Genomic DNA, 51,903 nt, shown 5'->3' with positions numbered 1-51,903 from the left:
CTGGATCACCAGCACGACCAGGGCCAGCGAGCCGAAGATGTACCAGAAGTTGAAGTTCTTCGGAGCGTAGTACTCCGACATGTGCACCTTGTACGCATCGAAGGCCGTGGGGAACCGGTTCTCGAACCAGTTCGTGACCTGTGCGCTGATCGGGGCGTTGGGGGAGATTTCTTTGAATTCGTGGGCCATGTCGTTCTCCGTCAAGCCTTCTTGTCTTCACCGATCACGAGGCGCGTGTCGGACAGGTACATGTGCGGAGGGACTTCAAGGTTGTCGGGCGCGGGCTTGTTCTTGAACACGCGGCCGGCCATGTCGAACGTGGAGCCGTGGCAAGGGCACAGGAAACCGCCCTTCCAGTCGTCGGGCAGCGAAGGCTGTGCGCCGGTCTGGAACTTGTCCGACGGCGAGCAACCCAAGTGCGAGCAGATGCCCACACCCACGAAAATCTCTGGCTTGATCGAACGCGCTTCGTTGCGCGCGTACTCGGGGGTGAGCTCGGAGGGCTTGCGCTCGGACTTGGGGTCGGCGAGCTGGCCATCGAGCTTGGGCAGCTCGGCGAGCTGCTCCGGGGTGCGCTTGATGATCCAGACAGGCTTGCCGCGCCACTCCACGGTGAGTTTCTCGCCCGGCTTGAGGGCGGAAATATCCACCTCGACTGCAGCCCCGGCGGCTTTGGCGCGCTCGGAGGGCTGGAACGTACTCACGAAAGGAACGGCGGTTGCCACGCCGCCCACCGCACCAGCGCATGCCGACGTGATGATCCACGTCCGCTTGCTGGAGTCGATTGGAGTGTCACTCATGGGGATCCTCGATTGATCATCGCTACATTGGGGTCAACCGCGAATTGTAGCGGAGTGAAAATGGTTATTTCAAACGCATGCGGGGTGGGTTGACAGGGGTTGACTCTGGGCAATACTCGCGCATCGACATTTCACGCAGCCAGGAGGGCACCATGGGCATGATGCAGGAGTTCAGAGAGTTCGCCGTCAAGGGCAATGTGATCGACCTTGCGGTCGGTGTGATCATCGGCGGCGCATTCGGCAAGATCGTGGATTCGGTGGTGTCCGACCTTATCATGCCGGTGGTGGGCCTGGTGTTCGGCAAGCTCGACTTTTCCAACCTCTTCGTCGTGCTCGGGTCAGTGCCGCCCGGCACGGCGATGACGCTCGACGCCCTCAAGAAGGCGGGCGTGCCGGTGTTTGCCTACGGCAACTTCCTGACCGTGGCGGTCAACTTCATCATCCTGGCGTTCATCATCTTCATGATGATCAAGCAGATCAACCGGCTCAAGCGCGAAACCCCGGCCGCCCCGGCAGCGCCCGCCGCGACGCCCGAGGACATCGTGCTGCTGCGCGAGATCCGCGATAGCCTGAAGAAAACCCCCTGAGGCGCTGCGCGCCACGGTGGCGCGCGCCGCAGGCGCGGCCTCTTCGGCCTGTCCAAGCCTGCGCAGGCAGGCTTGGAGCCGCAGGCCTCAGCCCCAAGGGGGACGCACCCGGTGGCCCGGCAGCCGGTTCCACGGGAAGGATTGGAAACCCCCTGAGCGGCTGCGCCGCTTCCCCCGTGGGGGGACGCACCCCGTGGCCCGGCAAAGCCGGTTCCACGGGGTGCACTGGCGTGGGGTGTCCCAGTTTCATAGATGGCGTGCCAGCTTGAGGACGCCTCTTCCGCTTGCTATCTTAACGATAGCTGCCAGCGCTTTACCATCAAGCGTAAGCAACCAATTCACCCACACAGCGCTCGCGCCATGCGCACGGCTTCGATGAGGCTGGCGGCGTCGGCGACGCCCTGCCCTGCAATGTCGAAGGCGGTGCCGTGGTCCGGGCTGGTGCGCACCAGGGGCAGGCCCAGGGTCACGTTCACGCCCTTGTCCACGCCCAGGTACTTCACGGGGATCAGGCCCTGGTCGTGGTACATCGCGATCACCACATCGAACTCGCCGGGCCGCGCGGGCGTGTGGCGGGCACGCATGAAGACGGTGTCGGGTGCGAACGGGCCGTGGGCATCCAGGCCCTGGGCGCGGGCTTCTGCGATGGCCGGGGCGATGACCTCGATCTCTTCACGGCCGAACAGGCCGCCCTCCCCTGCGTGGGGGTTCAGGCCGGCCACCGCCATGCGCGGGGCGCGGCCCAGACTGCGGGTCAGCGCGGCGTGCGTGATCTGCAGCGTCTGCAGGATGTTCTCGTGCGTGACGGCTGCCAGGGCCTCGCGCAGCGAGACGTGGATGCTGACCAGCACGGTGCGCAGCTCGTCGCTGGCCAGCATCATGCGCACGGGCATGGCCGACAGCGCAACGCCCTGGTGGTGGGCCGCCTCGGCCTGCAGCAATTCGGTGTGGCCCGGGAAGGTAACGCCTGCGGCCGACAAGGCCTCCTTGTGCAGCGGCGCCGTCACCAGCCCCGCCACCTCGCCCCGCAGCGCCGCGCGTGTGGCCCAGACCACACAGTCCGCTGCCGCGCGCCCTGCAGCGGCGCTGATCTGCCCCCAGGGTTGCGGGCCCGAAATGCCGGCCACTTGCAGGACCGGAATGCAGCGGGGCGGCATGTCGACCGCCTCTGCGGGCGCGCCGATCTGCGCCACGGGCACCGATGGCACGCCAGGGCGCGCAATGGCCTGGGCAGCGCGGCGCAGCGTGGCGGTGTCGCCCACCACGAAGCAGCCCTTGAGGTCGCCGGGCGCATCGCGAAAGGCCTTGGCCACGATCTCGGGGCCGATGCCTGCGGGGTCGCCTTGGGTGATGGCCAGTGTCTTCATGGAAGTCCGCGTTTTGAATGAAATCACTGCCTACCGCTCTATGGACAAGCGCAAGCAGCTATGAATTTAATAGTAAACCACCCTGCTACCCGGGCGCGCAGGCTCAGCATGCCAGCGCTCCTGATCATGGGGTGGAGGGGTCGATGCCAGTGCTGGGGAGACGGATGTACACGTCATGCACTTCATGCACTTCATGCACTTGATGCGCGTCATGCGCTTCATGCCGGATTGTCAATCTCGATGAACGTGTGCTCCAACCCCAGTTGCTTCGCCACATGCCCAGCCACGGCCGGCGCGCCGTAGCGCTCGGTGGCATGGTGCCCGGCCGCGATGAAGCACACGCCCATTTCACGCGCCAGGTGCGCCTGCGGCTCGGAGATCTCTCCCGTGATGAAGGCATCCGCCCCGGCTGCGATGGCCGATTCGAAGTAGCCCTGCGCGCCGCCTGTGCACCAGGCCACACGGCGGATGGGCTGCGGTGCACCATCGGGGTCGGGCTGCACCAGGGTCACGTCGCGGCCCAGCGTGCTGGCCACATGGTCCGCCAGTGCCTGGCCATCGGGGAAGGCCGCGGTCGCCACAAAGCCCAGGTCCTGCTCGCCAAAGCGCGCGTCGGCCGTCCAGCCCAGCACGTGGCCCAGTTGCGCGTTGTTGCCCAGCTCGGGGTGTGCATCGAGCGGCAAGTGGTAGGCGAACAGGTTGATGTCGTGCGCCAGCAGCCGCTGCAGGCGCTGCTTCATCCAGCCGGTGACGCGGCCGTCCTGCCCCCGCCAGAACAGGCCGTGGTGCACGAAGATCGCGTCGGCCTGCGCGGCGATGGCCGCGTCGATCAGCGCGCGGCTGGCGGTCACTCCGCTGACGATGCGGCGCACCTCGGGCTTGCCCTCGACCTGCAGACCATTGGGGCCGTAGTCCTTGAAGCGTTCGGGTTGCAGCAGGCCATCGAAGGCCTGCAAAAGCGCGGTGCGGGAAATGCTCATGCGCCTATTGTCGCGCGCGGCCAGCGCCCATAGTTGCGGCCTTGGGGGACAATGGCGCACAGGAAGCAATGCCGCGCCCCCACCGACAGGGCCCGACGCGGCTTCTTCGTTTTTCGACCATTCGACAGGACCCCATGAAGCGCATCTGGCTGCTCTTTTCCCAGGCCGTGACCGTGTTTGTCGCCGCCTACTTCGTTGTCGCCACCCTGCAACCCGACTGGCTCGGCCGGGGCACCACGCGCTCCGGCGCGGGCATTGCGCTGCTGGAAGCACCGGCCACGCCCCAGGGCCAGCCGGTGGCCGGCAGCTTCAGCGCCGCTGCGCGCAAGGCCGCGCCCGCCGTGGTCAGCATCAACACCAGCAAGGCGGTGCGCCATCCGCGCAGCAACGATCCGTGGTTCCAGTTCTTCTTCGGTGACCAGGGTGCGCAGGCCCAGGCCGGGCTGGGCAGCGGCGTGATCGTGAGCCCCGACGGCTACATCCTCACCAACAATCACGTGGTCGAAGGTGCCGACGAGATCGAGGTCACGCTCACCGACAGCCGCCGTGCGCGGGCGAGCGTGATCGGCACCGACCCCGACACCGACCTGGCCATCCTCAAGATCGAACTCGACAAGCTGCCGGTCATCGTGCTGGGCAATTCCGACGGCCTGGCCGTGGGCGACCAGGTGCTGGCCATCGGCAACCCGTTCGGCGTGGGCCAGACGGTGACGAGCGGCATCGTGAGCGCGCTGGGCCGCACGCAACTCGGAATCAATACCTTCGAGAACTTCATCCAGACCGATGCCGCCATCAACCCTGGCAACTCGGGCGGCGCGCTGGTGGACGTGAACGGCAATCTCATGGGCATCAACACTGCCATTTACTCGCGCTCGGGCGGCAGCATGGGCATCGGCTTTGCCATCCCCGTGTCCACGGCGCGGCTGGTGCTCGACGGCATCGTGAAGGACGGCCAGGTCACGCGCGGCTGGATCGGGGTGGAGCCCAACGAGCTCTCGCCCGAGCTGGCCGAGACCTTCGGCGTGAAGGCGACCGAAGGCGTGATCATCACCGGCGTGCTGCAGGACGGCCCTGCCGCCCAGGCCGGCATGCGCCCGGGGGACGTGATCGTGAAGGTGGAAGGCAAGAACGTGGGCAACGTGTCGGAGCTGCTGACCGCCGTGGCCGGACTCAAGCCAGGGACTGCCGCCCCGTTCAATGTGCAGCGCGCCGACAAGATGGTGGAGCTGAACATCACCCCCGGCGTGCGGCCCAAGCCGAAAAGGCGCCAGTAACCGACCGGTGGCACGTTGAACCGTGGGGCGGCGCGCCCCTGATACCGGCATGTGCGACAAGGGGTTGTCGGGAGCCACATCCAAGATCCGGCGTGCCCGGAAGGCACGCCGATGTGGCGAATGACCGCTGTGCCCTGGTCCGCCCTGCCCCGCTCTCTCCAGCACTATCAAAAAAATAGCTGCTGACGCCTGTAGATAGGGCGTCAGCAGCTATTTTTTTGGGTAACTTTGGCAGTAGCTCCTGGCAGCATGCAAGGCGCGAAACACGCGCCCTCATCCAAACACCCCGACCCTTTTGCGGTCGATCAGCCCGTTCGGGCGGGGGTCAGGAGGCCGACGGAGATTCCCCCGCCTCTTCCGGCGCCTTGGTGTGCTTGATGAAGATCTGCGCGGCCCAGATGCCCACTTCGTACAGCAGGCACATGGGGATGGCGAGCGAGAGCTGCGAGACCACGTCCGGCGGCGTGACGACCGCGGCGATCACGAAGGCCAGCACGATGAAGTAGCCGCGGAACTCGCGCAGCTTCTGCACGCTGACGATGCCCATGCGCGCCAGCACCACCACGGCGATGGGCACCTCGAACGCCAGGCCGAAGGCCAGGAACATCGACAGCACGAAGCTCAGGTAGGCCTCGACGTCAGGCGCGGCCGTGATGCTCTTGGGCGCAAAGCTCTGGATGAACGCGAACACCTGCCCGAACACCAGGTAGTAGCAAAAGGCCACGCCGATGAAGAACAGCAGCGTGCTGGAGATCACGAGCGGCAGCACCAGCTTCTTTTCGTGCGAATACAGGCCCGGCGCCACGAAGGCCCACACCTGCCACAGCACGAAGGGCAGCGCCAGCAAAAAGGCCGACATCAGCAAGATCTTGAGCGGCACCATGAACGGCGAGATCACCGAGGTGGCGATCAGCGTGGCCCCCTTGGGCAGGTGCGCCACCAGCGGCGCCGCCAGGAAGTCGTACAGCGCGCCAGGGCCGGGAAAGAAGAACAGGATGGCCGCCGCAATGCCGATGGCAATGAGCGCCTTGACCAGCCGGTCGCGCAACTCCATCAGGTGCTGCACGAAGGGCTGCTCGGTACCGGCCAGCTCGTCTTCTTGGGAAGGGGTTTCGGACATAGTGGGTTTTCAGGGCGTGAGGGCCGCCCATGCAGCGCACAGCGGCGCCGGCTGCTGGCGCTTTCGGGTCAGTGGAATTTCTGGGGACGGTAGCGCGCCACGCGGGCCGCGCCGGACTGCGCCTTGGTGCGCACGCCGCTCTTGGCCTTGTACCACTGCGGCACGGCACCGCGCTTGAGGCGCCAGTTCTTGCCGGGGTGCTTGTACGCCGGCACCACGGGGGCCTGCGGCTCGTGCAGGTCGGCGTGGCTGGTGTCGGTGACGCTGGCCCAGTCTTTTTCGAACTCGCTGGCGTTGGTCTGGATGGACTGGTGCACGTCGCGCGCCGCGTTCTCCACCGTGTCCTTCATCTTCTTGAGCTCGTCGAGCTCCATGGACCGGTTGACCTCGGCCTTCACGTCGGACACGTAGCGCTGGGCCTTGCCGAGCAAGGTGCCCACCGTGCGGGCCACGCGGGGAAGCTTTTCAGGGCCGATGACGATGAGCGCCACCGCACCGATCAGCGCCATCTTGGACAGGCCAATATCAATCATGGGTGGCAGTCAGCGCGCGGCATGCAGGGATCAAGGTGACCCATGCAGCCCGCTCAGCTTTTTTGCTTGGCTTCGACATCGATGGTGGTCTTGTCGGCCGCCGGGTTGTTGGCGACGTGGCCCGCGGGAGGGGTGGCGGTGGGGTCGGCCGAGCCGTCCTTCATGCCGTCCTTGAAGCCCTTGACGGCGCCCCCGAGGTCGGAGCCCATGTTCTTGAGCTTCTTGGTGCCGAACACCATGACGACGATCAGCAGCACGATCAGCCAGTGCCAGATGGAAAAAGAGCCCATGGAATATCTCCTAACGAATTGCAATCATTTTAGACGGGGGGCGTGGCAGGAGTTCACAGCCCCATGACGGACTGCGGGAATCTCCCTGCACCACCCGTCAGCCTGGTTCAGCCTTTGAGCCACGGGCGGGAGCCGCCCATCACATGCACATGCAGGTGGTGGATCTCCTGCCCGCCTTCCACCCCGGTGTTTACCACGACGCGAAAGCCACCTTCCGGATACGGGTTGCAGCCCTGCTCGAGGGCCAGCCGCGGCGCCAGCGCCATCATGCGCCCCAGCACGCCCGCGTCGTCGGCGGTGACCTGCGCCATCGAAGGGATATGCCGCTTGGGCACCATCAGAAAGTGCACAGGCGCCCACGGGTGGATGTCGTGAAAGGCGAAGATTTCCTCGTCCTCGTAGACCTTCTTCGAAGGAATCTGGCCCGCGATGATCTTGCAGAAAAGGCAGTTCGGATCGTGCATGAGAAAATGTCGGTACGAAGTTAACAGTTCACCGGGCGCTGCCCAGCCCCCAAGCCATTGCAACCGGCGCGCCCCAGGCCAGCGCCACCGTGGAACTGGCTCCGCCAGGCCACGGGTGGCTCCCCCCGAGGGGGAAGGCGCCGCAGGCGACACAGGGGGCTTCAAGCATTGTCAGGGATCTTGATGGTCGGCCGCACGCCCACGTCCTTGCGGTGCGCGTGCAGCCATTCCTGCCCCGCCGTGCGGCCCAGGGCAAAGAGCTTGCGCACGAAGGCCAGGTCCGCGCGCGTCTTGCTGTCGGCGCCGAAGGGCGCCAGCACCGAGCCGCCGTCGATGCGGTGCATGCGCACATTCTTGTAGCGGCGCGGGTCCAGCTTGCCCTCGGCCAGCAGGCGGCGCACGAACTCGATGGCGCGCATCTCGGCCAGCAGGCTGGCGTTGAAGGTGACCTCGTTCATGCGCTCCATGATCTCCTGGCCGGAGTGGGGCAGCTCGAGGTGCTCTATGGGGTTGATCTGCACCAGCAGGATGTCGGAGGTCTCGGTCTGGTAGATCAGCGGGTGCAGCGCGGGGTTGCCGGAGTAGCCGCCGTCCCAGTAGTGCTCGCCGTCGATCTCCACCGCCTTGAACAGCAGCGGCAGGCAGGCCGACGCCATCACCGCATCCGCGCTGAGCTTGGGGCCCGAGAAGATTTCACCGCGCCCCGTGCGCACGTTGGTGGCGCAGACGAACACCTGGGGGCCGCCCGCGGCGCTGATGGCACGCCGCGTGCTGCACAGCAGGTCGAAGTCCACCTCGCGCTCTAGCAAACGGCGCAGCGGATTGATGTCGAGCGGGTTGGTCTGGTAGGGCGACAGCCACTGGCGCATCAGCCCCATCATGGGGTTGGCCGCCGACAGGGGCGAGCCCCACATGAGGCTGCCCAGCGTGCCCACGCCCTCCCACAGCCGGGTCAGCGTATTGCGCGCCTCCTGGCAGCCGGCCAGGTGGGCTTCGTGCGGGTGCTTGTGCTCGTGGGCCGCCTTGGCAAAGCCATGCGCCAGGGCCACGGCGTTCATGGCGCCGGCACTGGTGCCGCTCACGCCGTCGAAGTGCCACTGCCCGTCTTCGAGCAGTGCGTCCAGCACGCCCCAGGTCAGCGCACCATGCGAGCCGCCACCCTGCAGGGCCAGGTTCAGGCGCGGCAGGGGCTGCGGCTGCGCGGGCGGCGCTGCGGGTTCTTCTTCAGGCATCCACAGCCTGGTTCTTGCTCATGGCCAGCATGCCGCGCACGATGCGGTACAGGAACCAAATGGAGACCAAAACCCAGGCGGGATTGAACAAAAACAATCCCAGCAGGAAGAACGGGAAGGTCACCACGTACAGAACACCCGCCCAGATCGTCGAGCGGATGCGCCACGAGAAGTGGTTGGCCTGCCACGTGCCTTCGGCGTCGCTGCGTTTGACCAGGTCGATCACCAGCGCAATGACCAGCAGCAAGGCGCTGGCCTGCGCCCCGGGCACCACGGCGCCCACCGCCACGATCAGGTGCAGCACATAGCTGACCCAGCCGATGTTCTTGAGCCCCTGGGCCCGTTGCTCGTGGGAGGTCACGTCGATGATGTCGCTCATGGAGATCCTTCTTCGTCGGCTGCACGCGCAGTGGCCTTGCGCAAGGCTTTTTCCTCGATGCCGCTGGTGCCTTCGCGGCGCTCCAGCTCGGTCAGCACGTCGGCCGGCGTGAGGCCGTAGTGGGCCAGCGCCACCATGGAGTGGAACCACAGGTCCGCCACCTCGTACACCAGCTTGGACTTGTCGGCACCATGGTCTACGTCCTTTGCCGCCATCACCACCTCGGTGGCTTCTTCGCCGATCTTCTTCAAGAAGCTGTCGGGGCCCTTGTGCAACAGGCGCGTGACGTAGCTCTTGTCGGGGTCGCCACCGTTGGCCGGCTTGCGGCTTTCGATCACTTGCGCAAGGCGGGCGAGGGAATCGTTGGAACTCATGGTTCTCTTTATTTGTAGATGGATTCGGGGTCTTTCAAGACCGGATCGACAGGCGTCCAGGCGCCGTCCTTGAGCACGCTGAAAAAACAGCTGTGGCGGCCCGTGTGGCAGGCGATGCCGGGCTCGTGGCCGAGCTGGGTGACCTTGAGCAGCACCACGTCGTTGTCGCAGTCGAGCCGGATCTCGTGCACCGTCTGCACGTGGCCGGACTCTTCGCCCTTGAACCACAGCTTGCTGCGCGAGCGGCTGTAGTACACGGCGCGGCCGAGTTCAGCGGTCTTCTCCAGCGCCTCGCGGTTCATCCACGCAAACATCAGCACGTCGCCCGTGCCCTGCTCCTGCGCAATGACGGGCACCAGGCCCTGCGCGTCCCATTTCACTTCGTTGAGCCAGTTCATGAAAGGGATTGTCGGCGATTTGGATTCCGGGACGGGGCCATCCCGACCGAAGTTTGACGCTTTTTCAGGGCCTGCCGCAGGCTGAACAAGCGGCAGCAGCTACATTTTTAATAGCAATGACCCTAGAGCCGCACAGGAATGCCGCGCTCGGCCATGCGGGCCTTGGCCTGGCCCACGGTGTATTCGCCGTAATGAAAAATGCTGGCCGCCAGCACCGCGTCCGCCCCGCCCTGCTGCACGCCGTCGGCCAGGTGGTCGAGGTTGCCCACGCCGCCCGAGGCGATCACGGGCACGCTGACCGCGTCGCTCACCGCGCGGGTCAGGGTCAGGTCAAAACCCGCCTTGGTGCCGTCGCGGTCCATGCTGGTCAGCAGGATTTCGCCAGCACCGCGGCGCGCCATCTCGGTGGCCCAGGCCACCACGTCCAGGCCCGTGTTCTTGCGGCCGCCGTGGCTGTAGACGTCCCAGCCTTCGCCCACAGGCTGGCCGTGGGCGCCGATGCGCTGCGCGTCCTCGGCCGAGCGGCGCTTGGCGTCGATGGCCACCACGATGCACTGCGCGCCGTACTTGGCGGACACGGCATCGATCACGTCGGGGTTGGCAATCGCGGCCGAGTTGAAGCTGGTCTTGTCGGCACCCGCGTTCAGCAGTCGGCGCACGTCTTCCACCGTGCGCACGCCGCCACCCACCGTGAGCGGAATGAACACCTGGCTGGCCACCGCTTCGATGATGGGCAGGATCAGGTCGCGGCCGTCGCTGGTGGCGGTGATGTCCAGGAAGGTGAGCTCGTCGGCGCCCTGCGCGTTGTAGCGCGCGGCGATCTCGACGGGGTCGCCCGCATCGCGCAGCTCCAGAAAATTGACACCCTTGACCACGCGGCCTCCGGTGACGTCGAGGCAGGGGATGATGCGTTTGGCGAGCATGTCGGTCAGTCAGTCAGCGATTCGTGGATGGGGCGCTGCCGAGGCCAGCGGACGCCGGGGAACTGGCTTCGCCAGGCCACTGGCGTCGTGCCCCCTGGGGCAAGCGGCGCAGCCGCTCAGGGCGGATGGGAGGGTCACCCGTTCAGTTCGTCGGCACGCGCCTGCGCGGCCGCAAAGTCGAGGTCACCGCTGTAGATCGCGCGGCCGCAGATCACGCCTTCGACGCCCTCGCCCTCGACGGCGCACAGTTGCTCGATGTCGGCCATGTTCGACAGGCCGCCCGATGCGATCACCGGAATGGCCAGTGCCTGCGCGAGCTTGACGGTGGCATCGATGTTGATGCCCGACAGCATGCCGTCGCGGCCGATGTCGGTGTAGATGATGGACTCGACGCCCCAGTCCTCGAACTTCTTGGCCAGGTCCACGACCTCGTGCCCCGTGAGCTTGCTCCAGCCGTCGGTGGCGACCTTGCCGTCCTTGGCGTCAAGCCCCACGATGATGTGGCCGCCGAAGGCGCTGCACGCGTCCTTCAGGAAGCCGGGGTTCTTGACCGCCGCCGTGCCGATGATCACGTAGCGCAGGCCGCCGTCGATGTACTTTTCGATGGTGTCCAGGTCACGGATGCCGCCGCCCAGTTGCACGGGGATGTCGTCGCCCACTTCCTTGAGGATGGCCTTGATGGCGCTGTAGTTCTTGGGCACGCCCGCGAACGCCCCGTTCAGGTCGACCAGGTGCAGGCGCCGCGCGCCTGCGTCCACCCACTTGCGCGCCATGGCGGCCGGGTCTTCGCCGAAGGTGGTGGATTGGTCCATATCGCCTTGCTTGAGGCGAACGCAATGACCGTCTTTCAGATCGATGGCGGGAATGAGCAGCATGGTGGTGGTGGAGGGTTCGGGAAAAAAGGACGAGTCAGTGCTCGGACCGAACAGGCTGGTGGAGTAAGGGGTGAACGAGGACGGAAGGATCAGGGGTTCCAGTGCAGGAAATTGCGGTACAGGGCCAGGCCGTGCTCCGCGCTTTTCTCTGGATGGAATTGCGTGGCAAAAATATTATCGCGCGCAATGGCCGCTGCGAACAAACCGCCGTAGTCGGTCTGCCCCGCGCAGTGCGCAGCATCTTGCGGTTGCGCATAGAAGCTGTGCACGAAATAGTAGTAGCTGCCGTCGGGCACGCCCGCCCAGACCGGGTGCACCGCGCCCGCACGGCCGGCGTCCGGCATCTGGTGCACCTGGTTCCAGCCCATCTGCGGCACCTTGTAGCGGCTGCCGTCGGGCTGGGTGCGGCCGATCAGGTCGAACTTGCTCACCCGGCCGTGGATCAGGCCCAGGCCCGGGGTATCCCCCTCGGCGCTGTGGTCCAGCAGCATCTGCATGCCCACGCACACGCCGAACATGGGCTTGCTGGCAGCGGCTTCGAGCACGGACTCCTGCAGGCCCGATTCGCGCAGCTCGCGCATGCAGTCGGGCATGGCGCCCTGCCCCGGCAGCACGATGCGCTGTGCGGCGCGCACGTCGTCGGGGCGCTGGGTGACGACCACGGTCCAGCCGGTGCCCTCGGCGGCGGCCTGCACGGCCTGCGACACCGAGCGCAAGTTGCCCATGCCGTAGTCCACGACGGCGACGGTTTTTGCTTCCATATTCATAGCTGCTAGCGCTTATCCATCAAGCGCTAGCGCTTGATTTGATTCAAAAAACTCACAAGGAACCCTTGGTGGACGGGATGACGCCCGCCGAGCGCGGGTCGCGCTCCAGCGCCGCGCGCAGCGTGCGCCCGAACGCCTTGAAGATGGTTTCGCACTGGTGGTGGGCGTTGAAGCCCTTGAGGTTGTCGATGTGCAGCGTGACGCCCGCGTGGTTCACGAAGCCCTGGAAGAACTCGTACACCAGCTGCGTATCGAGCTGGCCGATGCTGCCGGCCGTGAACTTCACGTCGATGTGCAGCCCCGGGCGGCCCGAGAAATCGACCACCACGCGCGACAGCGCTTCGTCGAGCGGCACGTAGGCGTGGCCGTAGCGGCGGATGCCCTTCTTGTCGCCCACGGCACGCGCAAAGGCCTGGCCCAGCGTGATGCCCACGTCTTCGACCGTGTGGTGGCCGTCGATGTGCAGGTCGCCTTCGCAGTCGATGTCGAGGTCGATCAGCCCGTGGCGGGCGATCTGGTCGAGCATGTGGTCGAAGAAGCCGATGCCCGTGTGCAGCTTGGCCTGGCCCGTGCCGTCGAGGTTGATGCGCACGCGGATGCGCGTCTCGGCGGTGTTGCGGCTGACTTCGGCGATGCGGTCGGCCAGGGGGTCGGTGGTCGTGGAGGTGACGAGTGCGGAGGAAGTCATAGGGAGGCTTGCAGGGCGGCCAGCATCTGCGCGTTGTCGGAGGCGGCGCCGACCGTCAGGCGCAGGCAGTTGGCCAGCAATGGGTGCATTGTAGAAACGTTCTTGACGAGGACCTTGCGGTTTTTCATGCCGTCGTACGCCCGGGCGGAATCCGCCACGCGGACCAGGATCATGTTGGCCTCGCTGTCCCAGCATTTTTCGATGCCGGGCATCTGGCGCAGGGCCTCCAGGACCTTGGTGCGCTCGGCGCGGATCTCGGCGGCCTGCTCGGCGAACACTTCGGCGTGTTCCAAGGCGAACAGCGCGGCCTCGCAGTTGAGCACGCTCACGTTGTAGGGCGGGCGCACCTTGTCGATCTCGCTGACGAACGCAGCGGGGCCGATGAGGTAGCCCAGGCGCACACCCGCCAGGCCGAACTTGCTGAGCGTGCGCATCAGCAGCACGTGGGCATTGCGGGCGGGCTCGGCCCGCATGCGGTCGATGAAGGTGCGGCTGGCAAACGGCTGGTAGGCCTCGTCCATGACCACGATGCCGCCCTGCGCGCCCGCGGCGTCGATGATGCGCTGCACCGCGCCCTCGTCCCACAGCGTGGCCGTGGGGTTGTTGGGGTAGGCGATGTAGGTGATGGCGGGGTTGTGCTGGGCGATGGCGGCCAGCATGGCGGGCTCGTCCAGCTCGAAGTCCGGCGTGAGCGGCACGCCGACGAAGTCCAGGCCCTGCAGCTGCGCGGACAGCGGGTACATCACGAAGCCTGGCATGGGTGCGAGCATGGTGGCGCGCTGACCGGTGCCGGGTTGCGCGCAGGCCAGCGCCAGCAAGGTGATGAGTTCGTCCGAGCCGTTGCCCAGCACGATACCGTAGCCCTCGGGCAGGCCGGCGTATTGGGCGAGGGACGCCTTCAGGTCCAGCAGGCGGTCGCCGGGGTAGCGGTTGAGCGCGAGCGCCCCCAGGCGCTGGCCCAGCGCGGCCTGCAGATGTGCGGGCAGGCGGAACGGGTTCTCCATCGCGTCCATCTTGAGCATGCCGGTGGACGGCTGCACGCCGTACGCGTGCATGGCGCGCACATCGGCGCGGATGCGGGCCAGGGCCTGGAGGGGGGACGACGCGGGAGTAGTCATTCGGTGGTGTCCAGTTCGTTGGGGGTGGTGAGAAACGGGTTGATGGGCCGCACGGCGTCCAGCGGCTCGCCGTGCGGCAGCGCCTCGGTCAGCAGATAGCGGCAGCCCTGCTGGTGGGCGGACGAGAGGATGAGCGCATCCCAGTAGCCCAGGCGGTAGCGGTCCTGCAGATCCCAGGCGCCGTCCACGGTGTAGGAGTCGAGGTGCGGCGGCAGCCACACGCGCAGGCGGCGCACCTGGGCGCGCACCTGCTGCAGCACCTGCGGGCCGTCAAAGCGCTGGATCGCCTGGTTGTACAGCTCGTTGAGCACCTGCGAGCTGATGCGGCCGCTGCGCGTCTGCCAGCAAAAGCTGATCCACTCGCGGGCGCGCGCCTGGCGCTCGGCATCGCGGTCGTCCACGCTGGCCAGCAGGATCTCGGTATCGACAAAGATGGGGACGGTGCTCATGCGTGTCGCGCCATTCAGCGCAGAAACAAGGTCTCGCGGGGCACGTACGGCCCCGTGGACGCGCCCCAGGATTCAAAGCCCAGCGCCTCGCGCATCGCCTGGGCGTAGGCGTCTTCCTGGCGCATCTTTTCGGCCAGCCATTCACCGAGCAGGCGCGACACGCTGCTGCCGCGCTTGGCAGCTTCCACGCGCACCCATTCGGCAACGGTGTCGTCCATGGTCACGGTGACGTTTTTCATGCGGTTGATATTACACGAAGTTCGTGCTCCACGAAGTTCGTGTATTTTATTTGCCTTGTGCCGTTGGACTACGCCGCCCGCCGCTGGCTCTGCAGCATCTGCGTGGCCATGTCGCCCACGGTGCGCAGGGCCTCCAGGTGGGCGGGCGACCAGTCGCCTCCCACCCCGATGCGCAGGCAGTTGCGAAAGCGCCCGCTGGTACTGAACACCGTGCCCGGCGCGATCAGGATTTGCCGGGCCAGACAAGCCTCGTGCAGTTGCACCGAATCGAGCCCCTTGGGCAGCTCCAGCCACATCAGCAGGCCGCCGGGCGGGTCGCTCACCCGGGTGCCCTGCGGGAAGTGCGATGCGATCACCCGCCGCGCCTCGTCCATGCGCGCCGCCACGCCCGCGCGCAGCTGGCGCATGGCGGCGGCGTGGCCCGCCTGGGTGATGAGGTCGGCCAGCGCCAGCTCCAGCACGGCCGACTGGCCGCCCGCCTGCAGGTCCTTGATGCCACGCACCTTCTCGCTCCAGCGCCCGGCCTCCAGCCAGCCCAGGCGCAGCCCCGGCGCCAGCGTCTTCGAAAACGAATCGCACAGCATCACGTGGCCCGTGGTGTCGTACGACTTGACGGTGCGGCGCATCTCGTCGACCTCAACCAGGTCGTTGTAGATCGCGTCCTCGATGACTGCCATGTCGTGCCGCGCCGCCATCTGCGCCAGCCGCTTGCGCTCGGCCTGCGGCATGCAGCTGCCCAGCGGGTTGCTGAGCGTGGGGACGATCATCACGGCCTTGACCGGCTGGGTGTCCAGCGCCAGCTGCAGCGCATCCAGCGACAAACCGTGGCGCGGGTGCGTGGGGATCTCCAGCGCGCGCAGGTGCAGGCCCTGCAGCACCTCCAGAAACGAAAAATGCGTGGGCGACTCCAGCGCCACCACGTCGCCCGGCTGGGTCACGGCCCGCAGGCACAGCGCGATGGAGTCCATGCAGCCGCCGGTGACCACGATGTTCTCGGGGTCCAGGCTGCAGCCCATGCCGACGGCGTAGCGCGCCAGGGCGCGGCGCGCATCCTCGTGCCCCGCCGACGTGGGGTAGGTGCACAGCAGGTTGCGGTGGCGCTGCGCGGCGCGCACCACGGCGCGGCGCACCCGGTCGGGGTTGAACAGCTCGAAGCCCGGCGTGCCGCTGCTGAAGGAGATCATGTCCTCGGGCTGGTTGCGCCCCAGGATGCGCTGGCCCAGCCAGTCCACAGACACCTCGCGCGGGCGGCGCATGGGGCGCGGCGTGCTGGGCTCGGGCAGGCTCACCGGCCGCGCCGCCACGAAGAAACCCGAGCGCGGGCGCGCGGTGATCAGGCGCGCATCCTCCAGCCAGTGGTAGGCCTGCACCACGGTGGTCTGCGCCACGCCGTGCTGGCGGGCCAGCTCGCGCACGGACGGCAGTTTTTCGCCACGCGCGAGCGTGCCATTGCGGATCAGCTGCGCGAGCTGTTCGCCGATCTGGAGGTAGAGCGGGGGTGCGTCGTCGGTGGAGGCCATGGCTGCATTCTGTACTGGCAGCCGCAAAAACAGCCAGTACAGAGCAAGTGCACCCCGTACAGTACAGATGGCCAGTACAGACCATCTGTACTGGATCAGGTCGTGCGAGCCTGTCCGTGGCGCCGCGCGGGGCCTGGCCGCACAGTGAAGGCATGAACACGCTGCACCACACCCCCACCCCACCGTCGCCCACGCTGCCCGCCCAGCTTGCGGCGCCCCTCACCCTGCAATGGAAGCGCCAGCCGCTGCCCCCACTGCAGGCCGTCCAGGTGCTGGACTTCCGCGCAGGCGACATCGCCCTGCTCGAAGTCGAGCAAGGCCGCGTCTGGGTGACGTGCGACGGCCTGCTGGAAGACTATTTTCTGGAAGCCGGCCAGCGCCTGTCGTTCGCGGGCCCCGTGCGGCTGCGGGTGAGCGCAGAAGGCAGCCGGCCCGCGCGGCTGAACTGGGCGAAGCACCGCGCGGTGCCAGGCGCTGCGTATCCGGCTGCACCCGTGGCAGCACCCCAGGCCCTGGCCGTGGTGCCACACACCGGCAGCGCGGCGGGTGGGGCGAGCGGGGCCCTGCCCCTGGGCCCGGTCGGCGCCGTCAGCGCGGCTTGAGCGGGGTCTTCAGGCGCATCTCGGCCGCCTGCGCGTGGGCCTGCAGGCCCTCGCCGTAGGCCAGCTCGGCGGCGATGGTGCCCAGCACCTGGGCACCGGCTTCACTCACCTCGATGAGGCTGCTGCGCTTTTGGAAGTCGTACACGCCCAGGGGCGACGAAAAGCGTGCCGTGCCGCTGGTGGGCAGCACGTGGTTGGGGCCCGCGCAGTAGTCGCCCAGGGACTCGCTGGTGTAGGCCCCCAGGAAGATCGCGCCCGCGTGGCGCAGCAGCGGCTCCCAGCGGTGCGGGTCGGTAGAGCTCACTTCCAGATGCTCGGGTGCGATGCGGTTGCTGATCGCGCAGGCTTCTTCCATGTCCTTGGTGAGGATCAGCGCGCCGCGGCCCGTGAGGCTCTTGGCGATGATCTCGGCGCGCGGCATGGTGGGCAGCAGGCGGTCGATCTCGCGCTGCACGGCGGCGATGTAGGCGGCGTCGGGGCACAGCAGGATGCTCTGGGCCAGCTCGTCGTGTTCGGCCTGGCTGAAGAGGTCCATGGCCACCCAGTCGGGCGGCGTGCTGCCGTCGGCCAGCACCAGGATTTCGCTCGGGCCCGCGATCATGTCGATGCCGACTGTGCCGAACACGCGCTTCTTGGCGCTGGCCACGTAGGCGTTGCCCGGGCCGGTGATCTTGTCGACCTTCGGAATCGTGGCCGTGCCATAGGCCAGCGCGGCCACGGCCTGCGCACCGCCGATGGTGAAGGCACGCGTGACGCCCGCCACGTAGGCGGCCGCCAGCACCAGGTCGTTGCGCTCGCCCTTGTCGGAGGCAAGCTGCGCGCCCGAGCCACCCGTGGCCACGCTGCCGCGCACGGGCGTGGGCACGACCATGATGATTTCCTGCACACCGGCCACGTGGGCCGGAATGGCGTTCATCAGCAGGCTGGACGGGTACGCCGCCTTGCCACCGGGCACGTAGATGCCCACGCGGTCCAGCGGCGTGACCTTCTGGCCCAGCAAGGTGCCGTCCTCGTCGCGGTAGCTCCAGCTCTCGCCCGAGGCTTTTTTCTGCGCCTCGTGGTAGCTGCGCACGCGCTTGGCGGCGGCCTGCAGCGCGTCGCGCTGGGCCTGCGCAATGGCGTCGAACGCGGCCTTGAAGTCGGCCTGGGTCAGCTCCAGTGCCGCCACGTCAGGGGCCGAGAGGCCGTCGAATCGGGCGGTGTAATCCAGCACGGCGGCATCGCCCCGCTCTTGCACATCGGCCAGGATGTCGGCCACGCGCTGCTCGATGGCGGCGTCGGTGTCGGCAGACCAGTGCAGGCGCTGCTGGAATTTTTGCTCAAAATCGGCTTCAGCCGTGGACAGGTAAGCGGGGGCAGCTATTGATTTCATAGTCATTCTTCAGTCGGTGGCCTCATCCGTCTGTCAGGGTGGATGTGTCCCGCCAGCGGTGCGACTTTTGCGGGGCAGCACGGTGCGCTCGAACGGAGCGGTTTTGAACTTCCGCTCCAGCGTCCCTTGCCCTGCACCGCACGCAGACGCAGGCAGTACTCACGTTTTTCGGGGCGCGGCTCTTGGCCCAGGATGATGAGGTGGTGTGTCCCAGGCCATTGTCTCCGCAGTGCCGAGACAATTTGCGCATCGGGGTACGCCTCGTCAAACTGCCGCATCCGCAAGAGGTTCGGCCGGGTGAATCCTCGCAGCCCCAGCGGCGTCTGCGCCAGGTAGCCCGCCAGTTGGACTACCACTCCGTCGCCCCACTCGGCCGCCGCGATCTTGCGGCTGATGCGCCTGCCGATCTGCCAGTACAGCCCGACCAGCAGGGTGTTCACCGCCTGCACGGCCTGCCGCCGGCTGGCGGCGATCAGGCGCGCACTGTCGGCGAAATCGGCGGAATCGGCGGGCTGCGGGACGCTGCACGTCACGGCGCTGGGCGGGGGCGGCAACGGTCAGTCCTTGGCAATGGCACCCGCAAACGCATCGATGATGCGGCGCAGCGGCGCCTGCTTGAGCTTGAGCGCGGCCTGGTTCACGACCAGGTAGGAGCTGATGTCCATGATGCGTTCGACCTCCACAAGGTGGTTGGCCTTGAGCGTGTTGCCGGTGGAGACCAGATCGACGATGGCATCGGCCAGGCCGATCAGCGGGGCCAGTTCCATGCTGCCGTACAGCTTGACCATGTCCACGTGCACACCCTTGCTCGCAAAGAAGTCGCGGGCGATGCTGGTGTACTTGGTGGCCACTTTCAGGCGCGAGCCCTGCTTGACGGCGCGCTCGTAGTCGAAGTCGCTGCGCACGGCCACGCTCACCCGGCACTTGGCGATGCGCAAATCGAGCGGCTGGTACAGGCCCTGGCCGCCGTGCTCGATGAGGGTGTCCTTGCCGGTCACGCCGATGTCGGCGCCGCCGTACTCCACGTACGTGGGCACGTCGGTGGCGCGCACCAGCACCACGCGCACGTCGGGCTGGTTGGTGGTCAGGATGAGCTTGCGGGATTTTTCGGGGTCTTCCAGCACCTCGATGCCGGCGGCGGCCAGCAAGGGCAGGGTTTCGTCGAAGATGCGGCCTTTCGAGAGGGCCAGGGTGATCGTCATTGCAATTGCTCCACTGTTCTTTGGTAGGCCCCAAACCCTATGAAACTGGCACGCCGCAAGCATGGGCCGCCGTGTAAGGGCCGCCCCGCCACACGGGCGGCGTCCCCCTTCCCGCATTGCGCAGCAAGGCGAGAGAAGGCGGAAGCGGCGAAGCCGCTCAGGGGGTTGTTCTTCATGTCATCCGTTCAATGTGGGCGCCGATGCCGCGCAGTTTCGCTTCCATGCAGTCGTAGCCACGGTCCAGGTGGTAGATGCGGTCCACTATGGTTTCGCCGTCGGCCACCAGGCCCGCGATCACGAGGCTGGCGGACGCGCGCAGGTCGGTGGCCATCACGGTGGCGCCCGACAGGCGGCTGGATGTGGTGCTCAGGCCCTCGATGATGGCGACCTTGCCATCGGTCTGGATCTTGGCGCCCAGCCGCACCAGCTCGTCGACGTGCATGAAGCGGTTCTCGAAGATGGTTTCGGTCACCGTGGCCGTGCCCTGCGCGATGCAGTTGAGCGCCATGAACTGGGCCTGCATGTCGGTCGGGAAACCCGGGTACTCGGTGGTGCGGAACCCCTGGGCCTTGAGCGTGGTGCCACCTGCGCTCTTCACGCGGATGCCGCCATCCACGGCCTGCACTTCCACGCCGGCTTCGCGCAGCTTCTCGATGACGGCGTCCAGGTGGTCGGCGCGGCCGTGGCGCAGCGTGACGTCGCCGCCCGTGGCGGCCACCGCGCACAGGAAGGTGCCGGCCTCGATGCGGTCGGCCACCACACGGTGGGTGCAGCCGCGCAGCTTGTCGACGCCCTGGATGCGGATGCGGCTGGTGCCGTGGCCTTCGATCTGCGCGCCCATGGCGATCAGCATCTCGGCCAGGTCGATGATCTCGGGCTCCTGCGCGGCGTTCTCGAGCACTGTTTCACCCTCGGCCAGAGCCGCGGCCATGAGGAAGTTTTCGGTGCCGGTCACGGTGACCATGTCGGTGGTGATGCGGGCCCCCTTCAGGCGCGTCCAGCCGGCGGGCAGCTTGGCGATCATGTAGCCGTGCTCGACCACGATCTCGGCGCCCATGGCCGTGAGGCCCTTGATGTGCTGGTCCACCGGCCGCGAGCCGATGGCGCAGCCGCCGGGCAGCGAGACGGTTGCCTCGCCAAAGCGCGCCAGCAGCGGGCCCAGGGCCAGCACCGACGCCCGCATGGTCTTGACCAGCTCGTACGGCGCCTCGGGCGTGCTCAGCGCACCGGCGTCGATGAGCACGGTGCCGTCGTCCGAGCGGCTGGCCGAGACGCCCATGTTGCGGATCAGCGTGAGCATGGTCGCCACGTCCTGCAATTGCGGCACGTTCAGCAGGGTCACCGGCTCGGCGGTCAGCAGCGCCGCACACAGCTCGGGCAGCGCAGCGTTCTTGGCGCCGGAGACCAGCACCTCGCCCTGCAGGCTGCGTCCACCGCGGATCAGGAGTTTGTCCATCTCGAAAAGAACCAGGAATAGGGGTAAAAAATGCCGCTACCGCGCTTTCAGCAAGCGGCAGCAGCTATAAAAATCATAGCTACCGAACTATTTCGGCTGCGCTGCCCACTCTGTGGGCGTGAAGGTCTTCATCGACAGCGCGTGCACCTCGTCGGTCTGCATTTTGGCGCCCAGCGTGGCGTACACCCGCTGGTGGCGCTGGATGGAGCGCTTGCCTTCGAACTCGGCCGAGACGATGGTGGCGTACCAGTGGCGGCCATCGCCTTCGAGCGTGATGTGTTCGCAGGCGAGGCCGGCGGTGATGATGTTCTGGAGTTCTTCTGCAGTCATGTCGTGGGTCCGTTGCTGGGGGTAGCATTCACGCCGCTGAAACACGCACGGCGCAGGCGCGAAGCGACTCGGAGAGATGCGCGCTAGTTTCTGATTTTGTAGCCGGTGCGCAGCAGGTGCACCGCCAGCGCGCTCACGGCCAGCCAGGCCACGCCCACGATGCTCAGGCTCAGCCAGGGCGAGGTGTCGCTCTGTCCGAAGAAGCCGTAGCGAAAGCCGTCGATCATGTAGAAGAACGGGTTCAGGTGGCTCACCGTCTGCCAGAAGGGTGGCAGCGACTGGATGGAATAGAACACGCCCGACAGGAAGGTCATGGGCACGATGATGAAGTTCTGGAAGGCGGCCATCTGGTCGAACTTGTCGGCCCACAGGCCCGCCAGCAGCCCGAGCGTGGCCAGCAGTGCGGCGCCCAGAAAGGCGAACGCCAGGATCCACAGCGGCGCTGCGAATTCGGGCCGCGCGAACGCCAGCGTGACGATGAACACCCCGAGCCCCACCACCAGACCGCGCACGATGGACGAGCCCACGTAGGCACAGAACCACGCCCAGTGCGACAGCGGCGTGAGCAGTACGAACACCAGGCTGCCCATGATCTTGCTCTGGATGATGCTGGACGAGCTGTTGGCGAACGCGTTCTGCAGCACGCTCATCATCACGAGGCCGGGCACCAGAAACGCGGTGTAGCTGATGCGGTCGTAGACCTTGACGTGGTCTTCCAGCACATGGCCGAAGATCAGCAGGTACAGCACGGCGGTGAGCACCGGGGCGGCCACGGTCTGGAAGCTGACCTTCCAGAAGCGAAGCACCTCTTTATAAAACAGGGTCTGCCAGCCGGTCATAGTGGCGCCCCCACGCTCGGCACTGGCGTGTCCTCGCTGCCCCCCGAGGGGGCCACGCCTTGCTTGGGGCGGCCCGGCGCTGCGGCGGACGCGATCTTGTCCAGGGAAATATTCGATGCGGAGGTGCCCGACATCACCTGCAGGAACACGTCCTCCAGGTCGGGCCTGCGGATCTCCATGTCGTGCACGTCGACACCCGCCACACGCAGCGCGGCCAGGTGGCTTTCGATCTCGGCGGCGTCGTGCGCGGGCAGTTGCACGATGCGGCCCGTGACACGCGCCACGGTCGCCAGCGACGGCGGCAGCGCGGCATCGGTCTTGAATTGCAGCACGCTGCCCGAGGCCGCCTGCAGCAGCTCGCTGGTGCGGTTGAGCGCCACGATCTGCCCGGTCTTGAGCATGGCGATACGCCCGCACAGCGCCTCGGCTTCTTCGAGGTAGTGCGTCGTCAGCAGCACGGTGTGGCCTTCCTTGTTCAGGCGCGCCACGAAGTGCCAGAGCGTCTGGCGCAGCTCGACGTCCACACCGGCGGTGGGCTCGTCCAGCACGATGATCGGCGGCTTGTGCACCAGCGCCTGCGCCACCAGCACCCGGCGCTTCATGCCGCCCGAGAGCTGGCGAAGGTTGGAGTTGGCCTTGTCGGTGAGGCCCAGGTTCTCGAGCAGCTCGTCGATCCAGGCGTCGTTGTTCTTCACACCGAAGTAGCCCGACTGGATGCGCAGCGATTCACGGACGTTGAAGAACGGGTCGAACACCAGCTCCTGCGGCACGATGCCGAGCTTGCGGCGTGCGTCGGCATAGTCGGCCTGCACATCGCTGCCCTGCACGAGCACCCTCCCTTGGCTGGCGCGGGCCAGGCCCGCCAGGATGCTGATGAGGGTGGTCTTGCCCGCACCGTTGGGGCCCAGAAGGCCGAAGAACTCGCCCTCCTGGATATCCAGGCTGACGTTGTTCAGCGCCTGGAAAGGGCCCTTGGGCGTGGAGAAGGTCTTGGAGACGGCTTGGAATGAGACTGCGGGCATGAAGCCGCTGATTTTACGGCCTAGCCCCGAACTGCGCCCGCGTGGGGGCGGAACGACGATGCCGCGCCGGCCGTGTGGCGCGGCAGCACCGCAGGATCAGGACGCCGGAGTGAGCAAGGTGCCCACGCCATACAGGCCCGCCATGCCCCGCAGCGCAGTGGGCAGGCCCTGCACCGAAAACGTCTTGCGCATGGCCAGCGCCTCGCGCCGGCATTCGAGCAGCACGGCGAGCGCCGACGTATCGAACACGGTGAGCGCATTCGCATCGACCACCACCCCCGGCTCGCGGTGCACCTTCAGGCCCTGCAGCAGCATGCGCAGGCAAGCCGTGGCCTGGCGGTGGGTGAGTTCGGCGGGCAGGACGAGCATCTCAAATTCCCCCGACTTCAAACGCAACGCGCGGCCGTTGCAACCGGCACCACCCAGCCAGCGCACCAGCGGAACTGACTCCGGTGCGTCCCCCTCCCGCAGCGCGCAGCACAGCGAGAAAGGAGGATGACGCGAAGCGACTCAGGGGGGATCATCACTTACTTACTTACTTACTTACTTACTTACTTGCGTTGCTCTTGTTGCGAGCCACCAGGGTCTCGATGAGGCCGTCGACGCCCTTGGCATTGATCTCCTGCGCGAACTGGCCGCGGTAGGTTTCCACCAGCCACACGCCCAGCACATTCAGGTTGTAAATCTTCCAGCCGGCACCGTCGCCGGGGGTTTTTTCCAGGCGGTAGTCGAGTTGGATCGGATCGCCACGGCCGACGATCTCGGTGCGCACCAGCACGTCCTTGTCCTCGGGCGCGGCCCGCAGGGGCTTGACCTGGATGGTCTGGTCGTTCACTTGCGCCAGCGCGCCGGCATAGGTGCGCACCAGCAGGATCTTGAACTCGTCCTGCAGGCGCTTTTGCTGCTCGGGCGTGGCCTGGCGCCAGCCGGGGCCAACGGCGGCGGCGGTCATGCGGCGGAAGTTCACATTCGGCATCACGGTCTTGTCGACCAGCGCGATGATCTTGGAGAGGTCACCGCCCTGGATGGCCTTGTCGGACTTCACGGTGGTCAGCACGTCGGCCGACAGGCGCTTGATCAGCGCATCGGGCGCTTCGTCCGCCGCCAGCGCAGCAAAGGGCAGGCCCAGTGCGGCCACAGCGGTCAGGCACAAGGCGGCTTGGCCCAGGGTGCGTCGGTTCATCATGATGGTGTCTACTTTCTTGTCGAAGGCTGCGGGTGCCGGTGGCGCCCCTGCATTCATTTCATTGTGGGCGCAGCACAATGGCCCTGTGCGTCGCCCGGGTTGCGGGTTGCAAGCAAGTGCAACGAACGCGCCGCGGCGACTACGCCACAGCGCGGCGCGCATTCAGCGCGGAGGCTCCTGGGGCAGCACGCCGTCGTTGCCGTTGCGGTCTTCCTTGTCGTCGCCGTTCACTGCCGTGCTCACCAGCTGCTGGCTGCGCACCTGCAGGAACACGTCGCGCGTGAAGCTGTACTTGTCCAGCGCGGCGCTGTCGAGCACGGAGCCCGCGCGCAGCAGGTTGGCGCGCACGTCCACCGCACGCAGGGCGTACAGCGAGTTGCGGGCCGACACCGGGTCCACATAGCTGACCACATTGCCCTTCATGTCCACCGGCAGCGCCAGCGTGTCGCGCACGGTCGATGGCCCCAGGATGGGCAGCACCAGGTACGGCCCCGTGTCCACGCCCCAGTAACCGAGCGTCAGGCCGAAGTCCTGCTTGTAGCGGTCGATGCCCAGTTCGCTGGCGATGTCGAGCACGCCGCCCAGTCCCATGAACGTGTTCACATTGACCCGCATGAAGGTGGATGCGGCCGCCTCGCCGCGCAGCTGCAGCACGTTGTTCACAAACGACCACACGTCGCCGATGTTGGCGAAGAAGTTGCTCACGCCGGTGCGCACCGGCGCCGGCGTGACGTCCTTGTAGGCAATCGCCACCGGCCGGAGCACCAGCGCATCGACCTGCTCGTTGAAGTTGGTCATGCTGCGGTTGTACGACTCGAACGGATCGCGCGGGTCGGGGTTGGCCACGGTGGCGCAGCCGGTGAGCAGTGCGGCTCCCAGCAGAAAGGCCAGCCACGCGGCGGCGCGGGCGGCAGGTTGGGAGAGCTTGGTCATCGTCGTCATTTCTTGTCACCTGCCCCTGGGGGCTTGCTGTTGCTGCCGTCTTCGGCCTTGTTGTAGAGGAATTGTCCGATCAGGTTCTCGAGCACCACGGCGGACTGCGTGGAAGTGACCATGTCGCCGGCCACCAGATTCTTTTCGTCAGCACCGGCCTCGATGCCGATGTACTGCTCGCCCAGCAGGCCGCTGGTGAGGATCTTGAGGGAGCTGTCCTTGGGGAAAGCGTAGCGGTTTTCCATCGCCAGCGTCACGCGGGCCTGGTAGGTCTTGTCGTCGAACGTGATGGACTCCACGCGCCCGACCACCACGCCCGCGCCGCGCACCGCGGCCTGGGGCTTGAGGCCCCCGATGTTGTCGAAGCGCGCGGTGATGCGGTAGCCCGGCTGGAGGTTCAGGCTCAGCAGGTTGGCCGACTGCAGCGCCAGAAACACCAGCGCCACCGTGCCGAGCATGACGAAAAGCCCTACCCAGAGATCGTTTTTGGATGGTTGCATTGTTTGGATTCCTCTTGGCCAGCGGCTGTGCCGGCGTCAGATACTGAACATCAGGGCCGTCAGGATGAAGTCGAGCGCCAGCACGGCCAGGGACGCCATCACCACCGTGCGGGTCGTGGCGCGCGCCACGCCCTCGGGCGTGGGCTTGGCCGCAAAGCCCTGCAGCAGCGCCACGAAGGTGACGGTGACGCCGAACACGAAGCTCTTGATCACGCCATTGCCCACGTCGCGCCAGACATCCACACCGCCCTGCATCTGACTCCAGAACGCACCGTGGTCCACGCCGATCATGACCACGCCGACGACCCAGCCGCCGATCACGCCGACGGCGCTGAACACCGCCGCCAGCAGGGGCATGGTGATCACGCCGGCCCAAAAGCGCGGCGCCAGGATGCGGCGCACCGGGTCGACCGCCATCATTTCCATCGCACTGAGCTGCTCGCCCGCGCGCATCAGGCCGATCTCGGCCGTGAGCGAGGTGCCCGCCCGGCCCGCGAAGAGCAAGGCCGTGACCACCGGGCCCAGCTCGCGCACCAGCGACAGCGCCACCAGCAGGCCCAGCGCTTCCGAGGCGCCATAGCGCTGCAGCGTGTAATAGCCCTGCAGGCCCAGCACAAAACCGACGAACAGCCCGGACACCGCGATGATGGCCAGCGAATAGTTGCCCAGGAAGTGGATCTGGTCGCGCACCAGCGCAGGCCGCATGAAAGCGGCGCCGCCCAGGCGCAGCAGCCGCGCGAACAGGCGCGCCGCCATGCCGATGTCGGCCAGCTTCTGGCGCACCGCGAAACCCACGTCGGACGGCTTGTACCAGCTCACAGCACCTTCCCTCCGAGCGGGCCGAAGTCCTCTTCCGCGGAGGGCCCTGCGTAATGAAAAGGAACCGGCCCCGTGGGCAGCGCGTTCACGAACTGGTGCACCAGCGGGTCGGTGCTGGCACGCACTTCATCGGGCGTGCCCTGCGCCGCCACCACGCCGGCGCCCAGGATGATCACGTGGTCGGCCAGGCGAAAGGTCTCTTCCAGGTCGTGCGAGACGATGATGCTGGTCAGGCCCATGGCATCGTTGAGCTGGCGGATGAGCTGCGCGGCCGTGCCCAGCGAGATCGGGTCCAGCCCCGCAAAGGGCTCGTCGTACATGACGAGCTCCGGGTCCAGCGCAATCGCCCGCGCCAGCGCCACACGCCGCGCCATGCCGCCGGAGATCTGGCTGGGCATGAGGTCGCGTGCGCCGCGCAGGCCCACGGCGTGCAGCTTCATGAGCACCACGTCGCGGATCAGCGTGTCGGAGAGGTCGGTGTGCTCGCGCAGCGGAAACGCCACGTTCTCGAACACCGACAGGTCGGTGAACAGCGCACCGAACTGGAACAGCATGCCCATGCGCCGGCGGGCTGCGTACAGGCCCGCGGCATCGAGCCCTGCCACGTCCTGGCCGTCGAACAGCACCTGGCCGCTCTGGGCCTTCTGCTGCCCGCCGATCAGGCGCAGCACGGTGGTCTTGCCGCCCCCGGACGCGCCCATGAGGGCCGTCACCTTGCCGCGCGGCACGGAGAGCGTCACATCGCGCAGGATCGTGCGGTCACCGTACGAGAAGGTGACGTTGCGCAATTCGGCAAGAAAGGAGGACTCAGGCATGCAGGACGGGATGGATTTCAGGCGATCCGGGCTGGCCGGAGCCAGAAAACAAGGGAAATGGCAGCTGCGATGGTAGCCGAAGACTTAAACATACATTCATGTATGTTTGCAATTTGAAGCACCTGCAGAGGGGGTTAAAGAACCGCTCATGGGTGTTTGCCCCCTACCGCCACAGACCTCGATTGTGCCAAGAAAGGCAAAGCTGGGTGTGGGCGGTGCCCATGCGGCACAGAATGCTGTCTCGGCGGTCGCCCGAGCCGCGCCGCCCTCAGGGAACATCGGGCTGGCTTGGTACATGAAGCGATCAGGCCGTCACCGTCCCAGGACCGCCCTCTCCAAGAGTTTCACGGCCGCGCCCGTTGCGTTACGACGTCCTTTCAGCGCCCTGCCCCGACCCCAAGCACCTGCCCCACACCTGCCGATCAACTGCCACGCCCCCGGCGTTTGTGCCGGTTGCGGCCCCTGCGTCCCAAGAGAAACGGCGCCCGAAGGCGCCGTTGGCAGCCCGCGGCACGCAGGCTCAGGGGGTGGGCCCGGGACCGCTCAGCGGGGCAGGTCCGAATAGCCCATGAGGAATTCGTCGACGGCCCGCGCAGCCTGGCGGCCTTCGCGGATGGCCCAGACCACCAGGGACTGGCCGCGGCGGATGTCGCCGGCTGCAAACACCTTGGGCACGTTGGTCGCATAGCCGCCGTCGAATTCGGTGGTGGCGCGCGCGTTGCCACGGGCGTCCTTGTCCACGCCAAAGGCTTCGAGCACGGCAGCCACAGGGCTCACGAAGCCCATGGCCAACAGCACCAGGTCGGCCTTGAGCACCGTCTCGGAGCCCGCCACTTCGACCATCTTGCCGTCCTTCCACTCCACGCGCACGGTCTTGAGGCCGGTGACCTTGCCCTTTTCGCCGATGAACTCCTTGGTGGAGATGGCGAACTCGCGCTCGCAGCCCTCATCGTGGCTGGAGCTCGTGCGCAGCTTGATCGGCCAGTAGGGCCAGGTCATGGGGCGGTTTTCTTCGGCGGGCGGCTGGGGCATCAGCTCGAACTGCGTGACGCTCACGGCGCCGTGGCGGTTGCTGGTGCCCACGCAGTCGCTGCCGGTGTCGCCGCCACCGATCACGATGACGTGCTTGCCATCGGCGCGCAACTGGCCCTTGAGCTTGTCGCCCGCGTTGACCTTGTTCTGCTGCGGCAGGAATTCCATCGCGAAGTGGATGCCGTCCAGGTCGCGGCCGGGCACGGGCAGGTCGCGCGACTGCTCGGCGCCACCGGTCAGCACCACGGCGTCGAAGTCCTTTTGCAGCTGCTCGGGCGTGATGGTTTCCTTGGCCCAGTTGGTCACCTTGGAATCCTTGCCCAGGCCGTCCTTGGCGGCACCGACGAACACGCCGGTGCGGATGGTCACGCCTTCAGCTTCCATCTGCTTGGCGCGGCGGTCGATGTGCGACTTCTCCATCTTGAAGTCTGGGATGCCATAGCGCAGCAGCCCGCCGATGCGGTCGTTCTTCTCGAACAGCGTGACGCTGTGGCCGGCGCGCGCCAGTTGCTGCGCCGCCGCCATGCCTGCAGGGCCCGAGCCCACCACGGCGACCTTCTTGCCCGTCTGGTGCTTGGCGGGGCGCGGCTGCACCCAGCCTTCGTCCCAGGCGCGGTCGATGATGGCGTGCTCGATGGACTTGATGCCCACGGCGTCGTCGTTCACATTGAGCACGCAGGCAGCCTCGCAGGGCGCGGGGCAGATGCGGCCGGTGAACTCGGGGAAGTTGTTGGTGCTGTGCAGCACCTCGATCGCGCTCTTCCAGTCCTGGTGATAGACCAGGTCGTTGAAGTCCGGAATGATGTTGTTGACGGGGCAGCCGCTGTTGCAGAACGGCGTGCCGCAGTCCATGCAGCGCGCGCCCTGGATCTTGGCCTGCGAGTCATCGAGGCCGATGACGAATTCCTTGTAGTGCTTCAGGCGCTCGCCGACGGGCTTGTAGCCCTCTTCGATGCGCTCGTACTCCATGAAGCCGGTGGTCTTTCCCATGACGGTGTCCTTGAATCTTTGGTCTATGAACGGTGAGGTGTCGGTCGCGGCTCACCTTACTTGGCGGGCACCGCTACCTTTTCAGGAGCTGCTACCGCAGGCGTAGCGGGCTCTTCCAGCACTTTTCGTTCATAAATTTCAGCCAGTGCGCGCTTGTACTCGGTCGGGAAGACCTTGACGAACTTGCCGCGCGACGCGGCCCAGTTGTCCAGCAGTTCGCGGGCACGCTTGCTGCCGGTCCAGCGGTTGTGGTCTTCCAGCAGCTTCTTGAGCTGCGCTTCGTCGCTCTGGCCACCGTGCCAGATGGAACGGGGCATCGTGGCCTCTTGCTCCGAGGCGGGCAGGATGCGCTCCAGCGTCACCATGGACATGTTGCAGCGCGTGTCGAACTGGCCGTCCTCGTCGTACACATAGGCCACGCCACCGCTCATGCCCGCCGCGAAGTTGCGGCCGGTCTTGCCGAGCACCACCACGGTGCCGCCGGTCATGTATTCGCAGCCATGGTCGCCCGTGCCTTCCACCACCGCAGTGGCACCCGACAGGCGCACGGCAAAGCGTTCGCCGGCCACGCCGCTGAAGAAGGCCTCGCCCGTGGTGGCGCCGTACATCACCGTGTTGCCCACGATGGTGTTGCGCACGGATTCACCGCGGAAGTCGATGCTGGGGCGCACGATCACGCGGCCGCCGGACAGGCCCTTGCCGGTGTAGTCGTTGGCGTCGCCAATCAGGTACAGCGTGATGCCGCGGGTGAGGAACGCACCGAACGACTGCCCGCCCGTGCCTTCGAGCTGGATGCGGATGGTGTCGTCCGGCAGGCCTTCGGGGTGCACGCGCGTCACGGCGCCGGAGAGCATGGCGCCCACGGAGCGGTTCACGTTGCGGGCCACCTCGATGAACTGCACGCGCTCGCCCTTTTCGATGGCGGGCTTGCTGCGCTCGATGAGCTTGCGGTCCAGGGTGTTGGTGATGTTGTGGTCCTGCACGTCCACGTGGTAGCGCGGCACATCGGCGGGCACATTGGGCTGGGCGAACAGGCGGCCGAAGTCCAGGCCGCGTGCCTTCCAGTGGGCAATGCCAGAGCGGGTGTCGAGCAGGTCGGAGCGGCCGATCAGGTCGTCGAACTTCCTGATGCCGAGCTGCGCCATGATCTGGCGCACTTCTTCGGCGATGAAGAAGAAGTAGTTCACCACGTGCTCGGGCTTGCCCGAGAACTTCTTGCGCAGTTCGGGGTCCTGCGTGGCCACGCCCACGGGGCAGGTGTTCAGGTGGCACTTGCGCATCATGATGCAGCCCTCGACCACCAGCGGTGCCGTGGCGAAGCCGAATTCATCCGCGCCCAGCAGCGCGCCGATGGCGACGTCGCGGCCGGTCTTCATCTGGCCGTCGGCCTGCACGCGCACACGGCCGCGCAGGCGGTTGAGCACCAGGGTCTGCTGGGTTTCGGCCAGGCCGATCTCCCACGGGCCGCCCGCGTGCTTGATGGACGACCAGGGCGATGCGCCCGTGCCGCCGTCGTGCCCGGCGATCACGAGGTGGTCGCTCTTGCACTTGGTGACGCCCGCGGCGATGGTGCCCACGCCCACTTCTGACACCAGCTTGGTGCTGATGGTGGCGTGCGGCGCCACATTCTTCAGGTCATGGATCAGCTGGGCCAGGTCTTCGATGGAGTAGATGTCGTGGTGCGGCGGGGGCGAGATCAGGCCCACGCCCGGCACGCTGTGGCGCAGCTTGCCGATGTAGTTGGACACCTTGCCGCCAGGGAGCTGGCCGCCTTCGCCGGGCTTGGCGCCCTGGGCCATCTTGATCTGGATCTGGTCGGCCGACGACAGGTACTCGGCCGTGACGCCGAAGCGGCCCGACGCGACCTGCTTGATGCGGCTGCGCAGCGAGTCGCCGTCCTGCAGGGGCAGGTCGACCTCGACGTTGGCGGCGCCGATCACGCTTTTGAGGGTATCGCCCTTCTTGATCGGGATGCCTTTGAGTTCGTTGCGGTAGCGCGCAGCGTCTTCGCCGCCTTCGCCGGTATTGCTCTTGCCGCCGATGCGGTTCATGGCCACGGCCAGCGTGGCGTGCGCCTCGGTGGAGATGGAGCCCAGCGACATCGCTCCGGTGGCGAAACGCTTGACGATTTCCTTGGCGGGCTCGACCTCGTCGATGGAGATGGCCTTGGAGGGGTCGATCTTGAACTCGAACAGGCCGCGCAGCGTGAGGTGGCGCTTGCTCTGGTCGTTGATGATCTGGGCGTATTCCTTGTACGTGTTCCAGTTGTTGGCGCGCGTGCTGTGCTGCAGCTTGGCGATCGCGTCGGGCGTCCACATATGGTCTTCGCCGCGGGTGCGCCACGCGTATTCGCCGCCGGCGTCCAGCATGGTGGCCAGCACGGGGTCGTCGCCGAATGCGGCCTTGTGCATGCGGATGGCTTCTTCGGCGATCTCGAACACGCCGATGCCTTCCACGCGGCTGGCGGTGCCGGTGAAGTACTTGCCCACGGTGTCGGTGTTCAGGCCGATGGCCTCGAACAGCTGCGCGCCGCAGTAGGACATGTAGGTGCTCACGCCCATCTTGGACATGATCTTGGACAGGCCCTTGCCGATGGCCTTGACGTAGTTGTAGATGGCCTTGTCCGGCGACAGGTCGCCTGCCAGACCCGAGTGCATCTCGGCCAGGGTTTCCATGGCGAGGTAGGGGTGCACGGCTTCCGCGCCGTAACCGCCCAGCACGGCGAAGTGGTGCACTTCACGCGCGGTACCGGTCTCGACCACCAGGCCGGCGGTGGTGCGCAGGCCTGCGCCCACCAGGTGCTGGTGGATGGCCGACAGGGCCAGCAGCGCGGGGATGGCCACCTGGGTGGCACTCACGGCGCGGTCGCTGACGATCAGGATGTTGGCGCCGCCCTTGATGGCGTCCACGGCCTGCGCGCACAGCGACGCGAGCTTGGCTTCCACGCCTTCACGGCCCCAGTCCAGCGGGTAGGTGATGTCGATGGTGGCGCTCTTGAACTTGCCCTGCGTGTACTTCTCGATGTTGCGCAGCTTGGCCATGTCAGCGAAGTCCAGCACGGGCTGGCTCACTTCCAGGCGCATCGGCGGGTTGACCTGGTTGATGTCCAGCAGGTTGGGCTTGGGTCCGATGAAGGACACCAGCGACATCACGATGGCTTCGCGGATCGGGTCGATGGGCGGGTTGGTCACCTGCGCGAACAGCTGCTTGAAGTAGTTGTACAGCGGCTTGTTCTTGCCCGAGAGCACGGCCAGCGGGCTGTCGTTGCCCATGGATCCGATGCCTTCTTCGCCGTTCCTGGCCATGGGCGCCATCAGGAACTTGATGTCTTCCTGGGTGTAGCCGAAGGCCTGCTGACGGTCGAGCAGCGGCAGGGGCGCGGCGTCGGGAGTGGACGCAGTGTCGGTGCCCACGCTGTCGAGCTTGATGCGCAGGTTTTCGATCCACTGCTTGTAGGGCTTGGTGTTGACGATGTTGGCTTTCAACTCGTCGTCGTCGATCATGCGGCCCTGTTCCAGGTCGATCAGGAACATCTTGCCGGGCTGCAGGCGCCACTTGCGCACGATCTTGTTCTCGGGGATGGGCAGCACGCCGGATTCCGAGCCCATGATGACCAGGTCGTCATCGGTGATGCAGTAGCGCGAGGGGCGCAGGCCGTTGCGGTCCAGCGTGGCGCCGATCTGGCGGCCATCGGTGAACACGATGGAGGCGGGGCCGTCCCAGGGCTCGAGCATGGCGGCGTGGTATTCATAGAAGGCGCGGCGGCGCTCGTCCATGGTGGTGTGCTGCTCCCACGGCTCGGGGATCATCATCATCACGGCCTGGCTGATGGGGTAGCCGGCCATGGTCAGCAGTTCGAGGCAGTTGTCGAACGTGGCGGTGTCGGACTGGTCGGCAAAGCTGATGGGGTAGAGCTTTTGCAGGTCGGCGGCCAGCACGGGCGAGGCCATCACGCCTTCGCGCGCCTTCATCCAGTTGTAGTTGCCCTTGACGGTGTTGATTTCACCGTTGTGCGCCACGTAGCGGTACGGGTGGGCCAGCGGCCACTCGGGGAAGGTGATGGTGGAGAAACGCTGGTGCACCAGGCCGATGGCCGAGACGCAGCGCTCGTCGGACAGGTCCTTGTAGTACACGCCCACCTGGTCGGCCAGCAGCAGGCCCTGGTAGACCACGGTGCGGCTGGACATGCTGGGACCGTAGTGTTCCTTGCTGTGCTTGAGCTTGAGGTTCTGGATGGCGGCGCTGGCCGTCTTGCGGATCACGTACAGCTTGCGCTCCAGCGCGTCCTGCACGATCACGTCGTTGCCACGGCCGATGAAGACCTGGCGCAGGATGGGCTCCTTCTTGCGCACGGTGGGCGACATGGGCATGTCGAGGTTGACCGGCACATCGCGCCAGCCCAGCAGCACCTGGCCTTCGGCCTTGATCGCACGCTCCATCTCCTGCTCGCAGGCCAGGCGCGATGCATGCTCCTTGGGCAGGAAGATCATGCCCACGCCGTATTCGCCGGACGCCGGCAGCGTGATGCCCTGCTTGGCCATCTCTTCACGGTACAGCGCATCGGGGATCTGGATCAGGATGCCCGCACCGTCACCCATCAGCGGGTCGGCACCCACGGCGCCCCGGTGATCGATGTTTTCCAGGATCTTGAGGGCCTGCGTCACGATGTCGTGGCGCTTCACCCCCTTGATGTGGGCGACGAAGCCGAGCCCGCAGGCGTCGTGTTCGTTACCGGATGAATACAAACCGTGTTGTTGCAGATGCTGGATCTCGGCGGCCGTCGTGGTCATGGCGCACTCCTCATGTTTTTCGCAGGGAGTTGGAGATTAGTGCATTGCAACATGCGTTGCAAGCATATTAATTGGGGTCGGATTCCATTTTATTGTCCTACTAAATAAATACGGAATTTATTGGGGACAAGTCAAAAATGATAGCAAATGGCACACATCCATACAGCGAAAGCGCCTAAATCTCTTCAGAAACCGGCAGCAACACCGGGCGCCCGGCCTTACCGCGCACCACACGGCGCGGCGTCTGCTTTTGCAATTCGGCGACAAATTCCGGGTCACCCAGCGCCCAACCGCTGAGGGCGGAGGTGGTCAACGCTGCTTGCTCCCGCGAGCTGATGCCCGCCTGCACTGCAGCGCCATAGGCCGCTTCCCGCGCGAACGGCGTATTGCCCAGCGCCCAGTACAGTGCGTGCGGGGTCAGCAAACGGTCCACCCGCAGGCCCAGCCAGTGCGCGTGGCCGGACCACGGATAGTCGACGGCTTGCACGACAGCGCCCGAGCGGACCGGATTCAGGTCGAGGTACACCATGCAGGGCAGCAGGTACCGCTCGGGCTGCAGCACCGTGGAGCGGTAGCGGCCCTCCCACAGCGTGCCGGTGCGGCCGTGCCGGCGGTTGAAGTACTGCACATAGCGGCGCCCCACCGCCTGCATCATCTGCGGCAGGCCGTCCGCGGTGGAAGGCGTGGCCATCAGGTGGAAGTGGTTGTCCATGAGCACATAGGCATGGACGGCGACCGCGTGGCGCTGGGCGTTGTCCGCCAGCAGGGCGAGCATGGCCTCGAAGTCTTCGCGGTCCACGAAGATGGGCTGGCGGTTGTTGCCCCGCTGGATGACATGGTGCAGATGACCCGGCAGGGTCAGGCGCGGCAGGCGGGCCATGGGTAGGTAGGTCTCGGGGTGGCTGTTGGGATTGTCCGACACGCGAGCGTACCGCGGGACGACATCGCCCGCAGCATCGAGCGGCGACCATCCGGGCAGAAGCAACAACACGGAAAGGACCCCATGTCTTTTGCACTTTACATGCTCGGCTTCCTGATCTTCCTGGCCGGCGTGATCTGGGCGGCAGTGACTGCCGGGGTACCCCAGGTTTACATCGGCATCGGCGCATTGATCTTGCTGGGCATCGGCATCTTCAGCGCTGTGAGCAAGACGCGCTCCAAGGACCCACCGCAGAGCTGATTGGCTGCATTGCCGCAGGGCCGGGCCCTGTAGCAGCACAAGCACCTGCTGCGCAAGCTACGCGGTCGGCAGGCCCGGATACCGCAGCTTCTCCATCGATTGCAGCCCGAACTCTGCCAGCAGTGCGCGCAAGCGTTCTGCTGCGCTGCGCTTTTTTTGGCCGGTGTAGCGGGCGATGATGAGTTCGTTCTTCATGCTGTGTTCCCACCCCACGAGCTCCGTCACTGTGACCTGGTACCCGTTGGCCTCCAGGTACAGGCACCGCAGCACGTTGGTGACCTGGCTCCCTAGCTCACGGGTGTGCAGTGGGTGGCGCCACAGCTCGGCCAGCGGCGTGCGCGTGAGCTGCAGCGCCTTCCCCTGACGCAGACAGGCGGCCATCTCGGCCTGGCAGCACGGCACCAGCACCATTGCACGCGCCTTCTTGTGCAGGCCAAATGCGATAGCGTCGTCGGTGGCGGTATCGCACGCATGCAGCGCCGTCACCACATCGATCTGCGGCGGCAGTTCGTCCGCATCGGTGGATTCCGCCACCGACACATTGAGGAACGACATGCGTTCGAACTCCAGCTTTTGCGCCAGCGCACGGGATTTTTCGACCAGCTCGGAGCGCGTCTCCACCCCGTAGATGCGCCCGCGCCCCAATGCCTTGAAGTACAAGTCGTACAGGATGAACCCCAGGTACGACTTGCCCGCCCCATGGTCGGCGAGCGTGGGCCCCTGATCGCTGCCGGACAGCTCGCCCAGCAACGGCTCGATGAAGTTGAACAGGTGGTACACCTGCTTGAGCTTGCGGCGCGAGTCCTGGTTCAGGCGCCCCTCGCGGGTCAGGATGTGCAGCTCCTTGAGCAGCTCTACAGACTGCCCGGGCCGCAGCTCCGCCAGCTCGTGGGCCTGCGTGGCGGGGGCATTGGCGCCCTTGCCGTGGCCCTTCTTGCCGCCCACCTTGTCATTGCCTTTGTTTTTATCTTTGCCCTTGCCGGGGGCTGAACCGGTGGCTGCCGTGTCGCGGGCCATTGCGTGATTCTTCATGGTGCGACCGCCCTTGCCGCCGTGGCTGCACCCGCCCCACCGCCCGCACCGGGCCCCACATCCAGATCCGCCCACCCCTGGGTGCCCAGCGCCTGCAGCACGTCGATGTTGCGCTCGAAGATGCTTTCCGCCTCGGGGAACACCTCGACCGCACGGTCGATGCTCTCTTCGCGCAGCAGGTGCAAGGTGGGATACGGAGATCGGTTGGTGCAGTTGGTGACATCGTCCGCGTCGGTCCCGGCAAACTGGAACTGCGGGTGAAAGCTGGCGATCTGCAGGGTGCCCTCCAGCTCCAAATCCTCAAGCAGCGCCTCGGCGCGGCCCAGAAAGTCATTGAAATCGAGGAAGTCGTGCAGGCAGTGCGGCAGCACGATCAGCGTCGTATCGCGCTCCTGCGCCGGGGTTGCCACCAGCGCTGCAAGTTCCTCACGCAGCAGGTCCAGCACGTGTTCCGCATTGTCGGTCAACGCCAAGGCATAGTGGATCTGGCCCTTGACATGGACGCCCTTGGCAAAAGGGCACAGGTTCAGGCCGATCACCGCCCGCTCCAGCCAGCGCACGGTGTCGCCGATGAATGGGGAGGTCACAGCCAGACCGAAGGATGGTGCCGAAGCAGCGGGGGAAGTAAGCGTCATGAAAAGGAAAGTGCGCGTGGCGCGAGGAGGAGCCTGATTTTACCGGTGTGCCTTTTCTCGGCGGTGGCTCCAACTCCATGAACGCACCGGCCGCGCCGCGCGGCGCGGCGCACGGCGCCATCACGGTTGCACACCGGCCCAGCAAAAGGCGAGGGACGCCCGATCTTGACATTGAGATTGCGGTCCTGCGGGCTGCACCGTGCCATTGCGGCCCCGTCGCCGCCGTACCACTCACGCGGACAGGAGACGCTGCCCTGTCAACCGATCGTGTTCTCGCGCCGCAAAGCGGTCCGTCATGCCCGCGATGAAATCGGCCACCGCCCTGGCCCGCAGAGGCCCCTCGTCCAGCGACGCCTGCTCGGCGAAGGCGGCTTTCATTTCCTGGGGGGACGCGGTGTACGCGGCGAACAGGTCCCGCACCACCTGCTGCGCCAGGCCTGTGGTCTCCATCACCTGCGGGTGGCGGTACAAGTTCTTGAACAGAAAGCGCTTGAGCACCTGCGAGCGCTCGCGCATGGCGTCACTGAACATGACCAAGGCCGGCGCACGGCGCACGGCATCGACGCTGTCGGGGGCCACGCGATCAATGGCGGCTTGCGTGGTGTCGATCACGTCGTAGACCTGGTCGCTCAGCATGCGCCGGATGGTTTCGTACAACAGCCGGCGCTGGCTGGAGGGCTGCGCCAGGTCCGGGAAGCTGGCGATGGCGGCCACCCGATAGTGCTCGAACAATGGCACGTCCTGCAACTGCGCCATCGATATCAATCCCGAGCGCACGCCATCATCGATGTCATGCGCGTTGTAGGCAATCTCGTCCGCCAGATTGCACAACTGCGCCTCCAGGCTCGGCTGCTCGCGGCGCAGAAACCGGGCTGCGACGCCATGGGGCTCCACGGCTTCCAGCTGCTCGGCATACACGCGGGAGCAATGCTTGAGAACGCCTTCGCGTGTTTCGAAAGTGAGGTTCAGCCCGTCATATTGCGGGTAGCGCTCTTCCAGCTTGTCGACGACCCGCAGGCTTTGCAGGTTGTGCTCGAAACCGCCATGCTCCAGCATGCAGGCATGCAGCGCGTCCTGGCCGGCATGCCCAAACGGCGTGTGGCCCAGGTCGTGCGCCAGAGAAATCGCCTCGACCAGGTCTTCATTGATGCGCAACGATCGCGCAATCGAACGGCCCAGTTGCGCCACCTCCAGCGAATGCGTCAGGCGCGTGCGGAACAGGTCGCCCTCATGGTTCAGGAACACCTGGGTCTTGTAGACCAGCCGGCGGAACGCGGTGGAATGCACGATGCGATCCCGGTCGCGCTGGTAGTCCGTGCGTGTGAGGGCCGGCAGTTCGGGATAGCGACGTCCGCGCGTCGAAGCCGGATCGCAAGCGTAGGGAGCAAGGCGCGCTAAGTGATAAGACAAGATATGAGAACCCACGAGGGTGGACGAAGCGAATATGACACTTCTATGACCTGGGCTCACAACATGCGTCAATGACCTCCCTCACGAGAGCATCAGGCGCCGTTCGCAACGTTGCATTGCCTGGGCCATCAATTACAACAAAACGAATCTCGCCAGCCTCAGATTTTTTATCGACGCGCATAAGTTCGAGATAGCGGCCAGCATTGTCATTCGCGTCAATTATTGGCCCAATTGTTGGCAACATAGCGCGCGTAATTAGAGACGTCAGGCGCTCCACAAACGATCGATCCACTAATCCCAGTCGACATGAGAGCTCTGCTGCCATGACCATGCCGACCCCTACACCTTCACCATGAAGCCATACACCGTACCCAAGCCCTGCCTCGATGGCATGTCCGAACGTATGGCCGAAGTTCAATATGGCGCGAAGCCCGGACTCCTTTTCATCCTGACCAACCACCCCGGCCTTGATTTCGCAACTCCGACGAACTGCGTATGCAAGCGCTTTCCGATCTTTGCCAAGCACCGCCTCGACGGAATTCTCAAGCCACTTCATGAACGACATGTCGGCGATAGGCCCGTACTTGATAATCTCGGCCAGGCCGGCACTCATTTCTCGTGGAGGCAATGTATCAAGGGTAGAAAGGTCGCAAATCACCAGTTTGGGCTGGTGAAAGGCACCGATCATATTCTTGCCTTGAGGATGATTAATTGCCGTTTTCCCACCGACGGACGAATCAACCTGAGCTAGGAGCGTGGTAGGAATCTGTACAAAGGGAATCCCGCGCATGTACGTAGCGGCAGCAAAACCGGCAATATCCCCAACAACCCCCCCGCCCAAAGCAAAAAGTACGGTTTTACGATCGCACTCCCAACTGATTAATGAATCGTATATTTTCCACAAAGACTCCGTATTTTTATATGACTCACCATCCGGCAAAATAATAATTTTAACACTACTTCCATGGCCTGCAAGCCTGTTACGCAAATTATCAAGATGCAGTGCAGCAATGGTCTCGTTTGTCACAATTACACAATCACTCACTGAACCCAAAAGCGATTTCAATAATATTTGCGAAAAAATATCCGCGCCAATTAATATTTCATAACCAGATTTTTCAAGCAGGACAGGAACTCGCTCTATCATACCAATCAATCCTTAAATTTATTAATTTCCAAAAACAAAAAGCCAATCCGAAGATTGGCTTTTTCTGATTTAACGCCGATTTAGGGACATGGGATTGCAGCGCCACCATCTTTGATGGTCATGGTCACAGTCTGCTTGATAAGTTTAGAATCGTAAATATCGATGGGCACTACCCTATCCGCAGTCACACATCGATTGGCACCAGGTGCGCCGACAGTCAATGTTGAACCGACAACAGTCACTGTAGCAAACGCCGAATCTGCGACGCTGATCAGGGGCGTGTACGGAGCAGTTCCCCCGGAGATTAGATAAGTCAAAGAGGCATTTCCTTTTTCTGGAACTTCCTGATTTGCAGGTGCGACCCTGAGCGTATCACTATTAACAGTGACAGATACGATGATCGACTGCCCTGTGCTGTCCGATACACTAATGGATGCGGTGCCCAAGGAGAGCAGATTGACGCTCACGCTGGAGCCAGACACAGATGCCGATGCAACAGCACTATTCGTTGAACTCACCGCGTAAGGGGCAATGCCACCTCTAATGGAAATGCTGCTGCTAGTTCCAGCAGGACCCGTAATCGTAGCCGGACTTACGCTCATGGTAGATATAGCAACAGTAACCTGAATGCTAAAGGTTGATCCCAGACTGTCAACCACTGAAATGGTTGCAATACCAGATTTCGGCTGAGCTGTGATAACAACACTTGAGTCGGAAACACTAGCAGTAGCTACACTGGCGTCTGTAGTTGTCACGCCGTAGGGACCGACACCCCCTCGGATAGTAACTTGTTGCGACTGCCCTGGTGCAAGGTTAATAGCCGTACCTATATTACTTGATATCGGCACCACCTGCGCGGTAACAGAAACCTTGACCGTTTGTACAGGCAAACTGGTGTCGTAAATGACAACCTCCGACGTACCCGCTTTGGTGCCAGCGACGTATAGAAAATTATCCTCACTCAACCCAACTTGCACAGCTCCATCAGAAGTGGTAACTGTGTAGGGGCCCCGCCCGCCACGAACTTCGACACCCGCTGATCCACTAGCACCAACCGGCAAGCTAATCGATTCAACTGGAGGATAAATGCGTAGCTTAGCAGACGGGCCAGTAGGCTCACCACCGCCGCTGCCACCACCGCCACAAGCGACCAGAATCGCCGAAGCGACAACAATGAAAGTTCTAAGAAGTGTGTTCATCATATTCACCAGTATTGGTTATCTTCTCGTAGCGTTCTCGGAAATTATTTTCGGAGTGATAAATACAAGCATTTCACGCTTGGTTGACTCCTTGGTACGACTCTTAAATAGGTTGCCAACCACTGGAACGTCGCCGATCAACGGCACCTTATTCTCCTGGTTGGTTTCCTCCATTTCAAAAATCCCGCCAATAACCACTGTTCCGCCATTCTCTATCAATATCTGAGTCCTTATATGCTTAGTATCAATAGCGACACCCTGGGTAGTAGTCTCCCCGCGACTATCTTTATTGACATCAAGGTCCAATATGATGTTACCCTCCGGAGTTATTTGCGGTGTGACTTCAAGTTTCAATACTGCCTTCTTAAAAGCAAGCGTGGTAGCTCCGTTTGGAGCAGTAATCGAGTAAGGATACTCAGTCCCTTGCTCGATAAGCGCCTTCGTTTGATCCGCAGTAATAATGCGCGGACTTGAAACAATCCGTCCTTTACCATCGGCCTCCATAGCTGAGAGCTCCAACGTGAGAAAACGGTTAGCTGCAGAATTGAAAATTGACAGAGCAAAACTGCCTACAGTACTAACGTTAGAGAGACTGGCAGGAAGATTAACAAAGTTTGCGTTGGCATTTGTAGTCCCACCCGCACCGCTGGATGATACTGCGTTTTCGTAGGAACTACCGAATGCCACTCTGTTGTTGCCTCCAAGACCGTAGCCGCCGTCGCCACCACGATTGGCGCGCAAATCTGCGCCGCCCAGCCTCACACCCAGAGACCTGCCAAACGAGTCCCGCGCTTCAACAATACGTGCCTCGATCAAAACTTGTCGAACTGCCACGTCCAAGTTTAGTAAAAGCTGCCTCACCTCTTCCAACTTACTTGCGGTATCTGTCACAAATAACTGGTTAGTTCTTGGCTCCGCAATCGCACTTCCACGCTCAGATAGGAACCGTGTCGACGTTCCGCTACCGCTCCCACCAGAGCTAGCCAATTGCGTGAGGATATCCGCAGCCTTAGCATAATTTAACTGATAAGCTTGGGTTCTCAACGGCTCAATCTTCTGAATTGACTGGGCTGCTTCAAAATCTTTCTTTATACGCGAATCAATTTCATCTTTAGGGGCGATCCATAACACGGTTCCCGTCTTCTTCATCCCCAAACCCTTTGCATCCATAATGATTTGCAGAGCTTGGTCCCAAGGTACATCTTTCAGGCGCAGCGTCAGAGTCCCGGTAACAGTGTCGGAAGTAACAATATTAAAATTCGTAAAATCAGCAATAACCTGAAGCAACGAGCGAACTTCTATACTTTGAAAATTCAGAGACAGCTTCTCCCCAGAAAATCCCGGACCCTGGGTGATTTTCGTAACGTCAATCTTCTTTTGGCGAACTTCAACCACGAACTGAGTATCACTTTGATATGCACTATGTTCCCAATCACCAATCGGCTCAATACTCATCCGCACGCGGTCACCAACAACTGTGGTGGCAACGGACTGCACAGGAGTGCCAAAATCGGCGACATCCAGCCTCCGCCGAAGTCCCTCTGAAAGCGAAGAGCGCAGGAAATCGATTGTCAGGCCCTTCCCCTTTTGTTGTATATCAACACCCGTATTGCTGGTACTCAAGCCCACTACGATTCTTCCAGACCCGTCACTTCCGCGGCGGAAGTCAATGTCCTTTAGCGGTAAAATTTGGTTATCGCCAAGTTCCATAGCAGGTGAAGCTTGAGGAGCAAAAGATACGGAGCCTTGTGCGGAGCCAAGCGTTAACACCACAGATTTTTCAACGATATCTGCCCTGTAAGAAGTCGGCGTCTTGAGATTCACAACAATCCGAGCACGGTTATCTACCTGCACAAGGTTAATGGATTTAATATTTCCAGAATTCACCTCGTACAAAGTTTTACCTGTCGAGCTCGACATATTATTAAAATCTAACGCTATGCGAGCTGGCGCCTGTACTGCAAATCCAGTGGGCAAAACACTAGGCGCATCTTGAAGTTCAATTCGCACAACCTCCACTCCACCCTGAATACTACTGCTAATAGCATTAATGGTATTCTGCGCATTCGCAAAGGTCGACAGTAGCGCCGCGAATGCCCCAAGACAGAGGACACGACATAATTTCACCAAAACCATACCATGCTGTTTCATTTCTTCCCCTCTTGCAATTCTAGAGCGGTGCTGCGCTCAATCCAGTCACCGCTCGGATCTTGAATGATCTCTCGAAGACCAATAGAAGACTCAGTAATCCCGGTTATTTTCCCATAGCTCTGCCCGATATAATCGCCTTTTCGGACTTGATAGAGCAGATTATCAACTTTCAAAAGCGCAACTATAGAACCGTTTTTATTCAGGCTACCAACCATTGTCATTGCATCTAATGGAAAAGCTTCGAGAGGCTCTTTCCTCCGAGTCATTTCGGGAGCAATCAATGCAGCGTTCGATGCAAGCTGAACCGAATCTCGACGGAGTGCCTGCACCAACTTCACTGGGCTGAAAGGCTCAGTATTACCGTCAGCAGTGTATCTCTCTGGAGAGAATTTTTTCGGCTCCGTCAATGGAGTCACGCGAGGCTTCGTTGTAGCACGCTGCTCTGCCATCCACACCTTTAATTCGTCCTCTCCGGTAGGAATACATCCTCCGATCGCCAAACAGGCCGCCAGAGTTACAAAGGTATAGATCCGGGCCATCACTTCTTCCCTCCAGCATTTCTTTGCGCTTGCACCTCGTCCGGATCCAGATAACGGAAAGTTCTCGCTGTAGCTTCCATCACCAGACTACCACTGTCACGCGCGGCAGGGGATATCACCATGTTATTTAGCGTAACGATTCTTGAAAGATTAGCCACATCTGAAGCAAAGGCACCCATGTCGTGATATCTGCCATTCACACGTATCGATATAGGAAGTTCCGCATAATAATCTCGAGCGACAACTTGCCCAGGCCGAAACAATTCAAACTGCAAGCTGCGCCCCAGTCCTGCTTGGTTAATATCTGACAAAAGAGCTGCCATTTCTGCTTTGCTAGGCAACTGCTTTTCCAACTGTATGACGTATTGCTGAATTTGCTCACGCTGCTTTTTTAACTCATCCAGGCTAACTGCTTTAATCAATTTCTTTTGATAATCTTCCTTCAGAACAACCTCTTTCGCCCGCACAGTGTCAAGCTCCACCTCATAATCAGACAGCAAAGCATACCAACAAACCACAGAGACAGCCACAGCTATAAAAAGACACAAAAATACTTTAGGCAAAAACGGCCAGAGCGACGGATCCTTAGAATCTAGATTTCGAAATTGACGCGATATGTCACTAAGAACTTGCGCATACTCAATAGACTTCTTTTTGGACTCTCTCATTTCAGTCGCTCCCTAGCAGAAATGCTCGCAGCGCCGGCACCTGCCGCATCGATAGCCTTTTGCGCTTCGCTTGCTCTTACCAATTGGAACTTCATATTGAACGAGGCCACTCTTCGCTGATCACGCGTACCCACTGCGACATTGCTCGAAACAATTTCCAGTAGCTCCGGCTTTGTGAACCATGGGGTATTATTAGCAATATTCCGTAAAAGCTCCGACACACGTTCATTCGATTGAGCTATACCCTGCAGCGAGACAGTCTGATCGGACTGTCGGAGGGCCGTTAGGTAAATGCCATCAGGCAATTGTTTAACCAATTCGTTCAGCAAATGTACGGGAAGGTTTCTATCTGACTGCAGGTCTTCAACAGCCTTCTGCCTAGCACGCAGTGAAGCAATTTCATCCTCGATAGTCGCAATTTCCTTAATCTGGCCTTCGAGTATTTTTATTTCGGCCTGTATGAAGTTATTCTTTTGCTGCTGATCAGCGATCATCAACTGAAACCACCAATAGATTCCACCTGCTATTGCTAGGCCGATCAGAAATGATGCAAACATCGTGGCTTGAAAAGCCTCTTTTCTGCGCTTGCGAGCAGCCTCTCTATGTGGAAGTAGATTAATTAGAATCACTGCAAAAACCTCCGCATCGCAAGACCGCATGAGGTCAGATAAGAAGGCGCCTCACGCACCATTTTTTTCAGCCTGACGGAACTTCCTATTTCCATTCCATCAAACGGATTCACCGCACTGCAAGCGAAGCCTGATTGTTGCGTGACAGCTTCAGTGAGACCAGGCAACGGCGCAGAGCCACCGGCCAGCAAAATATGGTCGACTCGGTTGTGTGGAGTACTTGTAAAAAAGAACTGAAGTGCTCTACCAATTTCCTGCGCCATGCTCTCTACAAACGGGCGAAGTACGACAGGCGAGTAGTCTTCTGGCAGGTCACCGCTTCGCTTTTTGCCCTCTGCCTCTTCCATGGAAAATCCGTATTGGCGAACGATCAACTGCGTGAGCTGCGCGCCGCCGAAGGCTTGATCCCTGTCGTACAGAACCTCTTCGTTGCGTATCACCTGCATGCTGGTCGTGAGAGCACCGACTTCGAATAAGGCCACCATGGCATCGATGCCCTTGTTTGGCAGGCCTTCGATAAGACGACCAGCAGCGAGTCTGGAAGCGTGGGATTCAATATCAACAATCACGGGTTTCAGTCCGGCGGCTTCGGCCAAACCTTGACGGTCCTGCACCTTGTCTCGACGCGAGGCAGCAATGAGAACATCCACATCGCCGGGGGCATTTTTGCTGGGTCCTATGACGCAGAAGTCTAAACTTACTTCGTCAAGCGAGAAGGGGATGTACTGGTTTGCCTCAGATTCGACCTGGACCTCCAACTCCTGCTCAGTCATCCCCCCAGGCAAAGTGATCTTCTTGGTGATAACTGCTGACGGAGGCAAGGCCAGTGCCACGTTTTTCGTACGCGTTCCGCTTTTTTTGACTAGTCGACGCAAGGCGTCGGCCACTTCGTCAAACTTATCGATGTTGCCATCAGTGATCCATCCGCGCTCCAGTGGCTCGATAGCACAACGCTCCAGAACCAGTGCGCCGGACTTGTCGCGCGCAAGCTCCACCAGCTTGACGCTGGAGGAGCTGATGTCGATTCCCAGCAGCGGCGCCGACTGGCGATTGAACAAAGACCCCATTGAGCTCAAGATTGGTCCCCTAAAACTTGCCAAAACGAGGCAACAAAACTTAACACTTCACATGAATGCTATCAGTAAGGTACTTCTCCAGCAAAGATTTTTCCCCGTGTAACGTTGTTGGAGCGTTGCCAAAAGCAGACGATTTTCAGTCCCTGCGCAACACCGTTCAGCGGCGACTTCCCACCTTTCGGCGGGCGATCGGACTACATGAACACAGGATTTCCCCTTCCAGGGACACGCATTTTTTATAATGGGCGGTCTTACCCCCTCGGAGCGATATGTCGCCCTCTCCATCGAAGCCTTCCGACAAGTCGGACTCCCCCGCCCCTCGCGCTCGCCCCACTTGGCTTCGCTGGATCTTTCTTGCCTTCGCCTGGACTGCAGGCTTGGCGTTGGCCGGCGCCTTCGGGCTGGCCCTGACCATTGCAGTCGCCCTGGCGGTGGCCTATCCCAACCTGCCCGACATCTCTGACCTGGCGGACTACCGCCCCAAGCTGCCCTTGCGGGTCTACTCCTCCGAGGGAGCCTTGCTGGGCGAGTTCGGCGAAGAACGCCGCAACCTGACACCCATCAAGGAAATCCCCACGGTCATGAAAGACGCGGTGCTCGCCATCGAGGACGCCCGCTTCTTCCAGCACGGGGGGGTCGACTACAAGGGTGTCGTGCGCGCAGGCCTGGCCAATCTCGGCCGCGTGAAGAGCCAGGGCGCCTCGACTATCACAATGCAGGTGGCGCGGAATGTTTATCTGTCGTCGGAAAAAACATTTACTCGCAAAATTTACGAAATCTTACTCACGTTCAAGCTCGAGCATTTATTGACAAAGGATCAGATTCTCGAGATTTATATGAACCAGATTTATCTGGGGAATCGAGCCTATGGTTTTGCCGCGGCGTCCGAGGCCTATTTCGGCAAACCATTGAAATCAGTATCGATTGCAGAAGCTGCGATGCTGGCCGGCTTGCCCAAGGCTCCTTCGGCCTACAACCCGATCAGCAACCCCAAGCGCGCCCGTTCGCGGCAGCTCTACATCATCGAGCGCATGCAGGAGAACGGCTTCATCACCGCCGAAGAAGCCGTGGCGGCCAAGAAGGAAGAGCTCAAGATCCGCTCGGGCCCCGACAACACGCGCGTGCATGCAGAGTACGTGGCAGAAATGGCCCGCCAGCTCATCTTCACGCAGTACGGCAACGAGGCCTACACCCGCGGCCTCAATGTGTACACCACCCTCAATGCCGCAGAGCAGGAGGCCGCATACACGTCCCTGCGCCGCGGCATCATGGACTACGAGCGGCGCCAGCAGTACCGCGGCCCTGAAAAGTTCGTGGCCCTGCCCGCCAGCGCTCAAGAGGTGGAAGACGCCATCGACGATGCGCTGGCCAACCACCCCGACAACGGCGACGTGCTCTCTGCGGTGGTGCTGGAGGCGTCGGCCCGCAAGATTGTTGCGGCGCGTGCCAACGGCGACACCCTCGAAATCACCGGCGACGGCCTCAAGCCGGCGCAGTCCGGCCTGAGCGACAAGGCGCCGCCCAACATCAAGATCCGGCGTGGCGCGGTGATCCGCGTGGTGAAGACGCCCAAGAATGCCTGGGAGATCACGCAGCTCCCTGAAGTGGAAGGTGCTCTCGTGGCGTTGGACCCCCGCACTGGCGCAATTCGCGCTCTGGTCGGCGGCTTCGACTTCGACAAGAACAAGTTCAATCATGCAGCGCAGGCATGGCGCCAGCCGGGCTCGAGCTTCAAGCCCTTCATCTACTCCGCGGCGCTGGAAAAAGGCTTCACGCCCGCCACCGTCATCAACGACGCGCCGCTGTTCTTCGATGCGGGCACCACTGGCGGCCAGCCTTGGGAGCCCAAGAACTACGACGGCAAGTACGACGGCCCGATGAGCATGCGCACGGGCTTGGCCAAGTCCAAGAACATGATCTCGATCCGCATCCTGCAGGCGGTCGGCCCCAAGACGGCCCAGGAATGGGTGTCGCGCTTTGGCTTCGATGCGGAAAAGCACCCGGCGTATCTGACGATGGCGCTGGGTGCCGGGTCGGTCACCCCGCTTCAGATGGCGACCGCCTATTCCGTGTTTGCCAATGGTGGCTACCGCGTGAACCCCTGGCTGATCGCGAAGGTGACCGACCACAAGGGCCGTGTGATCTCAGAAACCACGCCACCCGAGACCAGCGAGCAACCCCGCGCCATCGACGCCCGGAATGCGTTCATCATGAACAGCCTGCTGCAGGAGGTCACGCGCTCTGGCACGGCGGCCCGCGCGCAGGCCACGCTCAAGCGCCCGGACCTGTATGGGAAGACCGGTACGACGAATGACTCGGTGGATGCGTGGTTTGCGGGTTATCAGCCCACCGTCGCGGCAGTCACCTGGATCGGCTACGACACGCCGCGCAACCTGGGCAGCCGCGAAACCGGCGGGGGCCTGAGCCTGCCGGTGTGGATCAGCTTCATGGAGCGGGCGCTCAAGGGCGTGCCGGTCATGGAGGCCAAGGTGCCGCCAGGCGTCGTGAACGTGGGCGGCGAGTGGTTCTATGAAGAATACGCCCGCAATGCAGGCGTCGCGAATGTGGGGCTGGACGACCGGTCTGCCGCATCGCCCGCAGGTGCGGCCCCCCACGCACCACCGCCTACCGAAGAGCGAAACCGCATCCTCGATCTGTTCCGCAACTGACAGTCCCGGAGCACTCCCCGAAGGACTGGTGGCCGGACAGCGAACGGCCGCCAGCCAGAAGCGCCTGCATTCAGCGAAGCGGGCTGCTGCTGCTGCTGCTTCCTATGTCCTGCTTTTGCTATCAGGAAAAGTTTCCCGTCAGGCGGTGAACTGCAGCGCCATCCCGGACTGCTGCGTGGCATCACGGGTCAGGCAGGCGAAGAAGTCGCCGGCGCCCTTGGTGTCCTGCCAGGCGGTGCCGTCAAACTTGTAGTGGTAGCCACCGGACTTGGCGGCCATCCATACTTCGTGCAGCGGCCGTTGCAGGTTGATCACGATCTGGGTGCGGTTGGGGAAGGTCAGCGTCACCATGCCGCCCGACCGCTGCGCATCCACATCGGCGTCCGTGTCATCGTTGATGCGATCACAGCTGCGCTCGACGGCGAGAAGCAGTTTTTCGGCGTGGTCGAGAAATTCAAGGTCGGTCATTACAATTTGCGCATGTTGAAAGCTTCCCAAATTCTAGTCAGGACGCTTGTCCTTGCTGCCAGTGCGGCAGCCCTTGTCGGTTGTGGTCAACGGGGGCCGCTGTTTTTGCCCACGGGTCCGGCGGCCGCGCAGCGGGCCACTCTGCCTGAAACACTGACGCCCAACAGGGACCGCACCGGGAGCAGCGTCGACAACAGCACCCCCAGCGCATCGGTGCCGCCCGCTGCAGCAGCGCCTGCCGACGCCGCCTCCGAACCGCGCTGAAGCGCCAGCAGCGGCCGCGCCAGCCGCTGCGCATCAATCCTCTGACCCTTGATTTCCATCAAGGACGTTGCGAAGGGGCCATCGTAGATTCGGTGCTTTATTGCACTGCAGGATGGCCATGGCCCTGGAACTCTACCGCGACAAGAACCATGCTTGTCTGATGTTCACCGACCTGATCGAGGAAGACGGCCAGGCCGTGCAGGCCAATCAATTCCTGATCGTGGACGACGACACGGGCGCCATCATCGACCCGGGCGGGAACCTGGCCTTCAACGAGTTGTTCATGGGGATGACCAAGCATTTCCCCCCGCACAAGCTGTCCTACCTGATTGCATCCCACGCGGACCCGGACATCATCGCTTCGCTGGACCGCTGGATGACCAGCACCAAGGCGGACCTGGTGATCTCGCGCGTGTGGGAGCGGTTCGCCCCCCACTTCACCAAGGTCGGCAAGACCGAAAACCGCGTGATCGGCGTGCCCGACAGCGGCGGCCACCTGCCGCTGGGGCGCCATGAGCTGGTGCTGTTGCCGGCGCACTTCATGCATTCCGAAGGCAATTTCCACTTCTACGACCCGGTCAGCCGCATCCTGTTCACGGGCGACCTGGGGGTGTCGATGATGTCGGGGGCCGAAGCGCGCGTGCCGGTTACCGACCTCAAGCCCCACATCCCGCGCATGGAAGGGTTCCATCGCCGCTACATGGTCTCCAACAAGATTCTGCGGCTGTGGACGCAGATGGCGCGGAAGCTGGAGATTTCCATGCTGGTGCCGCAGCATGGCGCTCCCATCATGGGCAAGAAGGCCATTGGCGACTTCTTCGACTGGATCGAGAACCTGATGTGCGGCATCGATCTCTTCGATGACCGTGCCTACCAGATCCCTAAGGCCTACATCGACCCGGTCAGCCGGCAGATGCGCGCCCAGCCTGTGCGGTAGACGGCTACCTGTTGTGAATAAAAAAAGGGGCTACCGCTTGCCTGGTAAGCGATAGTAGCTATTAATTCAATAGCATTGGGTGCAAGGACCTGCCACTACCTCGTCCGTGCGGCAGCAGGTGATGCCTGCACCGCGGCACCACGCGCCGCCCTGCTTTTGCGCAGCCGCTGCCACAGGCGCCACCCCAGCAACGCGGCCAGGATGGCGGCGTACACGGCCACTTCACCAAAGTCATTCTTTCCGGCGCGCATCCAGAAGAAATGCAGGATGGCCAGCCCGGCGACGACGTAGACCGTGCGGTGCAGCGCCTGCCAGCGCTTGCCGCCCATCGCCTTGATGGCACGGTTGAACGACGTGGCGGCCAACAGCGTGAGCAGCAGCAACGCCAGCGAGCCCACCAGGATGAAAGGCCGCTTGGCGATGTCGCGCAGGATGTCCGGCAGATCGAACCCCATGTCGAACCAAGCGTAGCTCAGCAGGTGCAGCACGGCGTAAAAGAACACGAACAATCCCAGCATGCGCCGAAACCGCGCCAACTGCGGCGTAGCGGTGATGACGCGCGCGGGCGTCACGGCCAGCACCAGGCACAGCGCGCGCAGCGCCCAGTCGCCGGTGGCGCGGATCAGTGCCTCGGCGGGGTTGGCGCCCAACTGGTTGGTGGCCGTGGCGTAGACGAGCCAGGCCAGCGGCAACAGGCACAGCACGAACACCACAGGCTTGGCGGCCGGATGAAGCAGGAGTTTTCGCATGGGGTGCCCAGGCTGGGGATCGGCGTGAAAGCGTGAAGTCGGGGGGCGGTGGATGGCCGAGTAGGCGCAGGTCAGTGGCCCTGCCCGGCGCACCCAGGTTCAGTAGAACTTCTTGAGGTCCATGCCCGCGTACAGCTGGCCGACCTGGGCTTCATAGCCGTTGAACATCAGCGTCTTGCGCTTCTTGGCGAACAGGCCGTCTTCGCCGATGCGCCGCTCGGTGGCCTGGCTCCAGCGGGGGTGGTCGACCTCGGGGTTCACGTTGGAGTAAAAGCCGTACTCCTGCTTGGCCGCCTTGTTCCAGGCGGTGCCTGGCTCCTTCTCGACGAAGCGGATCTTGACCAGGCTCTTGGCGCTTTTGAAGCCGTATTTCCACGGCACCACCAAGCGCACCGGCGCGCCGTTCTGGTTGGGCAGCACCTCGCCATACATGCCGAAGCTCAGGAGCGTGAGCGGGTGCATGGCTTCGTCCATGCGCAGGCCTTCCACATACGGCCAGTCCAGCACGCGGGACCCGACAAAGGGCATGGTCGCCTTGTCGGCCAGCGTCACGAACTCCACGTACTTGGCGCTGCCCTGGGGCTCCACGCGCTTGATCAGCTCGGCCAGCGAATACCCCACCCACGGCACCACCATGGACCAGCCCTCCACGCAGCGCAGGCGGTAGATGCGCTCTTCCTGCGCGCTCAGTTTGAGCAGGTCTTCGATGCTGTACTTGCCCGGCTTCTTGACCAGGCCCTCGACTTCCACCGTCCAGGGGGTGGTCTTCAGGGTGTGGGCATTGCGGGCAGGGTCTGCCTTGTCGGTGCCGAATTCATAGAAGTTGTTGTAGGTGCTCGCGTCCTTGTAGTCGGTGAGCTTTTCCATGGTGACCGCCCCGGCCAC

The 51,903-nt window shown here is 63.5% G+C and carries 55 protein-coding genes and 2 pseudogenes (1 of these 57 cut by a window edge); 7 read left to right on the top strand and 50 right to left on the bottom strand.

Translation table 11 applies throughout. The features are described from left to right. Positions 1 to 189, bottom strand: a pseudogene (locus tag ACIGHN_RS05265) (cytochrome bc complex cytochrome b subunit); the annotation flags it as partial. Between the two features lie 11 nt (positions 190 to 200). Continuing rightward, positions 201 to 800, bottom strand: coding sequence for a ubiquinol-cytochrome c reductase iron-sulfur subunit (petA, locus tag ACIGHN_RS05260; protein WP_056161231.1), 600 nt, complete (start codon positions 798 to 800; stop codon positions 201 to 203). Between the two features lie 152 nt (positions 801 to 952). Here petA and mscL point away from each other — a divergent pair, with 152 nt between their 5' ends. Further along, complete coding sequence (gene mscL / locus ACIGHN_RS05255) at positions 953 to 1,387, top strand: large conductance mechanosensitive channel protein MscL (RefSeq protein ID WP_056161229.1); 435 nt, start codon at positions 953 to 955, stop codon at positions 1,385 to 1,387. Between the two features lie 338 nt (positions 1,388 to 1,725). Here mscL and pdxA read toward each other — a convergent pair whose 3' ends face one another. Together pdxA and ACIGHN_RS05245 are read right to left on the bottom strand one after the other, a co-directional pair. After that, a complete protein-coding gene (gene pdxA, locus ACIGHN_RS05250; protein WP_396503525.1) occupies positions 1,726 to 2,754 on the bottom strand; it encodes a 4-hydroxythreonine-4-phosphate dehydrogenase PdxA in 1,029 nt (342 codons plus the stop codon). Positions 2,755 to 2,972: 218 nt separating this feature from the next. Next, positions 2,973 to 3,734, bottom strand: coding sequence for a Nif3-like dinuclear metal center hexameric protein (locus tag ACIGHN_RS05245; protein WP_396503524.1), 762 nt, complete (start codon positions 3,732 to 3,734; stop codon positions 2,973 to 2,975). A 134-nt stretch (positions 3,735 to 3,868) separates the two neighbouring features. Between ACIGHN_RS05245 and ACIGHN_RS05240 the strand changes: the two genes are divergently transcribed. Next, positions 3,869 to 5,008, top strand: coding sequence for a S1C family serine protease (locus ACIGHN_RS05240; RefSeq protein WP_056415436.1), 1,140 nt, complete (start codon positions 3,869 to 3,871; stop codon positions 5,006 to 5,008). Positions 5,009 to 5,333: 325 nt separating this feature from the next. On the opposite strand, the gene tatC is transcribed toward ACIGHN_RS05240, so the two are convergent. From tatC to ACIGHN_RS05160, 16 genes are all read right to left on the bottom strand, one after another. Continuing rightward, a complete protein-coding gene (gene tatC / locus ACIGHN_RS05235; RefSeq protein ID WP_396503523.1) occupies positions 5,334 to 6,128 on the bottom strand; it encodes a twin-arginine translocase subunit TatC in 795 nt (264 codons plus the stop codon). A 68-nt stretch (positions 6,129 to 6,196) separates the two neighbouring features. Then, positions 6,197 to 6,661 (bottom strand): Sec-independent protein translocase protein TatB, encoded by a 465-nt coding sequence (tatB, locus tag ACIGHN_RS05230; RefSeq protein ID WP_056415430.1) that lies wholly within the window; start codon positions 6,659 to 6,661, stop codon positions 6,197 to 6,199. A 53-nt stretch (positions 6,662 to 6,714) separates the two neighbouring features. Continuing rightward, entirely contained in the window at positions 6,715 to 6,951 is a 237-nt protein-coding gene (tatA, locus tag ACIGHN_RS05225; protein WP_056415427.1) for a Sec-independent protein translocase subunit TatA, read from the bottom strand. Positions 6,952 to 7,058: 107 nt separating this feature from the next. Then, entirely contained in the window at positions 7,059 to 7,415 is a 357-nt protein-coding gene (locus ACIGHN_RS05220) for a histidine triad nucleotide-binding protein (protein WP_396503522.1), read from the bottom strand. 161 nt (positions 7,416 to 7,576) lie between these two features. Beyond that, a complete protein-coding gene (locus ACIGHN_RS05215; protein WP_396503521.1) occupies positions 7,577 to 8,647 on the bottom strand; it encodes a patatin-like phospholipase family protein in 1,071 nt (356 codons plus the stop codon). Beyond that, positions 8,640 to 9,026: a DUF4870 family protein gene (locus ACIGHN_RS05210; protein WP_396503520.1), complete on the bottom strand. Its 387-nt coding sequence runs from the start codon at positions 9,024 to 9,026 to the stop codon at positions 8,640 to 8,642. Before ACIGHN_RS05210 ends, ACIGHN_RS05215 begins: the two co-directional genes overlap by 8 nt. Continuing rightward, on the bottom strand, positions 9,023 to 9,400 hold the full coding sequence (locus tag ACIGHN_RS05205; protein ID WP_056173516.1) for a phosphoribosyl-ATP diphosphatase: 378 nt from the start codon (positions 9,398 to 9,400) through the stop codon (positions 9,023 to 9,025). The genes ACIGHN_RS05210 and ACIGHN_RS05205 overlap by 4 nt, the downstream gene beginning before the upstream one ends. A gap of 8 nt (positions 9,401 to 9,408) precedes the next feature. Continuing rightward, on the bottom strand, positions 9,409 to 9,807 hold the full coding sequence (hisI, locus tag ACIGHN_RS05200; RefSeq protein ID WP_200926973.1) for a phosphoribosyl-AMP cyclohydrolase: 399 nt from the start codon (positions 9,805 to 9,807) through the stop codon (positions 9,409 to 9,411). A gap of 113 nt (positions 9,808 to 9,920) precedes the next feature. Continuing rightward, positions 9,921 to 10,721 (bottom strand): imidazole glycerol phosphate synthase subunit HisF, encoded by an 801-nt coding sequence (hisF, locus tag ACIGHN_RS05195; RefSeq protein ID WP_056415415.1) that lies wholly within the window; start codon positions 10,719 to 10,721, stop codon positions 9,921 to 9,923. A gap of 134 nt (positions 10,722 to 10,855) precedes the next feature. After that, on the bottom strand, positions 10,856 to 11,596 hold the full coding sequence (hisA, locus tag ACIGHN_RS05190) for a 1-(5-phosphoribosyl)-5-[(5-phosphoribosylamino)methylideneamino]imidazole-4-carboxamide isomerase (protein ID WP_056415412.1): 741 nt from the start codon (positions 11,594 to 11,596) through the stop codon (positions 10,856 to 10,858). An 89-nt stretch (positions 11,597 to 11,685) separates the two neighbouring features. Further along, entirely contained in the window at positions 11,686 to 12,363 is a 678-nt protein-coding gene (gene hisH, locus ACIGHN_RS05185; RefSeq protein WP_056415409.1) for an imidazole glycerol phosphate synthase subunit HisH, read from the bottom strand. Between the two features lie 52 nt (positions 12,364 to 12,415). Then, positions 12,416 to 13,051 (bottom strand): imidazoleglycerol-phosphate dehydratase HisB, encoded by a 636-nt coding sequence (gene hisB / locus ACIGHN_RS05180; RefSeq protein WP_056415406.1) that lies wholly within the window; start codon positions 13,049 to 13,051, stop codon positions 12,416 to 12,418. Further along, positions 13,048 to 14,169 (bottom strand): pyridoxal phosphate-dependent aminotransferase, encoded by a 1,122-nt coding sequence (locus tag ACIGHN_RS05175; RefSeq protein ID WP_396503519.1) that lies wholly within the window; start codon positions 14,167 to 14,169, stop codon positions 13,048 to 13,050. The genes hisB and ACIGHN_RS05175 overlap by 4 nt, the downstream gene beginning before the upstream one ends. After that, entirely contained in the window at positions 14,166 to 14,618 is a 453-nt protein-coding gene (locus tag ACIGHN_RS05170) for a PIN domain-containing protein (RefSeq protein WP_396503518.1), read from the bottom strand. Before ACIGHN_RS05170 ends, ACIGHN_RS05175 begins: the two co-directional genes overlap by 4 nt. A gap of 14 nt (positions 14,619 to 14,632) precedes the next feature. Further along, positions 14,633 to 14,857 carry a hypothetical protein gene (locus ACIGHN_RS05165; RefSeq protein ID WP_010462084.1) on the bottom strand — a complete coding sequence of 75 codons (225 nt, stop codon included), beginning with the start codon at positions 14,855 to 14,857 and terminating at the stop codon, positions 14,633 to 14,635. Between the two features lie 68 nt (positions 14,858 to 14,925). Beyond that, positions 14,926 to 16,377 (bottom strand): PLP-dependent aminotransferase family protein, encoded by a 1,452-nt coding sequence (locus ACIGHN_RS05160; RefSeq protein WP_396503517.1) that lies wholly within the window; start codon positions 16,375 to 16,377, stop codon positions 14,926 to 14,928. Between the two features lie 152 nt (positions 16,378 to 16,529). Between ACIGHN_RS05160 and ACIGHN_RS05155 the strand changes: the two genes are divergently transcribed. Continuing rightward, positions 16,530 to 16,979 carry a DUF2917 domain-containing protein gene (locus ACIGHN_RS05155; RefSeq protein ID WP_396503516.1) on the top strand — a complete coding sequence of 150 codons (450 nt, stop codon included), beginning with the start codon at positions 16,530 to 16,532 and terminating at the stop codon, positions 16,977 to 16,979. On the opposite strand, the gene hisD is transcribed toward ACIGHN_RS05155, so the two are convergent. The 16 genes from hisD to ACIGHN_RS05075 form a co-directional block, all read right to left on the bottom strand. Next, positions 16,966 to 18,351, bottom strand: a complete 1,386-nt coding sequence (gene hisD / locus ACIGHN_RS05150) for a histidinol dehydrogenase (protein ID WP_396503515.1) — start codon at positions 18,349 to 18,351, stop codon at positions 16,966 to 16,968. The two genes, ACIGHN_RS05155 and hisD, sit on opposite strands and share 14 nt — an antisense overlap. A gap of 2 nt (positions 18,352 to 18,353) precedes the next feature. Continuing rightward, positions 18,354 to 18,905 carry a DUF1016 N-terminal domain-containing protein gene (locus ACIGHN_RS05145; protein WP_396503514.1) on the bottom strand — a complete coding sequence of 184 codons (552 nt, stop codon included), beginning with the start codon at positions 18,903 to 18,905 and terminating at the stop codon, positions 18,354 to 18,356. 3 nt (positions 18,906 to 18,908) lie between these two features. Further along, on the bottom strand, positions 18,909 to 19,553 hold the full coding sequence (gene hisG / locus ACIGHN_RS05140; protein WP_396503513.1) for an ATP phosphoribosyltransferase: 645 nt from the start codon (positions 19,551 to 19,553) through the stop codon (positions 18,909 to 18,911). Positions 19,554 to 19,725: 172 nt separating this feature from the next. Further along, complete coding sequence (murA, locus tag ACIGHN_RS05135; RefSeq protein WP_396503512.1) at positions 19,726 to 21,009, bottom strand: UDP-N-acetylglucosamine 1-carboxyvinyltransferase; 1,284 nt, start codon at positions 21,007 to 21,009, stop codon at positions 19,726 to 19,728. An 87-nt stretch (positions 21,010 to 21,096) separates the two neighbouring features. Next, positions 21,097 to 21,339: a BolA family protein gene (locus tag ACIGHN_RS05130; RefSeq protein ID WP_056173475.1), complete on the bottom strand. Its 243-nt coding sequence runs from the start codon at positions 21,337 to 21,339 to the stop codon at positions 21,097 to 21,099. Between the two features lie 83 nt (positions 21,340 to 21,422). Then, positions 21,423 to 22,178 (bottom strand): ABC transporter permease, encoded by a 756-nt coding sequence (locus ACIGHN_RS05125; RefSeq protein WP_396503511.1) that lies wholly within the window; start codon positions 22,176 to 22,178, stop codon positions 21,423 to 21,425. Next, positions 22,175 to 23,200: an ABC transporter ATP-binding protein gene (locus tag ACIGHN_RS05120; protein WP_056415375.1), complete on the bottom strand. Its 1,026-nt coding sequence runs from the start codon at positions 23,198 to 23,200 to the stop codon at positions 22,175 to 22,177. Before ACIGHN_RS05120 ends, ACIGHN_RS05125 begins: the two co-directional genes overlap by 4 nt. Before the next feature lie 96 nt (positions 23,201 to 23,296). Further along, positions 23,297 to 23,569 carry an STAS domain-containing protein gene (locus ACIGHN_RS05115; protein ID WP_056415374.1) on the bottom strand — a complete coding sequence of 91 codons (273 nt, stop codon included), beginning with the start codon at positions 23,567 to 23,569 and terminating at the stop codon, positions 23,297 to 23,299. Positions 23,570 to 23,747: 178 nt separating this feature from the next. Next, positions 23,748 to 24,386 carry a phospholipid-binding protein MlaC gene (locus ACIGHN_RS05110; protein WP_056173461.1) on the bottom strand — a complete coding sequence of 213 codons (639 nt, stop codon included), beginning with the start codon at positions 24,384 to 24,386 and terminating at the stop codon, positions 23,748 to 23,750. Between the two features lie 162 nt (positions 24,387 to 24,548). Then, positions 24,549 to 25,319, bottom strand: a complete 771-nt coding sequence (locus ACIGHN_RS05105; RefSeq protein WP_396503510.1) for a VacJ family lipoprotein — start codon at positions 25,317 to 25,319, stop codon at positions 24,549 to 24,551. Between the two features lie 5 nt (positions 25,320 to 25,324). Next, entirely contained in the window at positions 25,325 to 25,819 is a 495-nt protein-coding gene (gene mlaD / locus ACIGHN_RS05100; RefSeq protein ID WP_396503509.1) for an outer membrane lipid asymmetry maintenance protein MlaD, read from the bottom strand. A 36-nt stretch (positions 25,820 to 25,855) separates the two neighbouring features. Beyond that, positions 25,856 to 26,638 carry a lipid asymmetry maintenance ABC transporter permease subunit MlaE gene (mlaE, locus tag ACIGHN_RS05095; RefSeq protein WP_056415366.1) on the bottom strand — a complete coding sequence of 261 codons (783 nt, stop codon included), beginning with the start codon at positions 26,636 to 26,638 and terminating at the stop codon, positions 25,856 to 25,858. Then, positions 26,635 to 27,453 carry an ABC transporter ATP-binding protein gene (locus ACIGHN_RS05090; protein ID WP_056415363.1) on the bottom strand — a complete coding sequence of 273 codons (819 nt, stop codon included), beginning with the start codon at positions 27,451 to 27,453 and terminating at the stop codon, positions 26,635 to 26,637. The genes mlaE and ACIGHN_RS05090 overlap by 4 nt, the downstream gene beginning before the upstream one ends. A 543-nt stretch (positions 27,454 to 27,996) precedes the next feature. Beyond that, positions 27,997 to 29,475, bottom strand: coding sequence for a glutamate synthase subunit beta (locus ACIGHN_RS05085; RefSeq protein WP_056415360.1), 1,479 nt, complete (start codon positions 29,473 to 29,475; stop codon positions 27,997 to 27,999). A gap of 56 nt (positions 29,476 to 29,531) precedes the next feature. Beyond that, a complete protein-coding gene (locus ACIGHN_RS05080) occupies positions 29,532 to 34,265 on the bottom strand; it encodes a glutamate synthase-related protein (RefSeq protein WP_396503508.1) in 4,734 nt (1,577 codons plus the stop codon). A 175-nt stretch (positions 34,266 to 34,440) separates the two neighbouring features. Then, complete coding sequence (locus tag ACIGHN_RS05075) at positions 34,441 to 35,145, bottom strand: transposase (RefSeq protein ID WP_396503598.1); 705 nt, start codon at positions 35,143 to 35,145, stop codon at positions 34,441 to 34,443. A gap of 123 nt (positions 35,146 to 35,268) precedes the next feature. Here ACIGHN_RS05075 and ACIGHN_RS05070 point away from each other — a divergent pair, with 123 nt between their 5' ends. Continuing rightward, positions 35,269 to 35,445: a hypothetical protein gene (locus ACIGHN_RS05070; RefSeq protein WP_056415353.1), complete on the top strand. Its 177-nt coding sequence runs from the start codon at positions 35,269 to 35,271 to the stop codon at positions 35,443 to 35,445. 57 nt (positions 35,446 to 35,502) lie between these two features. Here ACIGHN_RS05070 and ACIGHN_RS05065 read toward each other — a convergent pair whose 3' ends face one another. The 10 genes from ACIGHN_RS05065 to ACIGHN_RS05020 all read right to left on the bottom strand — a co-directional run bounded on the left by ACIGHN_RS05065 (position 35,503) and on the right by ACIGHN_RS05020 (position 45,931). After that, on the bottom strand, positions 35,503 to 36,477 hold the full coding sequence (locus ACIGHN_RS05065; protein WP_396503507.1) for a class I SAM-dependent methyltransferase: 975 nt from the start codon (positions 36,475 to 36,477) through the stop codon (positions 35,503 to 35,505). After that, positions 36,474 to 37,112, bottom strand: a complete 639-nt coding sequence (locus tag ACIGHN_RS05060; protein WP_396503506.1) for a DUF1415 domain-containing protein — start codon at positions 37,110 to 37,112, stop codon at positions 36,474 to 36,476. The genes ACIGHN_RS05065 and ACIGHN_RS05060 overlap by 4 nt, the downstream gene beginning before the upstream one ends. Before the next feature lie 231 nt (positions 37,113 to 37,343). Beyond that, positions 37,344 to 38,522, bottom strand: coding sequence for a deoxyguanosinetriphosphate triphosphohydrolase (locus tag ACIGHN_RS05055; protein ID WP_396503505.1), 1,179 nt, complete (start codon positions 38,520 to 38,522; stop codon positions 37,344 to 37,346). A 43-nt stretch (positions 38,523 to 38,565) separates the two neighbouring features. Further along, positions 38,566 to 39,669 (bottom strand): 3-dehydroquinate synthase, encoded by a 1,104-nt coding sequence (gene aroB / locus ACIGHN_RS05050; protein WP_396503504.1) that lies wholly within the window; start codon positions 39,667 to 39,669, stop codon positions 38,566 to 38,568. Between the two features lie 80 nt (positions 39,670 to 39,749). Next, on the bottom strand, positions 39,750 to 40,868 hold the full coding sequence (locus ACIGHN_RS05045) for a hypothetical protein (protein ID WP_396503503.1): 1,119 nt from the start codon (positions 40,866 to 40,868) through the stop codon (positions 39,750 to 39,752). An 18-nt stretch (positions 40,869 to 40,886) separates the two neighbouring features. Next, the gene (gene pilQ / locus ACIGHN_RS05040; RefSeq protein WP_396503502.1) at positions 40,887 to 43,019 is read right to left on the bottom strand and encodes a type IV pilus secretin PilQ; all 2,133 of its coding nucleotides are present in this window, start codon (positions 43,017 to 43,019) and stop codon (positions 40,887 to 40,889) included. Continuing rightward, a complete protein-coding gene (locus ACIGHN_RS05035; protein WP_396503501.1) occupies positions 43,016 to 43,558 on the bottom strand; it encodes a pilus assembly protein PilP in 543 nt (180 codons plus the stop codon). The genes pilQ and ACIGHN_RS05035 overlap by 4 nt, the downstream gene beginning before the upstream one ends. Beyond that, positions 43,558 to 44,226: a type 4a pilus biogenesis protein PilO gene (locus ACIGHN_RS05030; RefSeq protein WP_396503500.1), complete on the bottom strand. Its 669-nt coding sequence runs from the start codon at positions 44,224 to 44,226 to the stop codon at positions 43,558 to 43,560. Before ACIGHN_RS05030 ends, ACIGHN_RS05035 begins: the two co-directional genes overlap by 1 nt. After that, positions 44,223 to 44,855, bottom strand: coding sequence for a PilN domain-containing protein (locus tag ACIGHN_RS05025; RefSeq protein WP_396503499.1), 633 nt, complete (start codon positions 44,853 to 44,855; stop codon positions 44,223 to 44,225). The genes ACIGHN_RS05030 and ACIGHN_RS05025 overlap by 4 nt, the downstream gene beginning before the upstream one ends. Continuing rightward, positions 44,852 to 45,931 carry a pilus assembly protein PilM gene (locus ACIGHN_RS05020; protein ID WP_396503498.1) on the bottom strand — a complete coding sequence of 360 codons (1,080 nt, stop codon included), beginning with the start codon at positions 45,929 to 45,931 and terminating at the stop codon, positions 44,852 to 44,854. The genes ACIGHN_RS05025 and ACIGHN_RS05020 overlap by 4 nt, the downstream gene beginning before the upstream one ends. A gap of 269 nt (positions 45,932 to 46,200) precedes the next feature. Here ACIGHN_RS05020 and ACIGHN_RS05015 point away from each other — a divergent pair, with 269 nt between their 5' ends. Continuing rightward, complete coding sequence (locus tag ACIGHN_RS05015; protein WP_396503497.1) at positions 46,201 to 48,600, top strand: penicillin-binding protein 1A; 2,400 nt, start codon at positions 46,201 to 46,203, stop codon at positions 48,598 to 48,600. A gap of 138 nt (positions 48,601 to 48,738) precedes the next feature. Here ACIGHN_RS05015 and cyaY read toward each other — a convergent pair whose 3' ends face one another. Further along, entirely contained in the window at positions 48,739 to 49,068 is a 330-nt protein-coding gene (gene cyaY, locus ACIGHN_RS05010) for an iron donor protein CyaY (RefSeq protein WP_396503496.1), read from the bottom strand. 12 nt (positions 49,069 to 49,080) lie between these two features. On the opposite strand from cyaY, the pseudogene ACIGHN_RS05005 reads away from it, so the two are divergent. Continuing rightward, a pseudogene (locus ACIGHN_RS05005) lies at positions 49,081 to 49,149 on the top strand (hypothetical protein); the annotation flags it as partial. Between the two features lie 5 nt (positions 49,150 to 49,154). Here ACIGHN_RS05005 and ACIGHN_RS05000 read toward each other — a convergent pair. Then, positions 49,155 to 49,391, bottom strand: coding sequence for a hypothetical protein (locus tag ACIGHN_RS05000; RefSeq protein WP_396503600.1), 237 nt, complete (start codon positions 49,389 to 49,391; stop codon positions 49,155 to 49,157). 59 nt (positions 49,392 to 49,450) lie between these two features. Here ACIGHN_RS05000 and ACIGHN_RS04995 point away from each other — a divergent pair, with 59 nt between their 5' ends. Further along, complete coding sequence (locus tag ACIGHN_RS04995; RefSeq protein ID WP_396503495.1) at positions 49,451 to 50,269, top strand: MBL fold metallo-hydrolase; 819 nt, start codon at positions 49,451 to 49,453, stop codon at positions 50,267 to 50,269. A gap of 95 nt (positions 50,270 to 50,364) precedes the next feature. Here the strand turns inward: ACIGHN_RS04995 and ACIGHN_RS04990 are convergent, their stop codons facing one another. Both ACIGHN_RS04990 and msrP read right to left on the bottom strand, forming a co-directional pair. Beyond that, positions 50,365 to 51,018 (bottom strand): sulfite oxidase heme-binding subunit YedZ, encoded by a 654-nt coding sequence (locus tag ACIGHN_RS04990; RefSeq protein ID WP_396503494.1) that lies wholly within the window; start codon positions 51,016 to 51,018, stop codon positions 50,365 to 50,367. Positions 51,019 to 51,117: 99 nt separating this feature from the next. Next, positions 51,118 to 51,903: the 3' portion of a protein-methionine-sulfoxide reductase catalytic subunit MsrP gene (gene msrP, locus ACIGHN_RS04985; protein ID WP_056415311.1), read on the bottom strand. It continues 219 nt past the right edge of the window; the window shows 786 of its 1,005 coding nt (coding positions 220-1,005); the start codon falls outside the window, past its right edge; it ends in the stop codon at positions 51,118 to 51,120.

Origin of the sequence: Acidovorax sp. NPDC077693 (assembly GCF_044542805.1) — a bacterium.
Lineage (GTDB): Bacteria > Pseudomonadota > Gammaproteobacteria > Burkholderiales > Burkholderiaceae_C > Acidovorax.
This window is presented reverse-complemented; position numbering and strand designations above follow the sequence as displayed.

What these genes read in the sequence shown, in the direction of transcription:
- petA (WP_056161231.1), bottom strand. Translation starts at nt 800, where the DNA reads ATGAGTGACACTCCAATCGACTCCAGCAAGCGGACGTGGATCATCACG.
- mscL (WP_056161229.1), top strand. Translation starts at nt 953, where the DNA reads ATGGGCATGATGCAGGAGTTCAGAGAGTTCGCCGTCAAGGGCAATGTG.
- pdxA (WP_396503525.1), bottom strand. Translation starts at nt 2,754, where the DNA reads ATGAAGACACTGGCCATCACCCAAGGCGACCCCGCAGGCATCGGCCCC.
- ACIGHN_RS05245 (WP_396503524.1), bottom strand. Translation starts at nt 3,734, where the DNA reads ATGAGCATTTCCCGCACCGCGCTTTTGCAGGCCTTCGATGGCCTGCTG.
- ACIGHN_RS05240 (WP_056415436.1), top strand. Translation starts at nt 3,869, where the DNA reads ATGAAGCGCATCTGGCTGCTCTTTTCCCAGGCCGTGACCGTGTTTGTC.
- tatC (WP_396503523.1), bottom strand. Translation starts at nt 6,128, where the DNA reads ATGTCCGAAACCCCTTCCCAAGAAGACGAGCTGGCCGGTACCGAGCAG.
- tatB (WP_056415430.1), bottom strand. Translation starts at nt 6,661, where the DNA reads ATGATTGATATTGGCCTGTCCAAGATGGCGCTGATCGGTGCGGTGGCG.
- tatA (WP_056415427.1), bottom strand. Translation starts at nt 6,951, where the DNA reads ATGGGCTCTTTTTCCATCTGGCACTGGCTGATCGTGCTGCTGATCGTC.
- ACIGHN_RS05220 (WP_396503522.1), bottom strand. Translation starts at nt 7,415, where the DNA reads ATGCACGATCCGAACTGCCTTTTCTGCAAGATCATCGCGGGCCAGATT.
- ACIGHN_RS05215 (WP_396503521.1), bottom strand. Translation starts at nt 8,647, where the DNA reads ATGCCTGAAGAAGAACCCGCAGCGCCGCCCGCGCAGCCGCAGCCCCTG.
- ACIGHN_RS05210 (WP_396503520.1), bottom strand. Translation starts at nt 9,026, where the DNA reads ATGAGCGACATCATCGACGTGACCTCCCACGAGCAACGGGCCCAGGGG.
- ACIGHN_RS05205 (WP_056173516.1), bottom strand. Translation starts at nt 9,400, where the DNA reads ATGAGTTCCAACGATTCCCTCGCCCGCCTTGCGCAAGTGATCGAAAGC.
- hisF (WP_056415415.1), bottom strand. Translation starts at nt 10,721, where the DNA reads ATGCTCGCCAAACGCATCATCCCCTGCCTCGACGTCACCGGAGGCCGC.
- hisA (WP_056415412.1), bottom strand. Translation starts at nt 11,596, where the DNA reads ATGCTGCTCATTCCCGCCATCGATCTGAAAGACGGTCATTGCGTTCGC.
- hisH (WP_056415409.1), bottom strand. Translation starts at nt 12,363, where the DNA reads ATGAATATGGAAGCAAAAACCGTCGCCGTCGTGGACTACGGCATGGGC.
- hisB (WP_056415406.1), bottom strand. Translation starts at nt 13,051, where the DNA reads ATGACTTCCTCCGCACTCGTCACCTCCACGACCACCGACCCCCTGGCC.
- ACIGHN_RS05175 (WP_396503519.1), bottom strand. Translation starts at nt 14,169, where the DNA reads ATGACTACTCCCGCGTCGTCCCCCCTCCAGGCCCTGGCCCGCATCCGC.
- ACIGHN_RS05170 (WP_396503518.1), bottom strand. Translation starts at nt 14,618, where the DNA reads ATGAGCACCGTCCCCATCTTTGTCGATACCGAGATCCTGCTGGCCAGC.
- ACIGHN_RS05165 (WP_010462084.1), bottom strand. Translation starts at nt 14,857, where the DNA reads ATGAAAAACGTCACCGTGACCATGGACGACACCGTTGCCGAATGGGTG.
- ACIGHN_RS05160 (WP_396503517.1), bottom strand. Translation starts at nt 16,377, where the DNA reads ATGGCCTCCACCGACGACGCACCCCCGCTCTACCTCCAGATCGGCGAA.
- ACIGHN_RS05155 (WP_396503516.1), top strand. Translation starts at nt 16,530, where the DNA reads ATGAACACGCTGCACCACACCCCCACCCCACCGTCGCCCACGCTGCCC.
- hisD (WP_396503515.1), bottom strand. Translation starts at nt 18,351, where the DNA reads ATGAAATCAATAGCTGCCCCCGCTTACCTGTCCACGGCTGAAGCCGAT.
- hisG (WP_396503513.1), bottom strand. Translation starts at nt 19,553, where the DNA reads ATGACGATCACCCTGGCCCTCTCGAAAGGCCGCATCTTCGACGAAACC.
- murA (WP_396503512.1), bottom strand. Translation starts at nt 21,009, where the DNA reads ATGGACAAACTCCTGATCCGCGGTGGACGCAGCCTGCAGGGCGAGGTG.
- ACIGHN_RS05130 (WP_056173475.1), bottom strand. Translation starts at nt 21,339, where the DNA reads ATGACTGCAGAAGAACTCCAGAACATCATCACCGCCGGCCTCGCCTGC.
- ACIGHN_RS05125 (WP_396503511.1), bottom strand. Translation starts at nt 22,178, where the DNA reads ATGACCGGCTGGCAGACCCTGTTTTATAAAGAGGTGCTTCGCTTCTGG.
- ACIGHN_RS05120 (WP_056415375.1), bottom strand. Translation starts at nt 23,200, where the DNA reads ATGCCCGCAGTCTCATTCCAAGCCGTCTCCAAGACCTTCTCCACGCCC.
- ACIGHN_RS05115 (WP_056415374.1), bottom strand. Translation starts at nt 23,569, where the DNA reads ATGCTCGTCCTGCCCGCCGAACTCACCCACCGCCAGGCCACGGCTTGC.
- ACIGHN_RS05110 (WP_056173461.1), bottom strand. Translation starts at nt 24,386, where the DNA reads ATGATGAACCGACGCACCCTGGGCCAAGCCGCCTTGTGCCTGACCGCT.
- ACIGHN_RS05105 (WP_396503510.1), bottom strand. Translation starts at nt 25,319, where the DNA reads ATGACCAAGCTCTCCCAACCTGCCGCCCGCGCCGCCGCGTGGCTGGCC.
- mlaD (WP_396503509.1), bottom strand. Translation starts at nt 25,819, where the DNA reads ATGCAACCATCCAAAAACGATCTCTGGGTAGGGCTTTTCGTCATGCTC.
- ACIGHN_RS05090 (WP_056415363.1), bottom strand. Translation starts at nt 27,453, where the DNA reads ATGCCTGAGTCCTCCTTTCTTGCCGAATTGCGCAACGTCACCTTCTCG.
- ACIGHN_RS05085 (WP_056415360.1), bottom strand. Translation starts at nt 29,475, where the DNA reads ATGGGAAAGACCACCGGCTTCATGGAGTACGAGCGCATCGAAGAGGGC.
- ACIGHN_RS05080 (WP_396503508.1), bottom strand. Translation starts at nt 34,265, where the DNA reads ATGACCACGACGGCCGCCGAGATCCAGCATCTGCAACAACACGGTTTG.
- ACIGHN_RS05075 (WP_396503598.1), bottom strand. Translation starts at nt 35,145, where the DNA reads ATGGCCCGCCTGCCGCGCCTGACCCTGCCGGGTCATCTGCACCATGTC.
- ACIGHN_RS05070 (WP_056415353.1), top strand. Translation starts at nt 35,269, where the DNA reads ATGTCTTTTGCACTTTACATGCTCGGCTTCCTGATCTTCCTGGCCGGC.
- ACIGHN_RS05065 (WP_396503507.1), bottom strand. Translation starts at nt 36,477, where the DNA reads ATGAAGAATCACGCAATGGCCCGCGACACGGCAGCCACCGGTTCAGCC.
- ACIGHN_RS05060 (WP_396503506.1), bottom strand. Translation starts at nt 37,112, where the DNA reads ATGACGCTTACTTCCCCCGCTGCTTCGGCACCATCCTTCGGTCTGGCT.
- aroB (WP_396503504.1), bottom strand. Translation starts at nt 39,669, where the DNA reads ATGATAGAGCGAGTTCCTGTCCTGCTTGAAAAATCTGGTTATGAAATA.
- ACIGHN_RS05045 (WP_396503503.1), bottom strand. Translation starts at nt 40,868, where the DNA reads ATGAACACACTTCTTAGAACTTTCATTGTTGTCGCTTCGGCGATTCTG.
- pilQ (WP_396503502.1), bottom strand. Translation starts at nt 43,019, where the DNA reads ATGAAACAGCATGGTATGGTTTTGGTGAAATTATGTCGTGTCCTCTGT.
- ACIGHN_RS05035 (WP_396503501.1), bottom strand. Translation starts at nt 43,558, where the DNA reads ATGGCCCGGATCTATACCTTTGTAACTCTGGCGGCCTGTTTGGCGATC.
- ACIGHN_RS05030 (WP_396503500.1), bottom strand. Translation starts at nt 44,226, where the DNA reads ATGAGAGAGTCCAAAAAGAAGTCTATTGAGTATGCGCAAGTTCTTAGT.
- ACIGHN_RS05015 (WP_396503497.1), top strand. Translation starts at nt 46,201, where the DNA reads ATGTCGCCCTCTCCATCGAAGCCTTCCGACAAGTCGGACTCCCCCGCC.
- cyaY (WP_396503496.1), bottom strand. Translation starts at nt 49,068, where the DNA reads ATGACCGACCTTGAATTTCTCGACCACGCCGAAAAACTGCTTCTCGCC.
- ACIGHN_RS05000 (WP_396503600.1), bottom strand. Translation starts at nt 49,391, where the DNA reads ATGGAAATCAAGGGTCAGAGGATTGATGCGCAGCGGCTGGCGCGGCCG.
- ACIGHN_RS04995 (WP_396503495.1), top strand. Translation starts at nt 49,451, where the DNA reads ATGGCCCTGGAACTCTACCGCGACAAGAACCATGCTTGTCTGATGTTC.
- ACIGHN_RS04990 (WP_396503494.1), bottom strand. Translation starts at nt 51,018, where the DNA reads ATGCGAAAACTCCTGCTTCATCCGGCCGCCAAGCCTGTGGTGTTCGTG.